General features: G+C 70.9%; 31 protein-coding genes and 2 pseudogenes. 15 read left to right on the top strand and 18 right to left on the bottom strand.

The genetic code is table 11. From position 1 onward, the window contains the following. From AB0D59_RS24515 to AB0D59_RS24495, 5 genes are all read right to left on the bottom strand, one after another. Window positions 1-1,977 (bottom strand): condensation domain-containing protein (locus AB0D59_RS24515; protein WP_362569011.1); only part of this gene is annotated, 1,977 nt, incomplete at its 3' end. After that, on the bottom strand, window positions 1,974-3,647 hold the full coding sequence (locus tag AB0D59_RS24510) for a hypothetical protein (protein WP_362569008.1): 1,674 nt from the start codon (window positions 3,645-3,647) through the stop codon (window positions 1,974-1,976). The genes AB0D59_RS24510 and AB0D59_RS24515, both read right to left, overlap by 4 nt. 176 nt (window positions 3,648-3,823) lie before the next feature. Further along, window positions 3,824-4,177, bottom strand: a complete 354-nt coding sequence (locus AB0D59_RS24505) for a phosphopantetheine-binding protein (protein ID WP_362569005.1) — start codon at window positions 4,175-4,177, stop codon at window positions 3,824-3,826. A gap of 260 nt (window positions 4,178-4,437) precedes the next feature. Continuing rightward, window positions 4,438-11,148 carry a condensation domain-containing protein gene (locus tag AB0D59_RS24500; RefSeq protein ID WP_362569002.1) on the bottom strand — a complete coding sequence of 2,237 codons (6,711 nt, stop codon included), beginning with the start codon at window positions 11,146-11,148 and terminating at the stop codon, window positions 4,438-4,440. Further along, a complete protein-coding gene (locus AB0D59_RS24495; protein WP_362568999.1) occupies window positions 11,145-14,447 on the bottom strand; it encodes a beta-ketoacyl synthase N-terminal-like domain-containing protein in 3,303 nt (1,100 codons plus the stop codon). Before AB0D59_RS24495 ends, AB0D59_RS24500 begins: the two co-directional genes overlap by 4 nt. Window positions 14,448-15,229: 782 nt before the next feature. Between AB0D59_RS24495 and AB0D59_RS24490 the strand changes: the two genes are divergently transcribed. The 13 genes and pseudogenes from AB0D59_RS24490 to AB0D59_RS24430 form a co-directional block, all read left to right on the top strand. Further along, complete coding sequence (locus AB0D59_RS24490; protein ID WP_362568996.1) at window positions 15,230-16,402, top strand: hypothetical protein; 1,173 nt, start codon at window positions 15,230-15,232, stop codon at window positions 16,400-16,402. After that, the gene (locus AB0D59_RS24485) at window positions 16,402-17,925 is read left to right on the top strand and encodes a class I adenylate-forming enzyme family protein (RefSeq protein WP_362568993.1); all 1,524 of its coding nucleotides are present in this window, start codon (window positions 16,402-16,404) and stop codon (window positions 17,923-17,925) included. Before AB0D59_RS24490 ends, AB0D59_RS24485 begins: the two co-directional genes overlap by 1 nt. Further along, on the top strand, window positions 17,912-19,219 hold the full coding sequence (locus AB0D59_RS24480) for a type III PLP-dependent enzyme (RefSeq protein WP_362568990.1): 1,308 nt from the start codon (window positions 17,912-17,914) through the stop codon (window positions 19,217-19,219). Before AB0D59_RS24485 ends, AB0D59_RS24480 begins: the two co-directional genes overlap by 14 nt. Next, the gene (locus tag AB0D59_RS24475) at window positions 19,219-19,476 is read left to right on the top strand and encodes an acyl carrier protein (RefSeq protein ID WP_362568987.1); all 258 of its coding nucleotides are present in this window, start codon (window positions 19,219-19,221) and stop codon (window positions 19,474-19,476) included. The genes AB0D59_RS24480 and AB0D59_RS24475 overlap by 1 nt, the downstream gene beginning before the upstream one ends. A gap of 31 nt (window positions 19,477-19,507) precedes the next feature. Beyond that, window positions 19,508-20,707, top strand: a complete 1,200-nt coding sequence (locus tag AB0D59_RS24470; RefSeq protein WP_362568985.1) for an acyl-CoA dehydrogenase family protein — start codon at window positions 19,508-19,510, stop codon at window positions 20,705-20,707. Beyond that, complete coding sequence (locus AB0D59_RS24465; RefSeq protein WP_362568982.1) at window positions 20,700-21,863, top strand: acyl-CoA dehydrogenase family protein; 1,164 nt, start codon at window positions 20,700-20,702, stop codon at window positions 21,861-21,863. The genes AB0D59_RS24470 and AB0D59_RS24465 overlap by 8 nt, the downstream gene beginning before the upstream one ends. Before the next feature lie 38 nt (window positions 21,864-21,901). Beyond that, entirely contained in the window at window positions 21,902-22,600 is a 699-nt protein-coding gene (locus AB0D59_RS24460) for a 4'-phosphopantetheinyl transferase superfamily protein (protein WP_362568979.1), read from the top strand. A gap of 1 nt (window position 22,601) precedes the next feature. Further along, window positions 22,602-23,564: a hypothetical protein gene (locus tag AB0D59_RS24455; RefSeq protein ID WP_362568977.1), complete on the top strand. Its 963-nt coding sequence runs from the start codon at window positions 22,602-22,604 to the stop codon at window positions 23,562-23,564. Next, the gene (locus AB0D59_RS24450; RefSeq protein ID WP_362568975.1) at window positions 23,561-25,114 is read left to right on the top strand and encodes an amino acid adenylation domain-containing protein; all 1,554 of its coding nucleotides are present in this window, start codon (window positions 23,561-23,563) and stop codon (window positions 25,112-25,114) included. The genes AB0D59_RS24455 and AB0D59_RS24450 overlap by 4 nt, the downstream gene beginning before the upstream one ends. A 25-nt stretch (window positions 25,115-25,139) precedes the next feature. Continuing rightward, window positions 25,140-25,634: a flavin reductase family protein gene (locus AB0D59_RS24445; RefSeq protein WP_362568972.1), complete on the top strand. Its 495-nt coding sequence runs from the start codon at window positions 25,140-25,142 to the stop codon at window positions 25,632-25,634. Window positions 25,635-25,883: 249 nt separating this feature from the next. Then, a complete protein-coding gene (locus AB0D59_RS24440) occupies window positions 25,884-27,164 on the top strand; it encodes an MFS transporter (protein WP_362568969.1) in 1,281 nt (426 codons plus the stop codon). 338 nt (window positions 27,165-27,502) lie between these two features. Beyond that, window positions 27,503-30,859, top strand: a complete 3,357-nt coding sequence (locus AB0D59_RS24435) for a BTAD domain-containing putative transcriptional regulator (RefSeq protein ID WP_362568966.1) — start codon at window positions 27,503-27,505, stop codon at window positions 30,857-30,859. Between the two features lie 145 nt (window positions 30,860-31,004). Then, window positions 31,005-31,391: pseudogene (locus AB0D59_RS24430) on the top strand (FAD-dependent monooxygenase); the annotation flags it as partial. A 133-nt stretch (window positions 31,392-31,524) separates the two neighbouring features. Here the strand turns inward: AB0D59_RS24430 and AB0D59_RS24425 are convergent. The 3 genes and pseudogenes from AB0D59_RS24425 to AB0D59_RS24415 form a co-directional block, all read right to left on the bottom strand. Further along, window positions 31,525-32,061, bottom strand: coding sequence for an SMI1/KNR4 family protein (locus AB0D59_RS24425; RefSeq protein ID WP_362568963.1), 537 nt, complete (start codon window positions 32,059-32,061; stop codon window positions 31,525-31,527). Window positions 32,062-32,136: 75 nt separating this feature from the next. Further along, a pseudogene (istB, locus tag AB0D59_RS24420) lies at window positions 32,137-32,954 on the bottom strand (IS21-like element helper ATPase IstB). Continuing rightward, complete coding sequence (locus tag AB0D59_RS24415; protein WP_362568960.1) at window positions 32,951-34,126, bottom strand: hypothetical protein; 1,176 nt, start codon at window positions 34,124-34,126, stop codon at window positions 32,951-32,953. Before AB0D59_RS24415 ends, istB begins: the two are co-directional and overlap by 4 nt. Here AB0D59_RS24415 and AB0D59_RS24410 point away from each other — a divergent pair. Further along, window positions 34,101-34,631, top strand: coding sequence for a hypothetical protein (locus AB0D59_RS24410; RefSeq protein ID WP_362568957.1), 531 nt, complete (start codon window positions 34,101-34,103; stop codon window positions 34,629-34,631). The genes AB0D59_RS24415 and AB0D59_RS24410 overlap by 26 nt on opposite strands. Window positions 34,632-35,271: 640 nt before the next feature. On the opposite strand, the gene AB0D59_RS24405 is transcribed toward AB0D59_RS24410, so the two are convergent. The 3 genes from AB0D59_RS24405 to AB0D59_RS24395 form a co-directional block, all read right to left on the bottom strand. Continuing rightward, window positions 35,272-37,494, bottom strand: coding sequence for an MMPL family transporter (locus tag AB0D59_RS24405; protein ID WP_362568954.1), 2,223 nt, complete (start codon window positions 37,492-37,494; stop codon window positions 35,272-35,274). A 305-nt stretch (window positions 37,495-37,799) separates the two neighbouring features. Continuing rightward, window positions 37,800-38,399: a TetR/AcrR family transcriptional regulator C-terminal ligand-binding domain-containing protein gene (locus AB0D59_RS24400; protein WP_362568951.1), complete on the bottom strand. Its 600-nt coding sequence runs from the start codon at window positions 38,397-38,399 to the stop codon at window positions 37,800-37,802. Window positions 38,400-38,927: 528 nt separating this feature from the next. Then, window positions 38,928-39,356: an SRPBCC family protein gene (locus tag AB0D59_RS24395; RefSeq protein ID WP_362568948.1), complete on the bottom strand. Its 429-nt coding sequence runs from the start codon at window positions 39,354-39,356 to the stop codon at window positions 38,928-38,930. On the opposite strand from AB0D59_RS24395, the gene AB0D59_RS24390 reads away from it, so the two are divergent. Further along, window positions 39,355-39,447, top strand: coding sequence for a DUF397 domain-containing protein (locus tag AB0D59_RS24390; protein WP_362568945.1), 93 nt, complete (start codon window positions 39,355-39,357; stop codon window positions 39,445-39,447). The two genes, AB0D59_RS24395 and AB0D59_RS24390, sit on opposite strands and share 2 nt — an antisense overlap. 67 nt (window positions 39,448-39,514) lie before the next feature. On the opposite strand, the gene AB0D59_RS24385 is transcribed toward AB0D59_RS24390, so the two are convergent. From AB0D59_RS24385 to AB0D59_RS24355, 7 genes are read right to left on the bottom strand one after another with little or no spacing between them, the layout of a single operon-like run. Continuing rightward, window positions 39,515-41,113, bottom strand: a complete 1,599-nt coding sequence (locus AB0D59_RS24385; RefSeq protein WP_362568942.1) for a bifunctional 3-(3-hydroxy-phenyl)propionate/3-hydroxycinnamic acid hydroxylase — start codon at window positions 41,111-41,113, stop codon at window positions 39,515-39,517. Window positions 41,114-41,116: 3 nt separating this feature from the next. Next, window positions 41,117-42,367: a VOC family protein gene (locus tag AB0D59_RS24380; protein WP_362568939.1), complete on the bottom strand. Its 1,251-nt coding sequence runs from the start codon at window positions 42,365-42,367 to the stop codon at window positions 41,117-41,119. Then, window positions 42,364-43,293 (bottom strand): fumarylacetoacetate hydrolase family protein, encoded by a 930-nt coding sequence (locus AB0D59_RS24375; protein ID WP_362568936.1) that lies wholly within the window; start codon window positions 43,291-43,293, stop codon window positions 42,364-42,366. The genes AB0D59_RS24380 and AB0D59_RS24375 overlap by 4 nt, the downstream gene beginning before the upstream one ends. Before the next feature lie 27 nt (window positions 43,294-43,320). Next, window positions 43,321-43,926, bottom strand: coding sequence for a carboxymuconolactone decarboxylase family protein (locus AB0D59_RS24370; protein ID WP_362568933.1), 606 nt, complete (start codon window positions 43,924-43,926; stop codon window positions 43,321-43,323). 30 nt (window positions 43,927-43,956) lie between these two features. Then, a complete protein-coding gene (locus AB0D59_RS24365; RefSeq protein ID WP_362568930.1) occupies window positions 43,957-44,709 on the bottom strand; it encodes a DUF2993 domain-containing protein in 753 nt (250 codons plus the stop codon). Window positions 44,710-44,729: 20 nt separating this feature from the next. After that, window positions 44,730-46,232, bottom strand: coding sequence for an MFS transporter (locus AB0D59_RS24360; protein ID WP_362568927.1), 1,503 nt, complete (start codon window positions 46,230-46,232; stop codon window positions 44,730-44,732). A gap of 35 nt (window positions 46,233-46,267) precedes the next feature. After that, window positions 46,268-46,867 carry a TetR/AcrR family transcriptional regulator C-terminal ligand-binding domain-containing protein gene (locus AB0D59_RS24355; protein WP_362568924.1) on the bottom strand — a complete coding sequence of 200 codons (600 nt, stop codon included), beginning with the start codon at window positions 46,865-46,867 and terminating at the stop codon, window positions 46,268-46,270. Between the last annotated feature and the right edge of the window lie 62 nt (window positions 46,868-46,929).

Below are 46,929 nucleotides of genomic sequence, written 5' to 3'. Positions count from 1 at the left end.
GGCGCCCTCTTCCCTCCGACGGTTCACGGCGGGGGGGGGGGGCGCGGGGGCGGCGGGGGCGGGCGAGGGGCCCGCGCCCGCCGCGGCGGCGCCCCCGCCGCCCCCCCCGGCCCAGCCGTCGAGGAACGCGGACAGTTCGGCGACGGTCGGATGGTCGAACAGGGCACGGGCCGTGAGGGGCAGGCGGAATTCGGAGGCCAGCAGGGAGGCTGCCCGGACCGCGCTGAGCGAATGGCCGCCGATGGCGAAGAAGTCGTCGTCGATGCCGGGCGGCGCCTGTTCCAGAACGGTTCGCCAGGCCTCCGCGACGCGCCGTTGCGTCGGGTTGGACGGCTGACGGCGAGGGCTGTCGGCAGGGCGGCGCGGGGCGGTCCGGCGGCGGTCGGCCTCGGTGCGCCGGCCGGTGGCCGTCCCGGCGGCTCCCTCGACGGCCTTGGCGGGGCCGCTGAGCCCGGCGGGCCACGGCGTCGCGGCTATCGGGCTGTCGGGCGCGGAGGTCAGGACTTCGAGGAGACGGACGAAGCCGGTCACGAAGGCGGCGGCCGTCGAGGAGTCCAGCACGGACGTCCGGTAGCGCAGGTAGCCGGGCATTCCCGTGGGCAGGTCGGCGAGCTGGAGTTCGACCTCGTACAGGGAGCGGCGTGAGAGGTGTTCGGTCGCCTCGACCGTCAGGGGGCCGACGGCGGCCGGGGGGTCCAGCGGCTGGCGGCCACCGAGCAGCACCTGGAACAGCGGGTGCGCATCGGGCCGGCGGGCCGGGGCGAGGGCCTCCACCACCCGGCGGAACGGGATGTCGGCGTCGTCGAAGGCCGACAGCGTCGCCTCGCGAGCCATGCGCAGGGCATCGCGCCAGGTCGCGTCGGCCGGCAGGCGGAGGCGCAGCGCGGCCTGGTTGGCGATGAACCCGGCGGTGTCGCGCGAGGCGGCGTCGCGGCGGCCGACGACGGTTCCGAGGACCGCTTCCCTCTGGCCGGACATGCGCTGGATCAGGACGGACAGCGCGGTGAGCCAGACCATGAACGGTGTGGCCCGTTCCGCCGCCGCGACCGCGTGGACGGCCTGGGCCAGCGGAGCCGGAACATCGACCGGGAGGACCGCTGCGGCGTAGGGATCGCCCGGGGCCGGACGCCCGAAGGACGGCCAGCGGTCGGCGTCGGCCGGCAGGTCGGCCAGTTCGGCGGCGCGGCGTTCCAGCCGCTGCGCCATGCCGGGCTGGTCGGCGGCGGCGCGGGACCGGGCGGCCGCCGCGGCCAGGGCCGGCGGCGGGGTCGGCAGGTCTTCGCCGCGCAGGGCCGCCACCAGGTCGCCGTGGAGCAACTGGAGGGTCCGGCCGTCGGCGACGATGTGGTGCACGACGACCAGCAGCCGGTGCCGCCGTCCGGCCACCCGGGCCAGGGTGAAGCGGGCCGGCGGACCGTTCTCCAGGTCGAAGGGCCGGTGGATCTCGCGGTCGGCGAGCGCGGTCCAGCGCAGCTCGGCCCCGGAGTCGGTCGCTGAGTCGGTCGAGGAGTCCGGCGACGTCGAAGGGGTGTCGGCATCGAACGCGGCGCCCGTCGCGTCGGCACCGCCGGAGCCGCTGTCGGCGGCGGGGGCGGGGACGGTCAGATCGACGTATTCGAGCGCCCCGGTGAATTCGGGCTCGATCACCATGACCGGTGTGCCGGAGGCGTCGGCCGGGAACCGCGCGCGCAGCGCCTCGTGGCGGCGGCCGAGCACCCGGACGGCGCTCGCCGCGGTCTCCCGGTCGAACGGCCCGGTCAGATCGACGACCATGGCGATCTGATGGACGAGCGCCTCGGGTGCGGTCAGGTCGAACAACCACACGTCCTCCTGTGCGGCGTCCGGCCGGTCGGCCCGCTCCTCGGCGGTCGGTGAGGCGTCGAGCGGATCGAGCCCGGCCTCCTGGTGGACACGCCGGAGGTTCTCGGCGGAAAACCGGCGGGCGCGGGTGCCCGGCCGAGTGGGGATCTCGGTCATGAGGTGATCACAGCTCCGGTGTCAGAGGTCTCGGCGCGCACGAGGAGATCCAGGACCGCGCCGTCGGGCGTCTCGGCTGTGCCGCCCGCCGTGGGCGAACGGAGGAAGTCGATGGCCGCGTGGTTGCGGCCGGTGTCGCGGTAGCCGACGACGATCCGGTCGGCGCCCATGGCCCGTGCGTGCGCGGCGATCTCGCGCATCGCCTGGACCTCGACGCCCTTGCCCATGGCCGGACAGGAGATGACGAGGGCCTCGACGACGCAGTCCGAGCCCTGTCCGGCCAGCGACACGACGACGCTGGGGCCGAGGTCGCCGAGGCGGTCCCGGACGCTGCCGAGCAGCAGGACCCGGTCGCTGCCGGCCGGCAGCGTGCCCACTGTCACGGGCGCAACCGGCACCCCGAGGGTGAATTCCTTGGAGGCCACGAGCATTTCGTTGATCCTGGGGAGGTCGGCGTCCCTGGCCGCACGGAAGTCGGCCTCGACTCGGAGCCCGGCGACGAAGGAGGCCAGCGACAGACCGCCTGCCGGCTCGGGGGCTCCGTCGCCGCCGGCGGGACCGCCCCGGGCGGCCGCCCGGCCCGGCGCGCCGGGCACCGGCAGGCGGTCGAAGACCCCGGCGGCGGCCAGGCGCGACGGCCAGGCCGCGGCGTCCGCACCGAGATCCACCGCCTCGGCGGGGCCGCCGTGGGCGGGACGCACCGTGACGATCAGGTGGTCCTCCCGGCGCTGGAGCAGGGCGACGTCCCGCGCGGTCAGGCCGGCCTCGGCGGCCAGATCGCGCACCTGGACGTCAAGGTCGCGGTCGTCGAAGAACCAGTCGGACAGCCGTGCCGGAACCGTTGGATCGCTCGTGACGAGCTCGCGCCACGCAGGGACCGCGTCCCGGCCGCCGAGCGCGTACGACGGCACTCCGGCGGCGGACAACCAGCGCAGGACACCGCCGAGACCGTCCGTGTCGTCGGCATCGGCGAGACCACGCAGGTCCAGCGCCGCGGCGTGGCGGGTGTCCCCGGTCCGCAACCGCAGGAGGTGGGCGACACGGGCCCCGAGCTGGTGGTAGACCTCCTCGCGGTAGGGTACCTTCGCGAACTGGTACAGCGCCGGATGGTGTGCCTTGGCGGCACCGAGCGAGCGGAGCACCGATTCGAGATCCACCAGGTGGACGTTGGGCCGGTCGGCCAGCGCGGTCCGCATCGCCTCGCGGGCGGCCGCGGCCGCGGCGGTGTGGCCGTCGGACCAGCAGTCGCCCGCGACGCCCAGTGGATCGGCCGCCGGCAGGCCGGGAAGCACCGCGACCAGCGTGGCACCCCACCGTGCCGCGGCCTCGCGCGCGGCGTCGGCGACGGCCAGCAACCCGGCGGTCCAGGCGCCGTCCTCCAGTTCCTCCAGGCGCTGCGCGACCACCACCACGTCCAGGTCGGCCCGGGCGGAGCCGCTGTCCGGGTCGAGGCACTCCTGGATGATCTGGTTGTAGGGCGCGACGTGGAAGTCCGGGCGGCCGTACGCCCCGCCGAGCGCCGTCGCGAGATAGGGCACGACCGAGTCGGCCGTGTAGCTGGCCATGATCCCGATGCGTGGTCCGCCGGGCGGTCCCGTGCGCTCGGTCTCCTGGTGGGCGGCCCGGAGCGCGCGCAGGTCGACCGGGACGTCGGTGAGGGGCAGTGGCATGATCGTCCTTCCGTCAGCGCCTGAGCCCGGCGAGGATGTCGGCGGTCCAGGGCCTGCTTGACCTCGGCGAGGGAACGGGCCGCGTCAAGGATTGGGGTGGCGGGGGCGGCGGGAGGCCGCGAGGGTGTCGCGGTGCCCCGGGACCGGAACGGACAGCGGTGCGAAGCCGGCGCCGGTCACGAGGCGACCCCCGCGACTCCCTTGGCCGCCAGGAGCTTGCGCAGACCGGCGATGCTGCTGATGCCCTTGATCTCCCGGCTGCTGAGGGCCACCCCGTAGTGCTCCTCCAGCACGACCACGACCTCGACGTGCTTCAGGCTCGTCCAGGCGACGTGGACGCCGGGGCCGGAGTCCTCGGCCAGTTCGGCCGTCGGCACCCCCAGAACGTCGGCGATCAGACCGGACAGCTGATCGGTCGGCGGCACGGCGGCCGTCTGCTCGGCGGTGCCCATCAGCGGACCGCCCGCCGGATACGCGGTGCCGGCACGGCAGCGGCAGGGGCCGGGAACGAGATGTCGGTGCCGGGACACGTGGACGGGGAGGACATGATCGGAGCCACCTTTCACAGGACTCGGAAACGATGAACGGGAAACTCGGTCGCGACGGCCGGACGACGTGAGCCGGCCCGGCTGTCGGGCGGCCCCCGAAGCCGGCTCCTCGGTGGCGCCGTCGGCCGGTCGTCGTCCGGTCGGCGCGGTGGGGGGGGCGGCCCGGCGGCCGAGCGGAACGGCGGCGGGGCGTCCGGCCGCGGGGTGTCGGCCCTCGGCCGCGGACCGGGGGCCCGGGTGGTCTACGGCGCCGCGGGTGCGGCCAGGGCGCGGAACCGGTCGGCGATGCGCTCGGCGAGCGCCGTGACGGTCGCGGCGTCATGGATGCTGCGCCGGTAGTAGATCTGGAGGACCAGCGCGCCGTCGACGATGGCCGGCATCAGGTCGAGCAGGTACGGCCAGGTGCACGCACCGTCCTGGCAGGGGCCGTACGCGTCGGGGCAGTGCCCGAACAGGGAGGTGTGCGCGGAGGTCTGCTCGAACCCGGACTCACCCATGTAGTTGAAGCTGAACAACGGCTGCTCACCCCCCGTCAGGCCGGCGCGCAGCGCGGGATCGGCATGCTGGCCGGCCAGCACCGCGTAGCCGAAGCCGGCGTCGGGGACGGCCGCGAGCCGGCGGTGCACCGACTGCACCAGCGACATGCCCTCGGTATCGGCGACGTCGATGCCGATCGGGAAGTAGATCTGGAACCAGCCCACCGTGCGGACCAGGTCGAGGTCCGGGAATCGCTGGGGCCGGCCGTGACCGGCCACCGCGAAGCGGAGGTGGTCGGTGCCGGTCCATTCGGCCAGGACCGAGGCCGAGGCGGCGAAGACGGCGTCGGACAGGCTGGCGTGCCGCCCGACGGCGAGCCGCTGCACCGCGGCCGTCTCCTCGGCGCTGACCCGCGCCTCGGCGGTCTCCATGTAGGCCATCTCCCGCGATCCGCCCTCGTGGTCGACCGGCACGACCGGGGCGCGGGCGCCTTCCGGGGTGGGGGCGACCTGCTCCAGCCAGAACGGCACCTCGGCGAGGAGTTCCTCGCTGGACGCGTACTCGTCGACCCGGTCGGTCCAGTCGCGGAACGACGAGGTCTTCGGGGGCAGGCGCAGCGGTGATCCCGTGACGGCCTGTTCGGTGAGGGTGGTCAGGTCCTCCAGCAGGATGCCCCGGGACATGCCGTCCACGACCAGGTGGTGGCAGATGATCAGCAGCCGGTCCGGCTCGCCGTCGGTGTGCAGGTGCAGCGCGCGCAGAGTCGGGCCGGCCGCCAGGTCGAGGCCGCTCTGCAGCCCGATGGCCAGAGCCTCGGCCCGTGCGGCGCGCTCCTCGGCCGGTGTCCCGGTCAGATCGACGCGCTCGAACGGCACGTCCACGCCGGTGGGCTCCGACCACTGGTGCCACTCGCCGTCCTCGTCGCGGGCGAAGCGCAGCCGGAGGGCGTCGTGGTGGTCCACGAGGACGCGGAGCGCGCTCTCCAGGTGGTCCGCGGTGACGTCCGGCCGCAGGGTGAGGTAGTAGGGGTGGTTGTAGTAGTTGGGGTCGCCGCCGGTTCCGAGCGGGTTGGCGAAGAACCACCGCTGTGCCGGGGCCAGAGCCACCGGCCCGACGACCGGGCCCTGGTCGGCTACGACGACCGGGGCCGCGTCCGCCTCGGCGAGGTCGGCGACCGACGGCGCATCGAGGACGGCGCGCGGCGACAGGCTGATGCCGTGCCGGGCGGCCTGGGAGACGACCTGGATCGCGGTCATCGAGTCGCCGCCGAGCGCGACGAAGCTGTCGGAGAGCCCGACGCGGTCGATGCCGAGCAGCCGGACCAGGATCTCGGCCAGCCGCCGTTCGCGCTCGGTGCGCGGCTCGACGTATTCGCCCCGGTACACGCGCCAGCGGGCCCGGTCCACGGCCGCCTGGATTCCGGCCGCGTCCGACAGTTCGGTCAGGATGCGCAGGCCGGCGGTCGCGCTGACGCCCGGCGCGGGCCCGAGGGCGGTGTCGGCGTCGTGCTCCTCGGCGAAGAGCGGCTGGTCGAGCGCCCACAGGTGCTCCAGTACGTGGCGCGCGCCGTCCGCGTCCGCCGGTATCGGGACCGCGAGAACGCCCGGGAAGCGCGCGCCCAGCCGCTCGCAGAGTTCGGCGTCCGGGTCCACCACGATGCAGTCGGCCGGGTCGACGGCGCCGGCCGCGACCGCCTCCGCGAATCCGGCTTCGAGGTCCTCGGCGCCATGCCCGGCGAGCCACGAGGCGGCATCCACGTCGGGCAGCAGGTCCGGACGGGCGGCGAGCTCCCGTCGCACGGTGGGATCGGTACCGGCGAACACCAGCGAGCGGCCCTGGCCGGCCGCCCGCCGCAGCGCGCGGGCGGCGAGCGCGGCGGACCCGTCGGCGCCGGCCCCGGTACCGGCGCCGAGCCGCAGCAGGCGGCCGGGGTCCAGGTAGACGGTGCCGCGCTGTTCGGTGCTCAGGACGGCGCGGGCCACAACCGTGGCCAGAACCGTCGTGAACTCCGGTGTGTAGGGCATGTGTGCGAGGCGGTCGGCGTGTTCGTCGTCGCGTCGGTCAACCGGGTACCGGTCGGCGAAGGGCCCGACGTCGAGAACCCGCATGGCGGGCAGCGACGCGGCCAGCCGCGTCAGACGTGCGGTCAGCCCGCGGGCCACGGTGGCCCACGGCTGCGCGGACCAGCCGGGCGAGGCCGGGCAGACGGCGATCAGGAGCGGCGTCCGGCACCAGGCGCGGTGGCTGAGCAGGGCGGCGTGCAGGTCGCCGAAGGCGGTTTCGAGATCGCGGACCACGGCGTCGAAGCGGGCCGGGCCGTCGGCGCCGCCGGCGAGAGCCCGCGGATCGTGGCCGAGGTGGCGGACCCAGTCCTCCCAGCGCAGCAGCACGGTGTTGACGCGTGCCCCGGCGGTGCCGAAGGTGGCGTCCGGGTCGAGCAGTTGCTGCACGACCTGCGCGTAGGGCGCGAAGGCGACCTTGGCCGGGCGGCCGAACAGGTCGAACCAGAAACCGAGCGCCGGGCCGGCCGCTTCGGCGGTGAAGCTGGCCGCCACGGCGGTGGAGGGGACGGTCGCGGCGTGGTCGGGCTCGGTGCCGGATTCGGTTCCGGGCGCGATCGCCGGGATCCGGCAGCCCTGGGGGAAGGGGAGTTCGCCGCTGCGGGCCTCGGAGTCGCCGGCCACCGCCTCCAGCATGGCGGCGAAGGCTTCCAGCAGCGCCTCGGCCCCGGCGGGTGAGTACAGCCCGGTCTGGTAGTCCAGGGTGATCAGGAACTCGTCGCCCTCGGCGTCGAGGCTGAACAAGAGCTCGAACTCCGTCCCGGCGCGCAGCCAGTTCAGCTGCGCCAGGGTCAGACCGTCGATGTCGGGCAGCCGGTCGTCGCCGTCGACGAAGTTGAACAGCGTCTGGAACAGCGGCTGTCGGCCGGGGACGCGCACGGCGCGGACCGCCGAGACGATGTTCTCGAACGGCAGCCGCTGGACGGCGCGGGCGTCCAGAATCGCCTGGTGGGTGGCCTGGACGCGGCCGGCGACGGTCAGGTCGCCGACCCCCGTCAGCCGGATCGGCACCAGGTCGGCGAAGTCGCCCACGACATCGGACAGCCCGGGGTGCTCGCGGTTGCCGTTGAGCGTGCCGACGACGAACTCGTCGCGTCCGCCGGCGCGTGCGGCCAGCAGGTGGAACGCGGTGAGCACGACGCTGAACAGCGGCACCTCCATCCGGCGTCCGGCCGCGCGCAGCCGCGCGGCGAGCCCGGTGTCGACGCGGCGGGTGACCACCCCGCTGTCCGAACCGATCTCCGCGGTGCGCGGGAAGTCGGTCGGCAGCGAGGAGACCCCCGGAACGTCGCGCATGATCTCCCGCCAGCGCGTCTCGTGTTCGCGCCCGCCCGGACCGAGAAGCCATTCGTGCTGCCAGTGGGCGTAGTCGGCGAACTGCACCGGCAGCTCCGGGAGTTCCGGGGCACGTCCCGAGCGCGCGGCGCGGTAGAGCTCGGCCAGGTCGCGCACGATGACGGCCCAGGACCGGTTGTCGGTGACCGCGTGATGCATGGCCATCGACAGGTAGTGGATGCGCGGCCCGGCGGCGAACAGCCGGAACCTGGCCAGCGGGCCGCGGTCGAGTTCGAAGGTCTCCTCGGCGGCGGCGCGCATCAGGCGCTCGATCTCTTCGGACTGGTCCGGTCCTTCGGGGACGGTGGTCGTCGCCGGGAAGACGTCGCTCCCCCAGCCCGCCGCGTCGGGCACGATGCGCAGCACCGGCGCGCCGTCGGGGTCCTCCGCGATCGTCGTACGCAGCGATTCGTGGCGGTCGAAAAGGGCCGCGACAGCCGTGCGGAGTGCGGCCTCGTCGAGGTCGCCGTCGATGCGCAGCGGGAAGGCGCTGTTGTGCAGGAGGCCGGCGCCGTGCACCTTCGCCAAGGTCCACAGCCGGCGCTGGGTGGAGGACGGTGCGAGCGCCTGGTCGCGTGACACGGGCACCGGTCCGTCCTCGCGCGCCCCGGGTGCCGCGGCGTCGACGAGGTGGGCGAGGTGGCCGAGGGTCGGGCCGCGGAAGAGCTCGAACGGCTCCACCGAGCGGCCGAACTCGGCCTTGATGCGGGTCAGCAGCTCGACGGCGAGGAAGGAGTGGCCGCCGAGGGCGAAGAAGCTGTCGTCCAGTCCGATCCGGTCGGCCTTCAGCGCCTGCTGCCACATCGCGGCCAGGCGGCGCTCGGTGTCGGTGGCCGGTTCGCGGAATCCGGCCGCGTCCGGCGCTCCGGTCCCGGCCGCCGGTCCGCCGTCGGCGACGTCGGCCGCGTCGGCACCGCCGACAGGTCCGGCGGCCCCGACGGCCAGCCGCGACGGCCAGACCGGGACGAGTTCGGCCGGGCGCCCGTCCTCGTCGCGGACGGTCAGCGGCAGCAGGCCGCGCACGACCGAGGCGCCGAGCAGGGCATGGAAGTCGGCTCCGGCGTACGGCACGACGTCCAGCCCGTCGAGGAAGTCCGCATCGTCCTGGTCCTCGTCGAAGCCGTCGCTCCCGGTGCTCGAGGTGCTCTCGGCGTTCTTCGGCACCGCGGCCCGCGCGGTGCGGATCCGGACGTCGGACCAGCGCCCGCAGGCTTCGCCGAGACGGCGGGCCGGTCCGTCGAAGACCTCGGTGCCCTGCCAGCGGGACCAGGCCGCCGAGGGCGGGCAGAGCACGATCGTCAGCGGGTCCTCGGACCAGGCGCGATAGGCGGACAGGGCGTCGCAGAACTCGACGAGTCCGCGGTCCAGGGCCGCGCCGACCGCCTCGGGGTCTCGGCGGTCCGGTACGGCGCCGAACCTGGCCAGGTCCTCCCAGCGCAGCAGCACCACATGCGCCGCGCCGGGGTTCATGCCGAACACGCCGGTCAGGGCGCGCAGTTGCTCGGCAACCGGGCCGGGCTCGGACGGCACCTCGAAGTCCAGCCCGAGACCCGCATGCCTGGCCCAGGAGCGCACCACCGGCAGCACCGGTTCGACCGGGAACGAGGCCGCCAGCGCGACCAGTCCGGCGCGCGCCGCAGCGAGGCGGCTCCACGGCGTGTCGGGAGCGGCGGCGACGGCGCGCGCCACCTCGGCGAAGCGCCCGGTGAGGTCGGCGACGGCGTCGGCGGTGAACAGGTCGGTGTTGTAGCGCAGTTCGCCTTCGAAGCAGCCGTCCTCGCGACGCTCCATGTTCAGGAACAGGTCGAAGTCGGTGACGCCGTTGTCGCGGGTCTCCACGATGAACTCCGGGACCGCGTCGTCGAAGCGCGCCGGAACGACCTCGTGGAAGCCGAACATGACCTGGAACAGCGGGTTGCGGGACGGGTCGCGCGGCGGCGCCAGGGCTTCGACGACCTTGGCGTACGGGACCTCCTGGTCGCCGTAGGCCCGGCCGGCCTCCTCGTGCGCCGCGCGCAGCAGGTCGCGGAAGGTGGCCGAGGCCGCCGGGGCCATGCGCAGGACGAGGATGTCGGCGAAGCAGCCGATCATCGGCTCCAGTTCGGGACGCGTGCGCCCGGCCACCGGGGACCCGATGACCACTTCGGCGTCGTCCGAGGCCCGGCCGAGCAGGATCGTCAGGACGCTGAGCAGGGCGACGAACGGCGTGGTGCCCTCGGCGCGGGCCAGGGCGGCCAGGCGCTCGCTGGTCTCGGGGTCCAGGACGAGCGGGGTCAGGGCGCCGTGGTGGGTCTGGAGCGGCGGCCGGGGCTTGTCGGCGGGCAGGTCCAGGACGAACGGGGCGCCGATCAGGCGGTCGCGGACCGCGGCGAGGCGGCGCTCGTAGCGGTCCCCCGCCGCGCGCTCGCGCGCCCACAGCGAGAAGTCCGGGTACTGGATCGGCAGTGTGTCGAGCTTCGGCCGGCGGCCTTCGGTGTCGGCACGGTAGGCCTCGACGAGTTCTTCCACGAGGACGGAGGTGGACCAGCCGTCGAAGGCGATGTGGTGGACGACGATCTGGAGCAGGTGCTCGTCGCTCCCGACGGGGAACAGCGCGGCGTCCAGGAGGCGTCCGGTGACCAGGTCGAGCCTGGTGCGCGCGTGCCGGACCAGGGCCGCGTCGAGGGCCGGCGGGTCCTGCCGGTCGCCGGGCACGGCCGCGGCGGTGACCGGGACGGCGACCGGCCCGGCGGGGACAACGCGCTGGCGCGGCCCTTCGGGGCCGGCGACGAACGCGGTGCGCAGAGCTTCATGGCGCTCCACGACCACGGTCAGCGCGCGTTCCACGGCGCCGTGGTCCAGGGCGCCGCGGACCCGGATCGAGACGGTGATGTTGAGGGCCGGGTTGCCCGGATCGAGCAGGTCCTGGAAGTAGAGGCGCTCCTGGGCCGGGCTGAGCGGGATCAGGTCCAGGTCCGCGTCACGGGGGCGCAGCCGACCGGCAGCGGCGGCGTCGCGCTTCTCGGCGCGCAGGCGGGCGAGGAGTTCGGCGCGCTGGTCGGCCGGCATCTCGCGGGCGGGTTCGCGGATGGTCTCGGTCATCGGACGCCCTCTTTCCGGGGGTCGGGCAGCGGATCGGTGGCCGCGGGCTGTGACGCGGACTGGCTGCCGAGGTAGGCCCTCATGAGCTCTTCGTCGGCGTACTCGCACAGCGCGGCCACGGTCGGCGCCTCCATCAGGGCGCTGAGCGGGAGTTCGACGCCGAGGACGTCGAGCAGCCGGGCCACGACGCGAGTGGCCAGCAGGGAGTGGCCGCCGAGTTCGAAGAAGTCGTCGTGGACGCCGATGTCGGCGATGCCGAGCAGGTCGCTCCAGACCGCCGCGACGGCTTCCTCCCGCTCGTCGCGGGGTGCGACGAAGGCGGTCGCCAGACGCCGGGGGTACGCGGCCAGCGCCACGGCGTCGGGCGCGGTCCCGCTCGCTCCGTCCTCGTCCGCCGCGGCGCCCCGTCCGGTGGCGGCCGGGGCGGCTCCGGTGAGCTGCGGGGAGTGGGCCGGACGGCCGTCCGCGGCGGGGTTCAGGCCGATGGCCGTTCCGGAGGCCGGGGGGTCGATCCAGTAGCGTCCGCGTTCGAAGGGGTAGGTGGGCAGTTCCGCACGCCCGCGCGGGTCGTGGCGCCAGTAGCCGGTCCAGTCCGGCTCGATCCCGGCGAGCCACAGCCGGGCCAGGGCCTCGGTCATGGTCCGGTCGGCGGCGCCCGGCCGGCCGGGCGCGGGCAGGCTGCCGACCACGAGGTTCCCGGACAGCTCCGGGTTCTGCCGGGCCAGGGTGGCCAGAGCGGTGCCCGGGCCGACCTCGATCAGCGCCAGCGGACCGGCCTCGGCGAGGGTCACCAGGCCCTCGTGGAAGCGGACCCGGCCGCGCAGGTGCCGTACCCAGTAGTCCGGCGAGGTGGCCTCCTCGGCGGTGATCCAGGTCCCGGACAGGTTGGAGACGAACGGCAGGGCCGGGGCGGCGAGCGGAACGGCGGCCGCGAGGGCGCGGAAGTCCTCGAGGACGGGATCCATCGCCGGCGAGTGGAAGGCGTGCGAGGTGTGCAGCGGACGGACCGCGACGCCCTTGGCGGCCAGCGTCCCCTCGATGTCGGCGAGCGCCTCGGCCGGCCCGGAAAGGACGGTGAGCGACGGGGCGTTGGAGGCGGCGACGGCCACGTCGCCCCGGACGAACCGCTCGGCCTCCTCGACCGGCAGCCCGACCGACAGCATGCGGCCCGGCGGCAGCGCCTGCATCAAGCGCCCGCGCAGGGCGACCAGACGCAGAGCGTCCGGCAGGGGCATCGTGCCGGCCAGGCAGGCGGCCACGTACTCGCCGACGCTGTGGCCGATCATCGCCGCGGGCCGGATGCCCCAGGACTCCCAGAGCCGTGCGAGGGCGTATTCGACCGCGAACAGGGCAGGCTGTGCGAATTCGGTTCGGCGCAGCCGCTCGGCGGCGGCCGGGTCCGCCACGGCGCCCGGCAGCCGATCGCTTGCGGAATCCCCGAGGACGAGGTCGCGCAGGTCCCGGCCGAGGGTCGGGACGAGCAGGTCCGCGCAGGTGTCGAAGGCGTCCCGGTACGCGGGCTCGGTGCGGTACAGCTCGGCTCCCATGCCGACGTGCTGTGCGCCCTGGCCGGAGAACATGAACACGATGTCGCGGCGGCCGGTTTCGACGTGACCGGCCATGGCCTGCGGCGATCCGGGGGCGAGTGCGGCCGCCGCGTCCGCCGCGGAGTCCGCGACCAGGGCCACGCGATGCGCGAAGGCGGTGCGGCCGAGTTGAAGGGTGGACGCGACGTCGGCGAGTTCGGCGGGACCCGGCCCCGGTTCCGTGCGGAGTTGCTCGCGCAGCCGCTCCCGAGCCGTTTCCAGCGCGCTCGGAGTGCGGGCCGAGAGCACGAGCAGGTGCCGCCCGCGATACGGCGATCCGGACGGGGCGGGGTCGGGCGCCTCCTGGAGGATCACGTGCGCGTTGGTGCCTCCCATGCCGAAGCTGCTCACCGCCCCCAGGCGCCGCCCGCCGCGAGGCCGCTCCCAGGCCCGCTCGGCGGTGGGCACCTCGAACGGGCTGCTTGCCAGGTCGATGCCGGGGTTCGGCTCCCCGAAGTACGGACTCGGTGGCACGACGGCGTGCGCCAGTGCCAGCACGACCTTGAGGAACCCGGTGATGCCGGCGGCCGCGTCCAGGTGTCCGATCAGGGCCTTGACCGAGCCCAGGGCGCAGCGCCCGTCGAGGTCGGGGTCGCGCCCGGCGAAGGCCTCGGTGAGCGCCGCGAACTCGATCGGGTCGCCCAGCGGCGTGGCGGTGCCGTGCGCCTCCAGATATCCGATGTCGGCCGGGTCGGCTCCGGCGAGGTCGCGGGCGGTGCGCAGCACGGCGGACTGGCCCTGGACGCTGGGCGCGGTGAACCCGACCTTGCGGCGGCCGTCGTTGTTGACCGCGGTGGCCTTGACCACGGCGTGGACCCGGTCGCCGGCGGCGAGCGCGGCGGCCAGCGGCTTGAGCACCACGGCACCGACACCGTTGCCGCTCACAGTGCCCGCGCTCCGGGCGTCGAAGGGCAGGCAGCCGCCGTCCGGGGAGAGGATGCCGTTCTCGCGGCCGTCGTGGACGGACAGCTGCGGCAGGCGCACCGAGGCGCCCCCGGCCACCGCGATCTCGCAGTCGCCGGCGAGCAGTGCCTGGCAGGCGAGGTGGATCGCGACCAGGGAGGTCGAGCAGGCGCTCTGCACCGACACCGCCGGGCCCGAAAGGTCCAGGTGGTAGGCGGCGCGGGTGGCCAGGGTGTCGGTGATGTTGCCGAGCAACTGCTCCTCGCGCAGATCCGCCAGGCCCGGGTTGGGCAGCAGGTGGCGGATCAGATAGGTGCTCAGGCTGGCCCCTGCGTAGACACCGGTGACGGGCCGCCCGACCGCCGAGCCGTAGCCGGCCCCCTCCAGCGCGGTCCACGCGCACTCCAGGAAGACCCGCTGCTGGGGGTCGAGCAACTCGGCCTCGCGTGGGCTGTAGCCGAAGAACGCCGCGTCGAACAGCTCGGCCCCGTCGAGCACCCCGCCGGCGCGCACGGCGGTCGGGGCGTCGGAGGCCGCATCACGGGCGCCGGCGCCGGACTCGGGAGCCGGCACCGTCCGCACGGTCCGACGTCCGGCACGGACGATCTCCCAGAACCGGTCGAGATCGGGCGCGCCGGGGAAGGAGCCCGCCATGCCGATCACCGCGATGTCGAGGTCGCCGGCTCCGGCGGCATCGGAACCGATGCCGGAGTGGTCGTTCGCACCAGAGTTGTCGGCTCCGCTGTTCCCGCGAAGGTCAGCATTGCCTGAGCTTGATGCCTCGTAGCGCACCGCCGGCCCCTCCCTCATGGATTGGTTTGTGGCTCGCCGAGGAAGCTATCGGAGCGAGTTGATATTGCCGCCATTTGTGTGCCATGCGTTCACCATGAGCTCCGTCCACAACAAATCCGATGGGCGCGGCGAGGTCTGCGGCGTTCTGATTCGTTGCCTTTTTGGCAGTGAATTCACAAGTCCGCGAGGAGTTGGCCGGTGGTCCTGGCCCGGGCGTACACCTGCCCCGGGGGTCGTCGTTCCTGCCGGCGATCCACGCGTGAATGCCGGGAACCCGGAAATCCGGACCGCTCAGGGCAGCAGAACATTGCGGTAAATCGCGCAAAGCGGCACCGATTTCGGGCCGACCGACGGACGCCGTGTCCGAAATCGATCCGACCGGGTACCTGCATGCTGAACGCATAGCCCGCGAATAGCGCCGACATCACGTCGCTCCGATAGCTTCCTGGACGAGCCACAAACCAATCCATGAGGGACGGGATGATGGTGCACTACGAGGTGTCAAGCGCGAGCGATGCCGGCCTTCGCGGGCGGGACACCGTCCCCACGGAGCACGCGACCAGGCGCAGGCGTCGCCTCTCAAAGCCATGCGGACTGTTACGGGCGGCACGGACGGCGCCCGAACTCCACGCGCTGCCCGCGCACCGGAGGGCGAGCGCCGCGCGGCATGTCCTGGACCGGCACGCGGCCCCCGCCTCACCTGCCGGACACGTGGCGACAGCCGAGCCCGCGAAAACCCGTGTCGGTCCGCCGGGCTCACCCACCCGGTTGTCCGAGGCGCTCGGCGCGGGGGCCTCGGCATGATGCGGACCCCGCCGCCCGCCGTGGCGTACGAACTCTTCGACTGCCTCCAGGTGAACCTCGCCGTGCTCGCCGACAGGTGGCACGGTCCGGGTACCCACCTGCGTCTCGGCGCGACACTGCGTTTCGGTCCCGAGACCGGGGCCGACGGGTTGCCGACCGTGGCACGTACCGTCGAGCAGCACCTCGCCGACGCACGGAACGCTCTCGGAATCGCGGTGCGCGCGCTGCACCGGGCACCCGCGACGACGGACGTCCCCCTGACCGAGGGGTGCTACGTGGTGTCGGACGCCTACCACCTGCCGTGGGTGCCCTACTTCCAGCAACGCCACATGGCGCACAGTTTCCTCGCCGAGACCGACGGCACGGGCGATGTGAACGTCGTGGACGGCTATCACAACGAAACCCCGTGGGGCAGCGCGCGCCCCGGACTGTGGACCCTGCCGGCCCAGGACTTCATCGCCGCCGTGCCCAGCCCTGCCCTGATCGCCGAGCTCGCGCCCGCGGCCGAGCGGCCCGGCGCGCCTGCGGCCGCCCTCGACCTCGCGGGACCCGAAGCCGTCGACGCGTACGTCGACGCCTATGCGCGGTACCCCGACCGCAACGCCGCTCTCAGCCAACTCACCCTGGAAACCTGGTTCCTCGCCCGGTCGCGCAAGCTGCACGCCGCCTTCCGTGCGGAGTTCGGACCGTCGCCGGACAGCGTGGTCGGCACCCACCTGCGCGCCTGGGACTCCCTCACCGAGCAGACCTACCTGGCCCTGCGCCGGGTCGAACGCGGCCGGACCGAGCCGCCGGCGCTGTTGCCCCGCCTCCGCGAGCAGCTGCACGCGGACGGCGTGGTCTTCGGCGACGCCCCGGCCGCGGGCGACATCGCCGAGTCGGCCTCCGCGGTGGGCGCCGAACTGCGCGGCATTGTCGCCGGCGTGGCCGCGGCAGTGCTCGGCACCGGGGTCGAACCGCTCCTGAACGGACAGCTTCTCAGCGATGTGCCGCGGTTCAGCTCCTTCCGGATCGTCGAGATCGTCGAACGTCTGGAGGAGGAGCTGCACTTCGAGTTCGACGCCGACGACCTGGTGCCCGAGAACCTCCACGACATCGACGCCATCTGCGCAATCGTGCGGCGATCTCTGTACGCCGAGCCTGCGCTCGCTCACCTCGAAGAGGCCTGATGACTACTCAGCCCCCTGCTGCGCTGCTGCACGAACTGCTGGACGAGGCGGCTGTGCGCTGGCCGGATCGTCCCGCTGTGACGTGCCAGGACCGCACCGTCACCTACCTGGAACTGGCCGCCGCGAGCCGGCGCGTCGCCCACTGGCTGGGCGAGCTGGGCCTGCGGCGCGGGCACCGGCTGCTGGTCAGCGCACCGGCATCCACCACGGTGCCCGTTCTGGTCCACGCCGCCTCGCGCCTGGGCGTGGCCTTCTCTCTGTTGCACGAGCAGGTGCGAGGCGAGCAGCTCGAGCACGTGCTCAACGACAGCGAACCCATGCTCGTCGTCAGCGACTCCGAGCCCAACCAGGCGACGGCGGGGCGGCTGGGCGTACGGGCCGAGGACCTCGCGACGGTGACGGCACGCGCCTTCGACGCCGAGGGCAAGACCGGGCCGATACCGACCGCGCCGCTCTCCGTGGACCCGGTCTGCCTGATCTACACCTCGGGCACGACCTCGCTTCCCAAAGCCGTCGTCAGCACCCACCAGCAGATGCTCTTCGCGGTGCGGGCCATCCAGCAGGTGCTGGGCTACCGTCCGGACGACGTGGTCTACAGCCCGCTCCCGCTCTCCTTCGACTACGGCCTCTACCAGCTCTTTCTGGGAGCCGGCAGTGGAGCCCACGTCTGGCTGGGCCGCCCCGCGGAGGTAGGGCCGCCGCTGCTGACCAACTTGCTGCGCTCGCGGGCCACCGTGCTCCCCGCGGTCCCCGCGGTCGCCGACGCCCTGGCGCGGCTGCTGCGGCGCGCCGGTGAACGCAGGCTCTCCTTGCGGATGCTGACGAACACCGGTGCCGCGATGCCGCAGGAGACGCTGACCGTGCTTCGCGCGAACCTCCCCGCACTGGACGTCCACCTGATGTTCGGGCTCACCGAGTGCAAGCGGGCCACCATCATGCCGGCGAACGGAGATCTGGCCAGGCCGGGTTCGAGCGGGCTGGCCCTGCCCGGCACCGAGGTCTTCGTCGTCGACGCGCAGGGTGGGCGGCTCCCCGTCGGTGAGATCGGCGAGATCGTGGTCCGGGGCCCGAACGTCATGTCCGGTTACTGGCGGCACGCCGAACTCACCGCCCAGCGCTACCCCAAGGCCGAGGGGCTGTTCCCGGAACTGCGCACCGGCGACTACGGCCGGCTCGACGAAGAGGGCTACCTGTACGTCGAGGGCCGACGCGACGACGTCTACAAGGAGAACGGCTTCCGTGTCAGCGCCATCGAGGTGGAGGCGGCGGCACGGCGGCTGCCCGCCGTCGGCTCGGCGGCCGTTCTGGCCCCGGACGGATCGACGCCCGCCCGTCTGTTCGTGACCGTCACCGACGAGCTGAGCGCGGCGGACGTGCTCCAAGCGATGCGTCAGGTGATCGAGGAGTACAAGATTCCGCGCACCTGTCTCGTGTTGCCGGAACTCCCTCTCACCGGCAACGGAAAGATCGACCGCAAGGCGCTGGCCGCACTGGCGAACCAGGTGGACCATGTCCATGGTTGAGGACCACGCCGGTGTGCTGCCGGTTCCGCCGGCCGATCTGGCGGGCGTCCCGACGCCCGCGTACATCTACGACGTCGCGGAAGTGCGCCGCAACCACGAACTGCTGCGTACCGCCCTGCCGGACCGGGCCGGCCTGTTCTACTCGCTGAAGGCGAACCCGCACCCGGCGCTGCTGACCACGCTGCGCGCGTGCGGCACGCGGCCGGAGGTCTGCTCGACCGGTGAACTGGACGCGGCACTCGGCGCGGGCTGGGACCCCGGCGACGCGCTGTACACCGGGCCCGGAAAGAGCGATGCCGAGGTCCGCGACGCCCTCACCCGGGGAGTGCGGCTGTTCTCCGTGGACTCTCCTTATGCGATCGAGCAGTTGGACAGGCTCGCCGCGGAGTGCGATGTCACCGCCCGCTGCCTGCTGCGGGTCAACGACGACCAGCCGGTCCCCGGGCAGGGCCTGGTCATGACCGGCGTCGCCTCGCAGTTCGGCGCGGACACGGGCTGGGTGACGGCCGAGCCGGAACGGTTCGCGGACCGGCCGAGGGTCGAAGTCGTCGGACTTCATCTGTACATGGGGACGAACCTCACCGAGGTCGACTCCCTGTACGGCCAGTTCCGGCGGTCCCTGGCCACCGCTCGGCGGTTGACCGGACTGCTCGCCGAACACGGCACACGGGTGCGCGTCCTGGACCTGGGCGGTGGATTCGGCGCACCGTTCGCGAAGGCGGGCGAGGCCGTCGACCTCAGCGCGCTCCGCCCCCGCCTGGAGGAGCTCTTCGACGAAGAGATACCGGGTTGGCGCGGCGGGGCGCCGGAGGTGGTGTTCGAGTCGGGCCGCTACCTCGTCGGCACCGCCGGCACCCTGGTGACCCCCGTTCTTGACGTGAAGCGCTCCCAGGGCAAGGACGTCGTCGTTCTCGCCTCCGGCATCCACCATCTCGGCGGGATGTCCGGACTGCGCCGGCTCCCGGCGCTCGCTCCGCACGTGGTACGCACTGCCGCCGGGTCCGGCTCGGCCCCCGAGCTGGACGCCCTCGTGGTGGGGCCGCTGTGCACCCCGCTCGACACCTGGGCACGCGGTGCGAAACTGCCCGCCCTCAGCCCGGGTGATCTGGTCGCCGTACCCAATGTCGGCGCCTACGGACTTTACGCCAGCCTCATCGGTTTCCTCGGCCACCCGCTGCCCGTGGAGGCCGTGGTCGACGGCGACCGGCCCGGCACCGCCCCGGTGACGACCCGTGTGTCACTGACCCGCGCCCCTGTTTCCGCAGCGATCCTTCCGACCTCTGGAGTGAACTGATGGACCCCCGCTTCACCGACCTGCTCGCCCCCTTTCTCAAGTTCCTCGGCGACCAGGAGATAACCGCCGAGACTCCGTTGCGGGAGCAGGGTCTGGACTCGATGCAAGCCATCGAACTGCTCTTCGCCATCGAGGACACCTTCGCCGTGGTGCTGCCCGACGAAGCCATGAACGACGCCACCTTCGCCACCGCAGGCAGCCTCTGGGACGTGATCAGTGCGGCCTCGGAAGCGGGCCCGGCGGCGAGCGTCCGATGACCGGCCACGCCCGCCCGACCAAGGAGCGCACATGAACGCGATCGCATCCGGACCCGCGGTCGTCGCGGGTCCGTCTGCGCCCGGGCAGCCGGCCGAGCTGACGGACCGGGTCGCCGCCGTGGCCGCCGAGCACCTGGACCGGACCGACCGCGACGCCGTCTTCCCCGTCGAGGCGCTGGAGGAGATGCGCCGCACCGGGCTGCTGGGTCTGCTCGTGCCGGCCGAGTACGGCGGGCTCGGCGGCGGCATCCGCGACGTGGTCGAGGCGTGCACGTCGCTCGGGCGGGTCGACATGTCCGTCGCGATGATCTTCGCCATGCACTGCCAGCAGGTCGCGGCGGTGGCGAGCCACGGCAACGAGCGGCTGCGCACCGAGCTGCTGCCCCAGATCGCCAACGGCAAGATCTATCTCGCCTCGGTCACCACCGAGGCGGGCAAGGGCGGCCACCTGCTCACCTCCGAGGCGGCCCTCGACGCCACGGGCGACACGCTGGACGTGGACCGGTTCGCGCCCATCGTCACCGGCGGCGCGCACGCCGATGGTTTCCTGGTGACCATGCTCGCGCCGGGCGCCACGTCGCCGAATCAGGTGTCACTCGTCTACGCGCACCGCGACCAGCTCGCCGTCGAGCAGACCGGCGACTGGCAGCCGCTGGGCATGCGGGCCAGTCACAGCGTCGCGCTGCGCCTGCGCGGCACGGTGCCGGAGCACCACGTGGTCGGCGCGCACGGCGACTTCCGGGCCATCGTCACGTCGGTGTTCGGCCCGATGGCACACCTGAGCTGGTCGGCGTCCTGGCTGGGCACCGCGGCCGGCGCGCTCTCCCGAGTGCTGCGGATGCTGCGCTCGCCGGAGAACCGCAACCGGGCCGACCTCGGCTCCGAGCTGCTCCTGACCCGGCTGTCCCAGGCACGCAGGCGTCTGGACACCGTGCACGCCCTGCTCGCGCAGACGGAGCGGACCGTGAGCCGGAGCCCGGATCTGAGCCTGCCGAAGATCCAGTTGCAGCTGAACGCGCTCAAGATCACGGCCGCCGAGGAGTGCTTCGCGGTCGTCGACGGCCTCATCGACGCGGTCGGCATGCGGCACGGCTACCTCAAGGGCTCCCCGACCCGCCTCGAGCACGCGCTGCGGGACCTCCGTTCCGCGTCCCTGAACTACAGCAAGGACCGCCTGCACCTGGCGGACGGCAAGCTGGCCCTCCTCGACCCCGAGGTGCGGTTTGTCTGACCTGGCATCCGCTTCCCGGGACACCACGCCGGCCGGCTACCGGAAACTGGTCGCGCAGGCGCTGGCGGGCGTTCCGGTCGGCGCTCCGGCGACCGACGTGTGGCGAGCGCTCGGGGCGGCCGGCGCCCTGTCCACGCTGTACCGGCGCGGCAACGCCCTGGGCCCGGTCGCGGACCCGGCACGCCTGGGCGCTCTGCTCCGGGCTGTCGACGCCCGCGCTGACAACGGAGCGACGCTCAGCGTACTGGTGCAGGCGGCCAGCGCACTGCCGGTCCTCGGCTCCGGCCGGTCCGGCCCCGCGTCGGCCGCGCCTTCTCCCGTCGCGGCCGCCTGGGGACACGCCCTGGCGGGGACCGCCCAGGTGGCGCTCGCCGCCACCGACGAGGCGGCCGCGGGCTCCGATCTCAGCGGGCTCGGCACACAGGTGCGGATCGAGGGCGACCAGCTGGTGGTCCACGGCGGCAAGCGCTGGGTGACCAACGCCGGCACCGCCGAGTACCTGCTGGTCCTGGGCCGGCATCACCCCGGCCGGCACTTCACCAACTTCAGCTGGGTTCTGGTACCGGCGAGGACGGCGGGTGTGTCCGTGAGCCCCGCGCCGACCGGCCTGCTCGCGAACTCGGCGACCGGGCACATCGGGTTCGACTCGGTGCGCCTGCCGGCCGATCACCTGGTGGGCAGAAACGGTCGTGGCATGGCCGTGTTCGCCCGGCACATGAGCACGGAGCGGCTCGCCGGGGCGCAGTGGGCCGTCGCGCTCACCGGCCGGGTGCTCGCGGACACCCGCGAGCGCCTGCTGCGGCGGACCGTCGACGGAGAGCCGCTGTGGCACAACGCGGTCGTCCGCCAGGGCTTCGCCGAGTGCCTGGTACGCGTCGCCCAGCTGCGAGCGCTGTGCGACAGCCTCGCCGAGACGGCCGTGAAGGGGCAGAGCCTGTCGGCCGGGACCCTGTTGAAGTCCGCCGTCGGGCTGACGGTCGACACCGTGCTCGCCCGGTGCGCTCAACTCCAGGGAGCTGACGGCTTCGCCGCGGGCGGTGCTCAGGGTGTCCGCGCGGAAGCCGGCGTCCTCGGTATCGGCGGGGGCGTGACCGAGTTGATGCTCGCCGGCGTGGCCGACATGTCCGAACAGCTGCTGGCGGAGCTACGGACATGACGGGGAGGGGGTCGGAGCCGGCCGAGGAGTCCGCGCGCATGCCGGTGCGCACCGGGAAGTCCGGTGTCCGGTACGGGATCCACGAGATCACGGACGGGGTGTGGGTCCTGTGCCGCTCCGACCGGACGGCGACGGACCGGGCGGAGGCCCACCGGGACGATCTCGCCCAGGCGGCAAGTCTTGCGCCCTGGCGGGCCGAGGAGTTCCTGGCGGGGCGAGCCACCCTGCGCCGGCTCATCCGCGAGGTGCGCCCCGACCTCGCGGACACGGCGGTCCGCCCCGACCCGCGGGGACGCCCCTGCCTGGTCGGGCATCCGGACGTCGGCGTGAGCGTCTCCCACGACGGCGGCCTCAGCGCCGCGGCCGTGGCACCCGGCCGCCGGGTCGGCGTCGACGTGCAACTCCCGCCCGACCGGCCGTCCGAAGGTTTGCTGCGACGCTGTCTGAACGGGCACGCCGCACAGCTCGAAAAGTTGCCCGCACCGGAGCGGGCCCGCGAACTCGCCTGGGTCTGGACCGTCCAGGAGTCGTGTGTCAAGGCGGCGGGCACCGGTCTCGCCGGCCGCCCCTGGACCATCCCCGTCACACCCGGCCACCGTCACGGCCGCTGGGGCCGGTACCGCTGGGCCAGTCTGCGCGACAGCTCCCCGATCCCGCTCAGCTGCGCCTTCACCCCTCGCGAAGTCCCCGATGCCAGGGGCCGGAGCGACACCCTGCCCGCCGACCTGGAGTGCTGACGTGATCGACGCCCTCGCCGAACCGCCCCAGTTGAGCTGCTACACGACCAGCCTGGTCTGCTATCTGGCAGCGGAGGTCCCCGCAGTGCCGCGCCGTTTCGCCGAGGCGACCCGGCTGGCGGTGCGCACCGATCTGCCCGCGGGCGAGCTGGCCTTCTCCCACCACACGCGGATCGACGTCACCGCGGACGGCGGAGAGCTGGCCTACCAAGGCGCCCCCGACTGGAGAACGGCCCGGGAAGGGCTGCTCGCCGAACTGGACGCCCAGGGCCGGGTGCTGGCCGTCGCCAACACCGAGCACATCGAATGGGCACCGGGATACGGCCGGGCCGCGGCCCCGCACTGGATCCTGATCCGCGGACGGCGCGACGGCTCCTGGCAGGTGGCCGACCACTTCGCCGCGCTCACCCCGCACGGCGAACAGGAGCCGTTCCTGGGATGGCTGGACGACGCCGGACTCGCGCGAGCCCTGACGCCGGTCCGGGAGTTCGGGACCGAGGTGGTCCGCCGGGACCGCATGGCCCTCGGCCGGGCCACGGCCGTTCCGCCCATGAGCCACCACCGCTGGCTGGTGCGCACCGGGGGCGGCCGCCCGCCCGCGCAGGAGCCGCGGGCCGGCGCACCGGACGACGGACAGTGGCTGTTCGAGCCGACAGCGGTGCTGTCCCACATCCTCGCGGCGTTGCTCGCGGACCCGGTGGCGGCCGCTCGCTACACGGACGACCTGTGGGCCGCCGCACGCCATCACTCGCACCGGAACGCGGTCCTGGTCTCGGACGGCCTGCTGGATCCCGAGGTGGCCGCCTCCGAGACCACAGCCTGGCAGGAGCTCCCCAAGATACTGCGCATCGCGGCCCTGTCCGCGGCGCGCGGCCGGCCACGGACCGGTCTGGTCGAGGAGGCGTTCACCGATCTGATCCGTGCCACCGAGAAGTCGAGCGCCGTCGCACCCAGTGAAGGATGACGGTGAAACAGACTCTGTACGAGTGGTTCGCCGCCTCGGTCGCGGAGCATCCCGACCACGTGGCCCTCGAGATCGGGGCCGACCGCCTGACCTACCGAGAACTCCACGACGCGGCCGCGGGCACAGCGGCGCGGCTGGTCACCGCGGCCGGCGGGGCGCCCCGGCGAGTCGGACTGCTGGCCGAGCGCAGCGTCCTCGCCTACGCCGGCTATCTCGCGGTGCAGCTCCTGGGAGCCACGGTGGTCCCCCTCAACCCGGCGTTCCCGGCTGCCCGGAACGCCGCGATCGTGACCGCCGGCGACCTCGACCTCGTCCTCGCGGAGACAACCGGCCCGGAGACCGGGGCCCTTGCCTTGCCGGCCCCGGTCATGCCCCTGACCCGCACGCCACCGGCGGCGGACGGGAACGACGTTCCCGCGCACCGGCCGACCGGGCCCGACGGCATCGCGTACGTGCTCTTCACGTCCGGTTCGACGGGCACGCCCAAGGGGGTGCCCATCCGGCACGGCAATGTGTCCGCGTACCTCTCACACGTCATACCTCGGTACGAGTTGGGGCCCGGGAGCAGGATGTCCCAGACCTTCGACCTCACCTTCGACCTGTCCGTGTTCGACATGTTCGCCGCCTGGGGCAGTGGTGCCACCTTGGTCGTTCCCACGCGACGTGACCTGATGGCACCGGTCCGGTGGGCGGCGGAAGCGGAGCTCACCCACTGGTTCTCCGTACCGTCCCTGGTGTCCTTCGCACGCCGGATGCGGGCACTCAGGCCGGGTTCCCTGCCGGCCCTGCGCTGGAGTCTGTTCTGTGGAGAGCCCCTGACGTTGCAGCAAGCGGAGGCGTGGGCCGCGGCCGCGCCGGAGAGCACTCTGGAGAATCTCTACGGACCGACCGAACTGACCATCAGCTGCGCCGAGTTCCGACTGCCGCGGGACGTCGCGGAGTGGCCCCGCCCGGCCAACGGCACGGTCCCCATCGGGACGCTCTATCCAGGACTTTCCCACCTGCTGCTCGATACGGAAGGGCGTCCCGCCGACGACGGCGAACTGGTTGTCCGTGGCCCCCAGCGGTTCCCCGGCTATCTGGACCCGCGCAACAACGCGGACCGGTTCCTGCTGCACGACGGCGCCACCGGCACATCGGTCCCCCACGCCGGGGACGCCCCGATCACCGCCGACCACTGGTACCGCACAGGTGACCGAGCCGCCCGGCGGGACGGACAACTGATTCACCTGGGGCGAATGGACCAGCAGGTGAAGGTTCGCGGTTACCGGATCGAACTGGGAGAGATCGAGGCCGTGTTGCGCGAGCGACCAGGTGTACGCGACGCGATCGTGGTCGCCGTCCCGGACGCTCTCGGCGACCTGTACCTGGAAGCGATCTGCACAGGTCCGGATCCTCAGCCGGAACAGATCCTGTCGGACCTGCGCTCCCGAATGCCCGAGTACATGATCCCTCGGAGCGTGACCGTGTTCGACGAACTGCCCCTGAACGTCAACGGGAAGATCGACCGAAAGACCGTGGCCGCCATGATCGCCGGTCGGCACGGATAGCCGTCGCACCGCCTGAAGGAGCGCGATGAAGACCGAGGACCGCATACCAAGCCATCAGAGCGTCTCCGCCGACGAATACCGGCATGCGATCTCCCGACTGCCGACCGGTGTCACCGTGGTCACCACGGTCGGACCCGTCGGTTGTACCGCCAACGCGGTCATGTCTCTTTCCGTCGACCCGCCCAGTGTGCTTCTGTCCCTGACCACCGCGAGCCGAACCCTGGCCCACATCCGATCAGCAGGGCGGTTCGCGGTGAACGTCCTGTCCTGGACGGATCGCCGGCTGGTGGCGCAGTTCGCCACGGGCACCGCGGCGGAGCGGTTCGCGGGCGTGCCCTGGCACAGGGTGGGCGGCGTACCCGTACTGACACAGGCTTCGGTCACCGTGGTCTGCACCGTGCGGGAAACGGTGTCACTGCTGGACCACACACTGATCGCAGGCACTGCGGAGTGGACCCGGGTCAACGAGGCACCGGCGACTGTCCTGTACGGGAACGAGCAGTACGCCGTCGGGTCCTGAACTGCCCACACGATCGCGCGACGCCGGTGTGCCGCCGGCTCCGCCGACGGCCGGAAGAGTTCTTGAAGGCATCAAGATCAAATGTAATAGTTGCGTCTGCAATAGTTGCGCCCCGACCAGGGAGAGAGTTGAGCAGCCGGACTCGTCGAAGCCTTCGAGATGCACATCGGCGTGTTGTTTCTCCGCGAGCCCTCGGCAGTTCCTTGAAACCCTCCTACTCAGAAAGCAGGGCCGCCCATGCCCATACGCATGCCCAAATCGTTGAGCGCACTGCAGGAGCGCCCCTACCGGCTCCTGTGGACAGCGCGCAGCATCTCCGCCGTCGGCAACGCCCTGATACCGGTGACAGTGGTGTTCGCCATCCTGCGCTCGGGTGGCAGCGCCGTGGATGTCGGCACGGTGCTGACCTGCCATGCGGTCGGCCAGGTGGTGATGCTGCCGGTGGGCGGGGTCTGGGCGGACCGGCTGTCCCGCAAGCTGGTGCTGATGGCGAGCGACGCCGTCCAGGCCGTCTGCTACGGCTTGCTCGCCGTGATGTTATTCCTGGACCGGGCGGCGGTCTGGCAGTTCGCCGTCACCTACACGATCGCCGGCATGGCGATGGCCTTCTTCACGCCGGCGTCCCGGGCCGTCGTACCCGAACTCGTCGGCGCTGAGCATCTGCAACCGGCGAACGCCCTGCTCGGTCTGACCGACAGCACCACCAAGGTGCTCGGCCCGGCCCTCGCCGCGCTGCTGCTGGCGGTCTCCAGTCCGGGCACCGCGATCCTCATCAATGCCGTCACCTTCCTGCTGAGCTTCGTGCTGGTCTCCCGCATGCACCTGCGCAGGCAGGCGCAGCGGTCCGAGAAGCAGCACTTCTTCGCGGACCTGCGCGACGGCTGGCTGGTGGTGGCCCAGCGCCGCTGGTACCTCGCCAACCTGCTCTGCTGGGGCGTGTGGAACTTCGCGATAGCGTTCTTCTTCGTCCTGGGCCCGGTCGTGATGCAGGACGGCCACGGCGGAGCCACCTCCTGGAGCGTGATCATGATCACCGGTTCGGTGGGCTCCATCGTCGGCGGGCTGGCCGCGCTGCGCTACCGGCCGCGCCGCCCCCTGGTCACCGCGAACGCGGCCGCGGTGCTCGGCGTCGGCCCGCTGGCTCTGCTCGCTCCCCCCGCCCCGCTCTTCGTCATCGCTCTCGGTGTGGCCGTGGCCTTCATCATGACCTCGCTCGTCGGCGAGATCCTGGCGACCACGCAGCAGCAGCTCTTCCCCGAGGAGATGCAGGCCCGCGTCAGCTCGCTGGACTGGATGATCTCGTTGATCGCCATGCCCGCCGGCTACGCCGCCGCCGCTCCGGTGTCCCAGTTCCTCGGGATGCGCACGACCCTGCTGGCCGCCGCGGCCCTCATCGGCACACCGTGTCTGTTGCTGAACCTGCTGCCGGGCGTGCGCTCGGTCCAGCGCTTCCCCGACGGCAGTATCGGCATCGCCGACGAGCGAAACACCCCTGCGCCCCTGCCCGGAACCACATCGGTCCCTCTGTGAGAGTCCCGACCGAGCCACCCGGTTCACCGGGTCAGTGATCCTGCCCGTTGCCGCGCCGCTCCCGACCGTCGACGCGGACGCGGGTTGCCGAGGGCTGCTCGGCACCCACCGTCGTTCCCGCATGCACAGGCTTCGCAAAATGCCCGGGACGCTGCCCAAGTGCATTGATGCACCTGCCATGCGCACGCCATGCAGCACCCATGCGGGGGTCGACTGGAAGTCGATCAGCATGCAATGGTTGCTGGGCAACACCCAGGCGAACCGGGCTGACGACGCACGCCGGGCGCGCCGTCGGCGACCCCGGCGGCAGCTCCGGCTTACGGGGGTTACTGACGGCTATGCGCTACACATTACTCGGACCGGTCGGGATGGACTGCGAGGGCATGCCGCTGGCGGTGAAACGTCCGCGGTGCCGGGCTGTCTTAGCCTATTTACTTCTGCACGCCAACCGCGTCGTCTCCACGCAGCAGCTGATCGACGCGCTGTGGGGCGGTTCGGAGCCGCAGACGGCCCGTTCGCAGATCCACGCCGACATCGCGGCGCTGCGCCGGGTGTGCCGCGATGCCGGAGCCAAGATCCCGGTCGAGAGGCGGGCCCCCGGCTATTCGATCGCCGTCGACGACGGCGAGCTCGACCTGGACGTCTTCCGCAACGGCATGGCCCAGGCCCGCCAGGAGGCCGCGCGCGGCGACAGCCGCTCGGCGGTGCGCCTGATCCGCAAGGCGCTCGCGCTGTGGCAGGGCATGCCGCTGGCCGACATCGCTGTCAGCTACGCCGAGTCCGCGCAGACCCAGCTGACCAGCCTGCGCCTGACCGCTTATGAGGATCTGGCCGACCTGGAGATCGGCGAAGGGCACTACGGCGCGCTCATCGACGACCTGATGCCGCTGGTCGCGGCGCATCCCCTCCACGAGAACCTGCGCGTCAAGCTGATGCTCGCGCTGTACCGCTCGGGCCGGCAGACCGCGGCGCTGGAGCAGGCGCGCGAGCTGCGCTCGCTGCTGGCCGAGCAGCAAGGGCTCACCCCGGGCCGCACGTTCACCGACATGGAACAGGCGATCCTGCGCGCCGATCCCTCGCTGGACGCCATGGCGCCGACCCCGCCGGCCGAGCCGCCGCACCCCCTGTCCGAGCAGGAATCACCCCCGGTGCCCGATGCCCCGCCGGACGGCGCACTCCCCGACGCCCAGGCCGCGCACCCCGCACCGCCGGTGCCGATGCAGCTGCCGTCGACGCCCCAGCTGGTGGGCCGGCGGGACCTGCTCGACCAACTCGACGACGTCCTGGCCGGGAACCTGTCCGACGAAGCGGTCCCGGGCACGGTCGCGGTGGTCGGCCCCGCCGGCGTCGGCAAGACGACGCTGGCCGTGCACTGGGGCCGCACGATGGCCGAGCGCTTCCCCGACGGCCAGCTCTACATCAATCTGCATGGCCACGACACACAACGCGCGATGCCGCCGACACGGACGATCGCCCGCGCGCTGCGCTCGCTGGGGCTGTCCCGGGACGCCATTCCGGCCGAGGCCGACGAACTCATCGACCTGTACCGTTCGACGGTCGCCGGCAAACGCCTGCTGGTGCTGCTCGACAACGCCCGGTCGGTAGACCAGGTCCGCCCGCTGCTGACCACCGGGCCGGGCTCGGTGACCCTGATCACCAGCCGCTTCCGGCTGACCGGCCTGGTCGTGCGCGACGGGGCGCGCCAGGTGACGGTCGGGCCGATGTCTCCGCAGGAGGCCGAGCAGCTGCTGGAACACATGCTCGGTGCCGAGCGCCTGCGCGCCGAGCCGGGCGCGGCCCACAGCCTGGCCGAGGCGTGCGGGCGGATACCGCTGGCGCTGAGCATAGCGGCGGCCAACATCGCCAACGATCCGCTGGCGTCGATAGCCGACCACATCAGGGACTTGCGCGACGGCAACCGTCTGGCCGCACTCCAGACTCCTGGCGACAGCGACAGCACGATGCAGACCGTCCTCGGGCAGTCCTACGACGCTCTCGACCCTGACGCCCGCCGCTTGTTCCGCCTCCTCGGACTCTCCCCGGGACCGGACTTCACGGTCGCGGCGGCCTCGGTGCTGGCCGGTCTGAGCCGGTCCGAGGCCGGCCGCCTGGTGGACCGCCTGCTGGACGCCCACCTGATCGACCAGTCGGCGGCGGACCGCTTCGCCCTCCACGACCTGACCCGGCTGTACGCGCGAGCGCGCGCCGAGGCCGAGGACTCCCGGCCCGACCGCGAGAGGGCCCGCGGGCGCCTGACCGAGTGGTACCTGGAACGCACCCTTGCGGCGCAGGCTCTGGCCTTCCCCGGACACGCCCGCCTGTCCGGCGCGGAGTACTCCCCCGGCGCGGACTTCGACACCGCGGCCGAGGCGCTGGCCTGGTTCGACAACGAGATCCCGAACCTGATCGCGGCCCTGCACGACGATCCGATCGGCGCCCACACCTGGCGGATCGCCGACGGCCTTCGCCCCTACTTCGCCACCCGGATGAACGTCGGCGACTGGATCGACGCCGCCAACGCCGCCATCACGGCCGCCGAGCGCGTGGGCAACGCCGAAGCCCGGTTCAGCGGGTGGTACAGCCTCGCGCACGCGAACATGAGCGTGAACGACTACCCGAAGGCGATGAGAAGCTTCAGGACGGCCCTGTCGATCGCGCGCACCATCGACCACCGCCCTGGCATCAACGGCTGCGAGAACTTCGTCGCGCAGATCCTGATCTTCACCGGGCACCTCGACGAGGCGGCCCGCCGCCTGGAGTCGCTGATGTCCGTGGCACCGTCACCGCATAGCGTTTCCAGCACGGTGGTCACCCTTTCACGGCTCGGCGAGGTGTACTGCGAGCTGGGCCGTCTGGCCGACTCGTTGCGCGTCCGGCACCAGGCACTGGAACTGGCCACACAGGCCGGCGCACGAAGTCAGGAGCCGTACGCCCTGGTCAATCTGGCCATCGTGAAGCATGCCCTGGGAGACGTGGAGGAAGCCGGCGCGCTGTACACCCGAGCCCTGATCACGCTCAGGGAGTTCGGCGACACGGACCTGGAGTCGGCGGCCCGGAGCGAGCTGGCGGCGGTCCACCTGGACGCCGGACGGCCGGAGGCGGCGCGCGTATGCGCGGAGCACGCGTGGCGCCTGGCACAGGGGCTCAAGGCGCCTCGCTGGAGCTGGCTGGCACGCAGCGTCCTGGCGACGGTCAACCGGGATCTGCCGGGACACCTGGCGGCGGTCGTCCTGGCGGACGAGTCGGGAAACCCGGGATGGCACATCCGAGCCCTGGTGGCGACCGCGGCCACGGCCGCGGTCCTGGGGCGGCCGGACGCCGCGCGCGACTACGCCTACCAGGCACTGGAGCTGGCGGTGACCCACCATTACCGCATGTCCGAGGCCGACAGCCTGCTGATCCTGGCCCGGACGCAGACGCCGGGCAGCCCCGAAGCCCACGACTTCGCACGCCGCGCGCTGGCCATCCATCGGCAGACCGGACGCCGCCTGGGCGAGCAACAGGCGCGAGCGCTGCTGGAGGAGTGGGGAACAGCCGAGGCGACCGCCCGCGTGACCCACCTCTTCCCGGTTCCCGCCCGGCAGACGCCCGCCCCCGCCCGCGTCGGGGTTCCACGGCGGTCGGTCGTCGGCCGACGGCCCACCGGAGCGGTCCCGCCCCCCGTGGGGATCGGGCCCGGAGCCATGGAGCAATGACCGCCCGTCCCCACCGGTCTCCGACTGTGCCCCTGACCCGTACTTTCACGGGGTCAGCGGCGCTTGAGGGCAGATAAGTCGGGCACTGCTGGGGTCGGACGGTCTGCTCGCCGCGCTCGAAGATGCCCGAGTCCGTCTCCATTCAGCCGAACTGGTCGGCCAGGGCGGCGCGCACGCCGCGGATGGCGAGCGCGGCGTCTTCGCCCAGCCCAACGGCAACGACCACATCCGCGTCCACCTGATCCAGCGCGTCCCGGCCGACTGGACCGCCGCGAGCGGCCTGACGCCCCGGGACACCGGCGCCATCCGCGCCTGGCTCCTGGAGCACTACGCCCGCTGGTCACCCCGCATGAAGCAGCTGATCACCGACAACGAGGGCCCCTTCGTGGACCGTCCGATCTTCGCCCTGCCCGTGCCGCACACCTGGGCGCACAACGCGACCGTGACCCTGCTCGGCGACGCCGCCCACCTCATGCCGCCGCTGGGCGTCGGCGTCCACCTCGCCATGCTCGACGCGAGCGACCTCGCCCTGTTGGCTTCGTTGATCTCTAGGAACAGCGTTTGGCGACCGGTTCCGGAGGCAGTTGGTGATCACCTGGCTCACGGATCTCGATGAGAAACGACGGCACTGTCGTGTCCACGAACGTGGGACGGCCAGCCTCTCGTCAGAGCGGCTGGCCATCGACGGGGTCGCCGGAGCCGGGCTTGAACGTCGTGCCAAGGTCGTACTGCGCGATCCCGAAAGGTTGAAAATCGGCATCGGCAAGGATGCGGTAGAGGAACTCAGAGGTGGACATGTCGTACCGGTGCCATCCGCCGACGTCATTGGACCGCGCAAGGACGGGGTATTCGCCCGGCCGCTCGGCATCGATCAGCCAGAAGTATTCGTCGGCCCATTCGGTGGAGCCCCACTCAACCAGCCCCTTGCCGCCCGGCGCGTAGATCGCATAGGGATCGACGGCGGAGACGCTTCCGAGCTTGTTGTCCTGGTCGGTCGACAGGGAGACCCGCCACTGTGTCAGGAAGTCGAACGAGATGCCCTCGTCGCGCCCCAGAATGTAGACGGAATCACTGAAGACGCCGCCGCTGAACACCTCGTAGAGCTCCTTGTAGTCCGTCGGCAGCGGAACCCCCAGCTCTCCCTCGATCGCCGCCCAGTCGACGGAGATCCCGAGCGGCTCCCACCCGGTCAGTTCGATCACTCGCTGAACCCACATACAACAATCTTTTAGCACCGGTCTTCGTTCCGATGTCCCTCAACCCCCTCGTCGCTCACGTCAAGATCGGCAGCTATCGCACTCAGCCGACCTTGGCGGGTTCCCCCGGGCACGTGCGCTGGCGAGGCGATAGGAGTCAGTGCCTGTCTCGATGATGGTGCCGTTGAAGGTGAGGCGGTCGACGATGGCCGCGCAGAGCCGGGGGTCGGTGAAGGTCTTGGTCCAGCCGCCGAACGATTCGTTCGAGGCAATCGCGACGCTGTTCTTCTCCCCGCGTTCGGTCAGAACCTGGAAGAGGAGTTCGGCTCCGTGGCGGTCGAGTTCCATGTAGCCAAGCTCGTCGATGCAGAGGAGATCGACGCGGCCGTAGCGGGCGATCGTCTTGTTCAGCTGCTTCTCGTCGGCGGCCTCGACCAGCTCGTTGACCAGCTTCGTCGCAAGGGTGTAGCGGACGCGGTAGCCCTTCATCGCGGCCTCGGTGCCCAGGGCGATCAGCATGTGGGACTTGCCAGTGCCGGAGTCGCCGATCAGGCAGAGCGGCTGCCCCTTCTTGATCCACTCGCAGCTGGCGAGGGTGTGGATGGTCGCGGGATCGATGTTGGGGCTGGCATCGAAATCGAAGGTCCGCAGGGACTTCTCGCGGGGGAAGTTCGCCGCCTTGATACGCCTCTCCGAGCGGCGGCGAGCCCGGTCGTCGCACTCGGCCATCTCAGCAGCTCGGCGAGGAAGCCGCGGTAGGTCAACTGGTCCTTGATCGCCCGGTCGGCGATGTCGGAGAACTCGTTGCGAATCGACGGCAGCCGCAGCAGGCGGCAGGCGGAGTCGATGGCGGCGTCGGCGGCCTGTTCGGTCAAGCCTCGCTGGCGGGGCAGGGTCATCGTGCTTCTCCCTCTCGGTGGTCACCGCCGCTTGCCCGGCGGTGTCGGAGCAACTGGTCGTAGGGGGCCACCGAGGGCAGCGGCCTGCTGTCCGGCGGAAGATGCGCGAGACGCCACTCGTGCAGTGACGTCACCGTCGCCGACGGCTGGCCGGGGACCCGCGCATCCGGTGTGGGCTCGGTCTCGGCCTGGGTGGCCTTGCGAGCCTCCAGCGCGACGGCGTCGGCCGTCATAGCTCCGGCCCGCAGGGCCGCGGCCAGGCCGGCGACGACGTGCTCGTGCGGCATGTTCCGTCCGAGCAGCAGCACTTCGATCAGCGCGCGAGTGCCGTCCCGCTCGCCGTGGATCTTCATTGCCTGGGCCCACCAGGCGTCATGGACTGGGGTGAACCTGCCTGCCGAGCGGGCCTGCTCGAGAGCGGTCGAGCCGGGGAAGGCGCCGGGCTTGCGGACCAAGACCTCCAGGTAGTGGTCCAGGTCCAGGCGGACAGCACCCTTGGCGATCAGCCGCTCGTGTCGGGCCACTTCCACGTTCTGGTCGTAAACCACCAGGTGAGAGGCATGCAAAATGACCCGTACCCCCTTGCCGATCAGCCGGATGGGGACCGAGTAGCGGTTCGTGCGGACCGGAATCTGGCCGTAGCGGTCAACCCGCGGGGTGAACAGCCGCCCGGTCTCAAACGGCTCCTCGGGAAGCGGCATCAGCAGCGGCTGTTCGAGCGCGAACTCCTCAGCGATCGTCCTGGACCTGGAGCCGATCCTGCGAGCGTCGGCCTGCCGGTCCCACTGCTCGACCATCTCGTTCAGCTCGGCGAGCGAGGACACCTCGGGGACGGGAACGAAGTGGTTGCGGCGGAAATAGCCGATCTGCCCCTCGACGCCGCCCTTCTCATGGGCACCCTCGACGCCCGGGCGGCAGTAGAAGGCCTCGATGCCGTAGTGCGACTCGAACGCGATCCAGCGGTCCGCCTCCACCCTCGCCCGGCTCAGCCCCAGCACCCGGGCCACGGCTGCCTTGAGGTTGTCGTAGCGAACCTTGCTCCGCGGGACACCGCCCAGCGTCCACAGCGCGTGGACGTGGCCTTCGAAGAACGTCTCCTGGCCGCACGAGGCGAACACCCGGAGGACGGCCTTTCTGCCCCTCGCCTTGGCCCAGGCCGCCGCATACATCATCGACGCGGATCTGACCTGTGCCTCCTACCGAGAGCTGCTGGCCGACCGGCTGAGGAAGTTGGCCGACGTGCTGCCGGAGCCCGGCGCACTACCCGACGACCAGACCGCCACCGTGGCCGCGACCTGGTCCCTGTCCATCGAACGTGCCAACCAGATCCGCCCGGCGGGCCTGGCCCGCCCCATGCTCCAGTTGGCTTCCCTTCTCGACCCCAATGGCATCCCCGCTACGGTCCTCACCAGTCAGCCCGCCCTCGCGCACGTCACCAAGCATCGCACCCCCACCGGCGCGGGCGGCACCCACCAGCCGGCGCCGGTCTCGGCCGAGGACGCCGTGCTCGCGCTGCGGGCCCTGCACCGTCTCAGCCTCATCGACCTTACGCCCGACGTCCCCCACCGGGCTGTGCGCGTCCACCAGCTCATCCAGCGTGCCACCCGTGACACCCTCACCCCCGACCAGTGTGACCGGCTCGCCCTCACCGCCGCCGACGCCCTGAGCGCCGCCTGACCCGACGTCGAACGCGACACCGCCCTCGCCCAGGCCCTGCGCGCCAACACCACCGCCCTCACCCGCACCGCCGAGGACGCCCTGTACCGGCCGATGCCCACGCAGTACTCTTCCGCACCGGACGTAGCCTCGGGGAGAGCGGCCAGGTCACCGCGGCCCGCGACCACCTCCAGCACCTGGCCACCACCACTCGCCACCGCCTTGGCCCGGACCACCCCGACACCCTCGCTGCCCGTGTCAACCTCGCCCGCTGGCGGGGGAGGCGGGGGATGCGGCTGTTGATCTATCGACCGATTGATGAGCAAGATCGGTAAGCTGCGGCGCGCGGCGGTTTCGACGCCGGATCATGCCCATAAAACGGTGTCAGAAAGTCGATGTGCTCAAGAACTTGAGGAGCACCGTTTTGTGTACGATCTGGCAGGTGCAGCCGCTCCGGGACGACGACACCGCTGATCTCCTCGCCCCCGTTCCGGCCGTACGGACCGGCGGCCTCGTGGGATATGCACGCGTGTCCACCAAGGGGGAATCGACGGAATGCGCTGGTCAGGCTTGCTCGCTGGCCTGGGGAGATCATTTCCCGTGGACATGTAGATCATTTCCCACCTACCAGGTGGAGGCGGTGGTACGCCGCCACAAGGGGTCAGGTGCTCCTGCTCGCGGCTGGACCTGTATCCGCCGTCTGCGCGATGCTGCCGGTGGCGAACTGGTGCTGGAGACGGTCGCCCTCGATGTCGAAGTCGGGGACGTACCTGCCGAACCATTGCGGGTGGTACCAGATCTTCGCGCGGGCGATTGCCATGAAGGCGGGCACCAGGGTGAGCCGGACCACGAAGGCATCCAGGACGACGCCGACAGCGAAGCTGAAGCCGATGGCCTTGACGGTCGGGTCGTCGGTGAACATGAACGCCACGAAGATGCTGCACATGATCAGCGCGGCCGCGGTCACCACGCGCGCCGCAAGACCGGTACCGCGTTCCACCGCCTGCACGGCGTCGCCGCTCTTGGTGAACTCCTCCTTGATGCGGGAGACCACGAACACCTCGTAGTCGCTGGAGAGCCCGAAGATGATGGCGAGCATGATGACGGGCAGGAAGCTGATGGTCTCGCTGGGCGGGATACCGAACAGGTCCTCACCCCATCCCCACTGGAACATCGCGACCTGCGCGCCGAACGCCGCGGCCACCGACAGCAGGAACCCGACGATCGACTTGATCGGGATCAGGATGGTGCGGAACGCCAGCGTCAGCAGGACGAAGGCCAGACCGACCACGACGATCAGGAACACCGGGAGCGCGGAGGAGAGTTTGCTCGACACGTCGATGTTGGATGCGGTGTTGCCTCCGACCATGATCTTGGCACCCGAGTTTCCCTCGATCGTGGCCCGGTCGTCCCGGATCCGGTTCACGAGGTCGGTGGTGTCCTGGTCGTTGGGCCCGGTGCTGGGAATTACCCGGATGACGGCGAGTTCATTGCGTGCGGCCATCGGCACGGCGGATACGACGCCGGGGGTCTTGCCGAGCTCGGCGGCGATCGGGGCCGCGTCGGCGGCATCGGGGACGCCGTCGGCGATCACCAGCAGGGCCCCGTTGAAGCCCGGGCCGAAGTTGTCCGTGGTCAGGTCGTACGCCTTGCGCGCGGTGTCGTCCTTGGGTTTCGAGGAACCGCTGGGCAGGCCCAGTTCCATCTGCGTGGCGGGCAGGGCGCAGACCCCCAGCAAGGCGATCCCGCCGATCAGGAGCGGCACCCTGAAACGGACCACGAAACGCCCCCACGCGGCACCGAAGGTGCGCTCCGGCTCAGTGGCGGCGGTCCGGGCGACGTCCTCGGGGTGACCCGGGCGCAGCGGCGTGCTGATGAATTTCGCCACCTTGTTCCCGGCGAAACCCAGCATGGCGGGCATCAGGGTCAGGGCGATCAGCAGCGCGATCAGTACGGCTCCGGCGGCAGCGAGGCCCATCACAGTCAGGAACGGGATGCCGACGACGGAGAGACCGCACAGCGCGATGATCACCGTCAGCCCGGCGAAGACCACCGAGCTGCCCGCAGTGCCGGCGGCCAGGGCGACGGAGTCCTCGATGGTCATGCCGGTGAGCAGGTTGTTGCGGTGCCGGGCCAGGATGAACAGTCCGTAGTCGATGCCGCAGGACAGTCCGAGCATGGTCGCCACGGTCGTCGAGGTCGAGGCGATCGTCATGACGGACGCCAGTGCGGAGATGCTCATGATGGTGACGGCGATGCCGATGATCGCGGTGAGGATCGGCAGCCCGGCGGCGACGAACGCGCCGAAGGTAATGGTCAGGATCAGAAAGGCGACGAGGATGCCGACGATCTCCGGCACCTCGGAGACCTTCATCTGCCAGCCGGGGTAGACGCTGCCGGAGTATTCGACCTGAACGCCCGCATCCCGCGCCGGAACCACGGCTGCCTTCACCGCGTCGAGGGTCGATTCCTTCACGTCGGTCGGCTGCGAGTCGAACTGCACCGACCCGAGTGCGACATTGCCGTTCTTGGAGATGGCCTTAGACTCGAAGGGGTCGGAGACCAGGCCCACTTGGGGCACGGTCTTCAGTTTGCCGATCGCGGTCTCGATGCCGGCTTTGTACGACGGATCGGTGACCTTGGTGTCCCCGTGGGTGGCGAACACGATCTGGGTCTGGCCACCGCTCAGCGCCGGCAGCTTCTCCTTGAGCAGGTTGGTGGCCCGCTGCGACTCCGTACCGGGAACCGTGAACGTGTCGTCGGTCTTCCCCCCGCCCACGACCGCGAGGATGATCGCCGCGCCGGCGGCGAGGATCCACACGGCGAGGACGAGTCGGCGGCGCCGGAACGCCCAACGGGCCAGGCGAAACAGATAGATGGACAAGTCTTACTCCCGGACTGAGTGGACGGGTCGGTCTTCGACCGTCGGAGGTGCAGAACGTGAGTTGCCCCACTGCTTTTGGCATGTCCTCAGACCGGTAACGAGGCAAGGAGACCGGTCGGAGCGACACCGCCCAGTCGGGCCAGGGGCCGTGTTTCCCAGAACACGGCCGGTCTGGGGTTACATGTACACGGCGGGCGCGGCGTTGGCGGCCTGCCGGAGGAGCCGCGCTGGTAGCGCAAGCCGCTGATGATCAGGCCCGCGCCGAAAGAACCGGCGGCCCTAATCGGCGGCTGCGAACGACGTGATCAGGTGTGGAGCAGTGCGGGCAGCAGCGCATGGTCGACACACCTGGTGAGGTAGTCGGCGTCGGCAGGCAGGCGCTCGAACATCGGACGAGTGAGCATCACGCTGAGCAGGAGCTGCGGCAGGAAGTCGGTGGCAGACGGTCGGTGAGACAGCTCGCCACGCTCAACAGCCCGGTCGACGACCCCTGTCAGGTCCGCGAACCAGGGCTCCACCAGCGTGTCTCGCACCGCTTCGGCGAGATTCTCGTCGGTCAGCAGAGCGTGTCCGAGCGCGGCGAACAGCGGCGCGTCCTTCTCCGCGAGGGGGCCCAACAACTCGACCATGGCCAGCAGATCGCCGCGGAGCGTGCCGGTGTCGATTTCCTCCGGTCTCATCGGCCGCGTGGCGTAGAGCGCAGCAGCCACCATCTGCGGTTTCCCCGGCCACAGACGATAGAGCGTGGCCTTGCTGCAGCGCGCCCTGGCCGCCACCAGGTCCATCGACAACTCGGCATAGCTGACCTCACGCAAGGCATCCACCGTCGCGGCCAGCAGCTCGGCCTCCCGTTCGGGGGTCATCCGAGGGCGACGGATCGCCTCATCGCCATTGCCGCGTGACATCAGCCCTCCATTTAGTACAGAACAGTTTCGTACCATGACTATAGGACGACCTCGGGAGAAACGCAACTGTACTATCCGTCAGTCCTGTGACACGGGCAGGCCGACGCGTGGAGAGCCGGGCTCGACCGCTGACCAGGTGACGACGCCGCCCACCACACAGCGTCGGCGGTGCCTGGACCACTTTCAGCGGCAAGCGAGCCCGCCAGGGCATGGGGTCGCAGAGCAGGCAGGGCGCCACGCAGTGGTTGTGATGGGGGGTGCTTGTTGGATCGGAGCCAGGTACGGAACGTCTCAAGGCGGGGGTTGAGGGTCCGGACCCGGACCAGGTCCCGTGCACCGGTGAAGTCGGCGGCGGCATCGGTGCAGGACTTGGTTGGCTGTGTGGTCCTTGCAGACGGTCGGCCGCCTGCAAGGACCAGACCCGGGTGAGGCCCGATGCCGGCCCTCCGACGATCGCCGGGGCGCCGGAACGGCGACGTTATCCCAGGTCAGCGTATTCGAACGCGCGTAAAGTCACTGGTATTGGCTCTAGGCGAGCAAGGCGGCGAGCTTGCCCAGCGACTCGGTGAGCGCGGTGGTGGTGGCGTCCTTTATCCGGGCCGCCATCATGTTCACGGCCGCGCCCTTGAACTCGTTCTTCACCGTGACCAGGGTGCCCACGCCCTCGTCGGCGAGCGCGTAGTGCTGGCTCAGCGAGATCCCCATCGGGCCGGTGCCCTGGAGCCGGTAGAACCGTCCGGCTTCGACCTCGGCGACAGTCCAGTTCACCTCGGCGGGCATGCCCATCAGGCTCATCTTCTCGGCGTACTTGGCGCCCACGGCGAGTTCGGCCGGGCCGCCGCTGGGAAATGCGGTGTGGATGACGTTCCACTCACTGAAGCGGTCGAAGTCGGTGATGACCGCCCACACCTTGTCGGCGGGCGCGGGAACGGATGCGCTGACGGAAACCTGGGGCATGACTGGTCCTTTTCTGATGGGCCCTGCGGGCCCGGCGTTGACGATGTCGCCCGCCGCGTGGGCGGAGTTCGTGGCCGACGCGGCGGTCTGACGGTTCACTTGAGCTTGGTCACGTGGGCCCCGCAGGCAGCCGGCCGCCCGAAGGGTCCGCGCTGCGGTCAAGCCAGGACGCGCTGGATGAGGTGGTGGACCAGACCGTCCGTGGCATGCGGGGTGCGGACTCCGCCGAACACCTGGAAGTCCGGGCGGACGAGGATGACCGAGGCGTTCAGCCGCTCGAACCAGGCCGCGTACCTGCCGTCGGTGTCCGTGAAGCCGCCGGGCCCGAAGTGGGCGCTGCGGCCGCCGAGTTGCTGCCAGGCCGCACGCCGGCCCGGGGAGAGCAGTTCGGCCGGGTCACGGTCGCGTCCCAGCAGGAGGAAGCCCGGCGGGACCATCTCGTCCAGGAGAGCCGTGCGGGCCCCGGTGCCCACGTGGGCCTGGACGCCCAGGGTGCCGCCGATCCCGTCCTCTTGCAGCGTCCCGCCCCGCAAGGACCAGTTCTTGGACGCGTCCTGGATATCCAGGGTGCCCATGGCCTTGATCATGGCATCCCGCTCGGCGCACTCCTTCGGGTCGGTCGCGCAGAACATCCGGCCGATGAAGACCGTCTCCTCGATGACCTGAGCGACGTGCGTGGAGCGTTCCGTGCTGTAGTCGTCCAGCAGCGAGTCCCTGCCCCGGCCCCTGACCAGCAGCGCCAGGCGCCAGGCGAGGTTGGCCGCGTCGCGGAGGCCGGAGTTGATGCCCTGCCCCATGAACGGCGGCATCTGATGGGCCGCGTCACCGGCCAGCAGCACGCGCCCCTCGCGCCACTGGTTGGCCCACCGTCCTCGGAAGGTGTATCGGGCGTGCCGGACCAGATCGGCGTTGCCGGGGTGGATGTCCCAGGCTTTCAGCAGGCGCCAGGCGTTCTCATCGGTGTCGACGTTGTCCTGGTCGTCGTCCGGCATGATCATGAACTCCCAGCGCCGCCGACCGGGTCCGGACGGCACCAGGGTGGTCGACCGGGCCGGGTCCAGGTGCTGGCACGCGTACGGCAGCCAGGCCGGCGGCGTGTGCGGGACGACGTCGACCACCAGCCAGTCATGGCTGAAGTCGAGGTCGGTCAGCTCCGTCCCCAGCAGGGAGCGGACAGTGCTGTTGGCCCCGTCGCAGCCGACGACGTAGCCCGCCCGTACGGTCCTCGGTTCGCCACCGGGTATCGGTTCGAAGCCGTTGTGGGGGCGGATGGTGGCGGTGACCCCGGAGCCACCGGGTCCGTCGTCGGACAGCGCCTCCAGCTCGAAGCCCCGGCGCTGGTCGATCATCAGGTCGTCCTGCACCCGCTGTTCGAGCAGTCGTTCCAGATCCGGCTGGGTGAAGCCGGTCATGTGGGCGAAGCCGGAATCGGAATCCAGGTCGAACCGCGATTCGGCCAGGGTCTCCCCCGCAGCGTCCGTGAGCTTGAACAGGTGCCCGTCCTGCCCCCAGGGCTCCAGCATCGGGGCCAGGTCCTCGCGCAGACCGAGCTGGTAGAGGACCCGGAGGGTGTCGTGGCTGAGGGCCACGGCGCGGGGCAGCGGATACGGCTGCTCCCAGCGCTCCACCACCGTCACCTGTAGTCCCTGCTGGGCGAGCAGCATCGCCAGCACCTGGCCGATCGGGCCGGCGCCCACGATGAGGACGTCGCAGTCGTGCCGCTCACGGTCGTGTCGTTCGTTCTCGTTGTCGGTCATGGCTCAGCCCAGGGGTCCCATGTAGGCCGTGCCGCCGTAGGTGTCGGAGAGGGGTTCGAGCGTCTCGGGCCATGGGAGGACCATCTTGCGGCGCTCGCTCTGCGGCCTGGGCTTGCCGTCCCAGCCGACCTGCTCCATGTAGTAGTAGAGGCAGACCAGGTGGCCGTCGGGGTCCTTCAGGTGGACGGCGTAGTCGATGCCGACGTAGATCTCTTGCGGGAGTCCGTGCACGAGAGTGTAGCCACGGTCCATCAAGTGCTTGGCCGCGTCGCGCAATTGGGTGTAGCTGCCGACCTGGAGGCCGATGCTCAGGCACGAGGTGTGCTCGCTCAGCCCGAGGATGCCGCGCAGCGCCTTGTCGGCGAGGGCGAAGGTATGGTGCTCGGTGCCGGTGCGCAGGTACACGATGCGCTTGCCCTGCAGCTCGACCTCTTCGACGAACTCGAAGCCAAGGATGTCGGTGTAGAACGCGATCATCTCGTCCATGCGCTCGGTGAACATCGAGATCGGGCCGATGCCGGTGACCTTGAAGGGCCTCGGCAGCAGGACGCCGCCCACCTGGTACGTCTCCTCCAGGTGGCCCTCGGACGGGTGCCAGCCGGAGCCGATGTCGATGCCCTTGTCCCGTGCCTCCTGGAGTTCGGCTGCCTCCGACATCTGGGGCAGAGTCGGCATGACGTCCATGAAGCCGCGGTAGTGCATGTCGAACGGCTTGGACTTGCGCTGCCAACCGATCTGTTCCATGCCGTAGTACAGCTCGATCATGTTGTCGTCGGGGTCGTAGGCGTAGATCTCCCAGTTGCTGCCGGGCATGTCCCGCCCGTAGTGGCCGATCTCCACGCCCCGCTCCCGCAGGTACGCCTCGGCATCGATCACCTCCTGGAGACTGCCCAGTTGGAAGGTCGTCTGGCTGAAGGTGATGTCCTTCACCTTGCGGTCGTTGCCCCACAGGGTGCCGAAGGTCCTGTGCGCGAGCACCAGGGCGTGGTGGTCGCTGGAGTTGCTGGTGAAGATCAGCCGCGGGTCGGTGATGATCTGTTCCACGACGGACCGCAGCTCGTCGGGCACCTGGTCGAGCACGTTGACCTCGTCGGTGACGCGGAAACCGAGCACATCGGTGTAGAACGCGACAGCCTCGTCCAGCCGCTCCAAGTTCAGACCGAAGTGGCCGAAGCGGCGGATCTTGAACGGACGCGGGAGGAGCACTCCGCCGACGTCGTACTGCTGCGGGGTCTGCCTGGGGGTGGTGGTCATGACTGAGCTCCCGTCTCGTCGGCGCGGTTGTCGTCGCTGCTGTCGTCGGCGGGGTAGCCGGGGGCCGCCGTCACGGGGTTGTGCAGCTCGCCGATGCCCTTGACCCAGCTGACGAGCTTGTCGCCGGGCTTGAGGAAGACCGGCGGGGTGCGGAAGACGCCGACGCCCGCGCCCGTACCGGTGAAGATCAGGTCACCCGGCAGCAGGGAGCAGATGGAGGAGATGTACGCGATCATCTCGGCCACCGAGAAGATCATTTCTGAGGTGCGGGCCTTCTGCAGGATCCGGTCGTTCAGCGCGCAGCCGAGCTCCAGGTCGTCCGGGTCGTCGAAGGCGTCGGGCGTGACCAGCACCGGACCCAGCGGGGCGAAGCCGGGGAAGGACTTCCCCAGCGAGAACTGCGGGGCCATCCCCGCCATTTGGATGGGCCGCTCGGAGATGTCCTGCCCGACGGTGAGAGCGCCGACGTGATCCCAGGCGTCCTTCTCGGCCACCCGTTCGCCGTACCGGCCGATCACGACGACGAGTTCGACCTCCCAGTCGACGCTCCGCGTGGGCACGGGGATGGGGTCGTGCGGACCAGACAGGCTGGTCCGGTACTTGGTGAAGATCATCGGGTCCTTGGGCAGCAGCGCCTTGACGTCCCCGGTGTGGCCGCGGGCGGCGGCGGCCTCCGCCACGTGGTCGAGGTAGTTGGCGCCGATGGCGAAGACCTGGCGGGGGGCCGGCACCGGGTTCTGCAGACCGTCCAGCGGCAGCCGCTCCCCGTCGGGCTCGGCCGTGGTGGCCCACTCGACCAGCGGCTCCCAGTGGTCGAAGAGCTGTGCGGGATCGGCCGGGAAGCGGCCGTTGCTGGCCCGCTCGATGTCGACGGCCGCATACCCGTCGACAAGGACCAGCCGGTTGGCGATGACTCCGAGGCGCATGACGGCGCCCTCCTTAGGATGGATCGGTTACTTGACGGCGTCCGGGTACCGGACGGTGTTCGGTTCTGCCTGAACGCTGTCGAGTGGTACGCCGAGTGAGTTGAGCGTTCCGGCGAGCAGGACGTAGTGGCCCACCAACATGGGCAGTTCGATGAGCTGTTCGGTGGTCAGCAGCGCGCTGAGCGCACGCCAGGTGACGTCGCCGATCGTGTGGTTCGCGTGCAGCTGGTCGACCGCGGCCACCAGCAGCCGTTCACGCGTCGACCAGGCTGCCGTGGCTTCGCCGGTGAGCGCGGCCAGTTCGTCTTCGGTCAACCCCACCTCGGAGCCGAGAGCGACGTGGTGATGGAGCTCGTAGGAGCTGCCGCACAACGAAGCGGTCCTGATGATCAGCAACTCCCGTTCCCGCGTCCGGAACGCCGAGTCCGTCAGCAGGTGCAGGCAGAAGGGCAGCCACTTTCGGTAAAGAGCCGGATGTCGCACCAAGGTGCTGAAGAGATTGGGTGCGTTGTCACCCAGGACCGTGGAAAGCAACTCATGCTGCTCTTCCGTGCGCTGCGCCGGCCCGAAAGGGTCCAGGCGCCGCTCCACCGGGTAATCCGATTGGGGCTTGGCTGGCTGTGATTTGGGCATGGTTCTCCCTTCTTGGAAATCGGGATTCAGCTATGCGGCCGACGACCCGGGGGTTCCGGACGTCCCGGACGGCTTGAACGTGACGTCGTGGCCGGACAGCGTGACGAAGATGCCGGATGATTCCGTGGATATCCGATCCAGCGTCAGTCCTTTCGGAAGGTTCTGCAGTGGGATCTTCTTTTCGAAGGTCTTGTCGATCGACTTCCGTACGGATTCCGGCAGTTGGTTCGCGGAAATTCCCAGAACCTTGAAGGCGATGCTGGTGGGCCCGCCCTTGGTCACCGCGGCACTCACGGTGATGTCCCCGATCACCGGGATGCTCAGCGATGCGTTCATCCGCCCAGGTGTCGACCCGGCTGTCACGTCGAGGCCCAGCGCGTTGGTCAGGTCCTGGTAGCTGACAAACGCGGTGGCCGTGGCCGAGCCGGCGTGTGCGGTATTCGCATCCGAGTTCCGCTTGAGCTTCCTCATGTCGACATCCAGCTTTGATATCGGCACCGGGCTGTCCGTCCCGGCCGGGATCTGCTGCGCTGAGATGTCCACCCGATCCAGGTTCCCCCGTGTCGCTTGGGTCAGAAAGGGGAATCCCCGGATGTGGACCTTCGGGGGTGTCGCGGTGCCCGTGGCGTCCTGGAAGGCGTGTGCGGTCTGCGATTCCGCGTACGTGCGAACGCCGAAGTCGGAGCCGACGGCGAGCAGAGGGATAACAGCCGCCGCCATTACGAGCACGCGATATCGTCGTCGTATGCGCCGCGGACGGCGGATTGCTTCTGTCTCGAACATGCGTGCGGCCTTTCGATGTGTCACATGTGGACGGCAGGCGCCGTGCTGGCGTCCGGTCGGGGCACGCCGCGGCGGTAGAGGAGCCCACTGACGACCAGGCCCACGGCGAAGAAGCCGGCCGCCCACCAGTAGGCGGTCGAGTAGCTCTCCAGGGCGGCCTGGGCGAGAACTGCGGGATTCCGAGGGTCCTTACCGGCCAGGTAATCGGTGGCGGCGCCGGCCGAGACAGTGGTGAGCAGTGCGGTACCGATGGAACCGCCGACCTGCTGCATGGTGTTGACGGCGGCCGAGGCGACGCCGGCGTCTGTTGAGGTGACGCCGGATGTCGCAAGGCTCATCGCCGGAGCCATCACTAGACCGAGACCCAGACCGACGACGATGAGGGGCGGCATGACGTGCGAGGCGTAGCTGCTGGTCAGGTCGAGGGTGGTCATCCAGGCCATGCCTGCGGCGGCGATGCCCATGCCCAGCGGCACGACGGGCTTGGGGCCGATGCGCGGGATGAGGCTGGTGGTGGCAAGTGTGTTGGTGATCATGAGGCCGGCGACCATGGGCATGAAGGCCAGGCCGGTCTGGATCGGTGTGTATCCCAGGCTCTGCTGCATGTAGTAGGTGAGGAAGAGGAAGACACCGAACATGCCTGCGCCGCTGATCAGGACGGCGATGAAGGAAGCCCCGCGGTTACGGTCCAGCAGGATTCGCAGGGGCAGCAACGGGTGGGCTGCCTTGGTCTGCCACCAGGTGAAGGAAGCCAGCAGGAGGACTCCGACGAGCAGGAAGCCCCAGGTTGCGGCCGAATTCCAGCCGTGGGACTCGGCGTTGGAGAAGCCGTAGACCAGGCAGAACAGGCTGGTGGAGACCAGGATTGTGCCGGGAATATCCAGGTTGACGTTCTTGTCGCGTGGGGTGCGCTGCAACAGTGTCATGCCGCCGATGAAGGCGATCACGGCGAAGAACAGGTTGACGTACAGCGTCCAGCGCCAGTCGAGGTACTCGGTGAGGACTCCGCCCAGCAGCAGACCGATGGCGCCGCCGGCTCCGGCGATGGCGCCGTAGACGCTGAAAGCCTTTGCTCGTTCGCGGGAGTCGGTGAACGTGGTGGTCAGCAGGGAGAGTGCTGCGGGCGCCAGCAGCGCGCCGAACAAGCCCTGCCCGGCACGGGCGCCGACCAGCAGGCCGAAACTGGTGGCGGCACCACCGAGGGCGGAAGCCCCGGCGAAGCCGACAAGTCCGATCAGGAACGTGATCTTGCGGCCGAACGTGTCGGCGATACGCCCACCCAGCAGAAGCAGACTACCGAAGGCCAGCGCATAGGCGGTGATGACCCACTGCCTGTCGCCGTCGCTGAAGCCAAGGTCCCTCTGGGCCGAGGGCAGTGCGATGTTCACGATGGTGGCGTCCAGCACCACCATGAGTTGGGCGATGCAGATGACGGCGAGGATCCACCACCGATGGCGGGGTCCCTGGTCGGGGGATGCGGGTGCGGTGCCGACATAGGTCTCGTCAGCAAGTGTGCGGGACATGCGATGACTTTCTGAGGGGCCGGCCTGGGGGCCGATCAGGTGTGGAGCAGTGCGGGCAGCAGCGCATGGTCGACACACCTGGTGAGGTAGTCGGCGTCGGCGGGCAGGCGCTCGAACATCGGACGAGTGAGCATCACGCTGAGCAGGATCTGCGGCAGGAAGTCGGTGGCAGACGGTCGGCGGGACAGCTCGCCACGCTCAACAGCCCGGTCGACGACCCCTGTCAGGTCCGCGAACCAGGGCTCCACCAGCGTGTCTCGCACCGCTTCGGCGAGATTCTCGTCGGTCAGCAGAGCGTGTCCGAGCGCGGCGAACAGCGGCGCGTCCTTCTCCGCGAGGGGGCCCAACAACTCGACCATGGCCAGCAGATCGCCGCGGAGCGTGCCGGTGTCGATTTCCTCCGGTCTCATCGGCCGCGTGGCGTAGAGCGCAGCAGCCACCATCTGCGGTTTCCCCGGCCACAGACGATAGAGCGTGGCCTTGCTGCAGCGCGCCCTGGCCGCCACCAGGTCCATCGACAACTCGTCATAGCTGACCTCGCGCAAGGCATCCACCGTCGCGGCCAGCAGTTCGGCCTCCCGTTCGGGGGTCATCCGAGGGCGGCGGATCATCGCATCGTCGTTGTCACGGGACATCAGCACTCCATTTAGTACGGAACAGTTTCGTACCATCAACATAGAGCAGGCTCGGGAGAAAC

Origin of the sequence: Streptomyces sp. NPDC048417 (assembly GCF_040651615.1) — a bacterium.
GTDB lineage: Bacteria > Actinomycetota > Actinomycetes > Streptomycetales > Streptomycetaceae > Streptomyces.
This window is presented reverse-complemented; position numbering and strand designations above follow the sequence as displayed.

What these genes read in the sequence shown, in the direction of transcription:
- AB0D59_RS24510 (WP_362569008.1), bottom strand. Translation starts at nt 3,647, where the DNA reads ATGCCACTGCCCCTCACCGACGTCCCGGTCGACCTGCGCGCGCTCCGG.
- AB0D59_RS24500 (WP_362569002.1), bottom strand. Translation starts at nt 11,148, where the DNA reads ATGACCGAGACCATCCGCGAACCCGCCCGCGAGATGCCGGCCGACCAG.
- AB0D59_RS24495 (WP_362568999.1), bottom strand. Translation starts at nt 14,447, where the DNA reads ATGAGGGAGGGGCCGGCGGTGCGCTACGAGGCATCAAGCTCAGGCAAT.
- AB0D59_RS24490 (WP_362568996.1), top strand. Translation starts at nt 15,230, where the DNA reads ATGATGCGGACCCCGCCGCCCGCCGTGGCGTACGAACTCTTCGACTGC.
- AB0D59_RS24485 (WP_362568993.1), top strand. Translation starts at nt 16,402, where the DNA reads ATGACTACTCAGCCCCCTGCTGCGCTGCTGCACGAACTGCTGGACGAG.
- AB0D59_RS24480 (WP_362568990.1), top strand. Translation starts at nt 17,912, where the DNA reads ATGTCCATGGTTGAGGACCACGCCGGTGTGCTGCCGGTTCCGCCGGCC.
- AB0D59_RS24475 (WP_362568987.1), top strand. Translation starts at nt 19,219, where the DNA reads ATGGACCCCCGCTTCACCGACCTGCTCGCCCCCTTTCTCAAGTTCCTC.
- AB0D59_RS24470 (WP_362568985.1), top strand. Translation starts at nt 19,508, where the DNA reads ATGAACGCGATCGCATCCGGACCCGCGGTCGTCGCGGGTCCGTCTGCG.
- AB0D59_RS24460 (WP_362568979.1), top strand. Translation starts at nt 21,902, where the DNA reads ATGCCGGTGCGCACCGGGAAGTCCGGTGTCCGGTACGGGATCCACGAG.
- AB0D59_RS24450 (WP_362568975.1), top strand. Translation starts at nt 23,561, where the DNA reads ATGACGGTGAAACAGACTCTGTACGAGTGGTTCGCCGCCTCGGTCGCG.
- AB0D59_RS24445 (WP_362568972.1), top strand. Translation starts at nt 25,140, where the DNA reads ATGAAGACCGAGGACCGCATACCAAGCCATCAGAGCGTCTCCGCCGAC.
- AB0D59_RS24440 (WP_362568969.1), top strand. Translation starts at nt 25,884, where the DNA reads ATGCCCAAATCGTTGAGCGCACTGCAGGAGCGCCCCTACCGGCTCCTG.
- AB0D59_RS24435 (WP_362568966.1), top strand. Translation starts at nt 27,503, where the DNA reads ATGCGCTACACATTACTCGGACCGGTCGGGATGGACTGCGAGGGCATG.
- AB0D59_RS24415 (WP_362568960.1), bottom strand. Translation starts at nt 34,126, where the DNA reads ATGATGTATGCGGCGGCCTGGGCCAAGGCGAGGGGCAGAAAGGCCGTC.
- AB0D59_RS24400 (WP_362568951.1), bottom strand. Translation starts at nt 38,399, where the DNA reads ATGTCACGCGGCAATGGCGATGAGGCGATCCGTCGCCCTCGGATGACC.
- AB0D59_RS24390 (WP_362568945.1), top strand. Translation starts at nt 39,355, where the DNA reads ATGACTGGTCCTTTTCTGATGGGCCCTGCGGGCCCGGCGTTGACGATG.
- AB0D59_RS24395 (WP_362568948.1), bottom strand. Translation starts at nt 39,356, where the DNA reads ATGCCCCAGGTTTCCGTCAGCGCATCCGTTCCCGCGCCCGCCGACAAG.
- AB0D59_RS24385 (WP_362568942.1), bottom strand. Translation starts at nt 41,113, where the DNA reads ATGACCGACAACGAGAACGAACGACACGACCGTGAGCGGCACGACTGC.
- AB0D59_RS24380 (WP_362568939.1), bottom strand. Translation starts at nt 42,367, where the DNA reads ATGACCACCACCCCCAGGCAGACCCCGCAGCAGTACGACGTCGGCGGA.
- AB0D59_RS24375 (WP_362568936.1), bottom strand. Translation starts at nt 43,293, where the DNA reads ATGCGCCTCGGAGTCATCGCCAACCGGCTGGTCCTTGTCGACGGGTAT.
- AB0D59_RS24370 (WP_362568933.1), bottom strand. Translation starts at nt 43,926, where the DNA reads ATGCCCAAATCACAGCCAGCCAAGCCCCAATCGGATTACCCGGTGGAG.
- AB0D59_RS24365 (WP_362568930.1), bottom strand. Translation starts at nt 44,709, where the DNA reads ATGTTCGAGACAGAAGCAATCCGCCGTCCGCGGCGCATACGACGACGA.
- AB0D59_RS24360 (WP_362568927.1), bottom strand. Translation starts at nt 46,232, where the DNA reads ATGTCCCGCACACTTGCTGACGAGACCTATGTCGGCACCGCACCCGCA.
- AB0D59_RS24355 (WP_362568924.1), bottom strand. Translation starts at nt 46,867, where the DNA reads ATGTCCCGTGACAACGACGATGCGATGATCCGCCGCCCTCGGATGACC.